Source organism: Pseudomonas sp. NPDC088885 (genome assembly GCF_044750025.1).
GTDB classification, from domain to species: domain Bacteria; phylum Pseudomonadota; class Gammaproteobacteria; order Pseudomonadales; family Pseudomonadaceae; genus Aquipseudomonas; species Aquipseudomonas rustica.
Genome location: NZ_JBIVJB010000032.1, coordinates 615 through 53,692, shown reverse-complemented (window position 1 = coordinate 53,692; position 53,078 = coordinate 615). Strand labels below are relative to the sequence as shown.

53 protein-coding genes and 1 pseudogene are annotated in these 53,078 nt (G+C 60.1%); 31 read left to right on the top strand and 23 right to left on the bottom strand.

Annotation, left to right across the window (positions count from 1 at the left end; genetic code table 11):
• From ACIP1X_RS15205 to fdhA, 6 genes are all read left to right on the top strand, one after another.
• Window positions 1-454 (top strand): FAD-dependent oxidoreductase (locus ACIP1X_RS15205; RefSeq protein WP_400753254.1); only part of this gene is annotated, 454 nt, incomplete at its 5' end.
• Window positions 455-468: 14 nt separating this feature from the next.
• On the top strand, window positions 469-798 hold the full coding sequence (locus ACIP1X_RS15200) for a sarcosine oxidase subunit delta (RefSeq protein ID WP_400753251.1): 330 nt from the start codon (window positions 469-471) through the stop codon (window positions 796-798).
• Window positions 795-3,812: a sarcosine oxidase subunit alpha gene (locus ACIP1X_RS15195; protein ID WP_400753249.1), complete on the top strand. Its 3,018-nt coding sequence runs from the start codon at window positions 795-797 to the stop codon at window positions 3,810-3,812. Before ACIP1X_RS15200 ends, ACIP1X_RS15195 begins: the two co-directional genes overlap by 4 nt.
• 132 nt (window positions 3,813-3,944) lie before the next feature.
• Window positions 3,945-4,577, top strand: coding sequence for a sarcosine oxidase subunit gamma (locus ACIP1X_RS15190; RefSeq protein WP_212550108.1), 633 nt, complete (start codon window positions 3,945-3,947; stop codon window positions 4,575-4,577).
• 217 nt (window positions 4,578-4,794) lie between these two features.
• Complete coding sequence (gene purU, locus ACIP1X_RS15185; RefSeq protein ID WP_008086918.1) at window positions 4,795-5,652, top strand: formyltetrahydrofolate deformylase; 858 nt, start codon at window positions 4,795-4,797, stop codon at window positions 5,650-5,652.
• Between the two features lie 206 nt (window positions 5,653-5,858).
• A complete protein-coding gene (gene fdhA / locus ACIP1X_RS15180; RefSeq protein ID WP_008086916.1) occupies window positions 5,859-7,058 on the top strand; it encodes a formaldehyde dehydrogenase, glutathione-independent in 1,200 nt (399 codons plus the stop codon).
• A gap of 254 nt (window positions 7,059-7,312) precedes the next feature.
• On the opposite strand, the gene ACIP1X_RS15175 is transcribed toward fdhA, so the two are convergent.
• Both ACIP1X_RS15175 and ACIP1X_RS15170 read right to left on the bottom strand, forming a co-directional pair.
• Window positions 7,313-7,987, bottom strand: a complete 675-nt coding sequence (locus ACIP1X_RS15175; protein ID WP_400753246.1) for an anti-sigma factor domain-containing protein — start codon at window positions 7,985-7,987, stop codon at window positions 7,313-7,315.
• Entirely contained in the window at window positions 7,984-8,619 is a 636-nt protein-coding gene (locus ACIP1X_RS15170; RefSeq protein ID WP_212545027.1) for a sigma-70 family RNA polymerase sigma factor, read from the bottom strand. The genes ACIP1X_RS15175 and ACIP1X_RS15170 overlap by 4 nt, the downstream gene beginning before the upstream one ends.
• Window positions 8,620-8,767: 148 nt before the next feature.
• Between ACIP1X_RS15170 and ACIP1X_RS15165 the strand changes: the two genes are divergently transcribed.
• Entirely contained in the window at window positions 8,768-9,325 is a 558-nt protein-coding gene (locus tag ACIP1X_RS15165) for a DUF2780 domain-containing protein (RefSeq protein WP_053124529.1), read from the top strand.
• Between the two features lies 1 nt (window position 9,326).
• On the opposite strand, the gene ACIP1X_RS15160 is transcribed toward ACIP1X_RS15165, so the two are convergent.
• A complete protein-coding gene (locus ACIP1X_RS15160) occupies window positions 9,327-10,214 on the bottom strand; it encodes an acyltransferase (protein ID WP_282358363.1) in 888 nt (295 codons plus the stop codon).
• 257 nt (window positions 10,215-10,471) lie between these two features.
• Between ACIP1X_RS15160 and ACIP1X_RS15155 the strand changes: the two genes are divergently transcribed.
• From ACIP1X_RS15155 to creD, 4 genes are all read left to right on the top strand, one after another.
• On the top strand, window positions 10,472-10,975 hold the full coding sequence (locus ACIP1X_RS15155; protein WP_053124525.1) for an ATP-dependent zinc protease: 504 nt from the start codon (window positions 10,472-10,474) through the stop codon (window positions 10,973-10,975).
• A gap of 72 nt (window positions 10,976-11,047) precedes the next feature.
• A complete protein-coding gene (creB, locus tag ACIP1X_RS15150; RefSeq protein ID WP_400753242.1) occupies window positions 11,048-11,728 on the top strand; it encodes a two-component system response regulator CreB in 681 nt (226 codons plus the stop codon).
• Window positions 11,728-13,146 carry a two-component system sensor histidine kinase CreC gene (gene creC / locus ACIP1X_RS15145; RefSeq protein WP_400753239.1) on the top strand — a complete coding sequence of 473 codons (1,419 nt, stop codon included), beginning with the start codon at window positions 11,728-11,730 and terminating at the stop codon, window positions 13,144-13,146. The genes creB and creC overlap by 1 nt, the downstream gene beginning before the upstream one ends.
• Window positions 13,147-13,322: 176 nt before the next feature.
• On the top strand, window positions 13,323-14,690 hold the full coding sequence (gene creD / locus ACIP1X_RS15140) for a cell envelope integrity protein CreD (protein WP_159815413.1): 1,368 nt from the start codon (window positions 13,323-13,325) through the stop codon (window positions 14,688-14,690).
• 211 nt (window positions 14,691-14,901) lie between these two features.
• Here creD and ACIP1X_RS15135 read toward each other — a convergent pair whose 3' ends face one another.
• The 8 genes from ACIP1X_RS15135 to ACIP1X_RS15100 form a co-directional block, all read right to left on the bottom strand.
• Window positions 14,902-15,531: a glutathione S-transferase gene (locus ACIP1X_RS15135; protein WP_400753237.1), complete on the bottom strand. Its 630-nt coding sequence runs from the start codon at window positions 15,529-15,531 to the stop codon at window positions 14,902-14,904.
• A gap of 173 nt (window positions 15,532-15,704) precedes the next feature.
• Entirely contained in the window at window positions 15,705-15,884 is a 180-nt protein-coding gene (locus tag ACIP1X_RS15130) for a hypothetical protein (RefSeq protein WP_159815411.1), read from the bottom strand.
• On the bottom strand, window positions 15,881-17,011 hold the full coding sequence (locus tag ACIP1X_RS15125; protein WP_400753235.1) for a PepSY-associated TM helix domain-containing protein: 1,131 nt from the start codon (window positions 17,009-17,011) through the stop codon (window positions 15,881-15,883). The genes ACIP1X_RS15130 and ACIP1X_RS15125 overlap by 4 nt, the downstream gene beginning before the upstream one ends.
• A 74-nt stretch (window positions 17,012-17,085) precedes the next feature.
• A complete protein-coding gene (locus tag ACIP1X_RS15120; RefSeq protein ID WP_053124511.1) occupies window positions 17,086-19,512 on the bottom strand; it encodes a TonB-dependent siderophore receptor in 2,427 nt (808 codons plus the stop codon).
• A gap of 209 nt (window positions 19,513-19,721) precedes the next feature.
• A complete protein-coding gene (locus tag ACIP1X_RS15115; protein WP_053124509.1) occupies window positions 19,722-20,696 on the bottom strand; it encodes a FecR domain-containing protein in 975 nt (324 codons plus the stop codon).
• Complete coding sequence (locus ACIP1X_RS15110) at window positions 20,693-21,169, bottom strand: RNA polymerase sigma factor (RefSeq protein ID WP_218959295.1); 477 nt, start codon at window positions 21,167-21,169, stop codon at window positions 20,693-20,695. Before ACIP1X_RS15110 ends, ACIP1X_RS15115 begins: the two co-directional genes overlap by 4 nt.
• Window positions 21,170-21,477: 308 nt before the next feature.
• Window positions 21,478-22,185, bottom strand: a complete 708-nt coding sequence (locus ACIP1X_RS15105) for a PolC-type DNA polymerase III (RefSeq protein ID WP_400753232.1) — start codon at window positions 22,183-22,185, stop codon at window positions 21,478-21,480.
• On the bottom strand, window positions 22,182-24,116 hold the full coding sequence (locus ACIP1X_RS15100) for a DUF294 nucleotidyltransferase-like domain-containing protein (RefSeq protein WP_400753229.1): 1,935 nt from the start codon (window positions 24,114-24,116) through the stop codon (window positions 22,182-22,184). The genes ACIP1X_RS15105 and ACIP1X_RS15100 overlap by 4 nt, the downstream gene beginning before the upstream one ends.
• A 258-nt stretch (window positions 24,117-24,374) precedes the next feature.
• Between ACIP1X_RS15100 and ACIP1X_RS15095 the strand changes: the two genes are divergently transcribed.
• Window positions 24,375-24,821, top strand: a complete 447-nt coding sequence (locus tag ACIP1X_RS15095) for a response regulator (RefSeq protein WP_053124502.1) — start codon at window positions 24,375-24,377, stop codon at window positions 24,819-24,821.
• 145 nt (window positions 24,822-24,966) lie between these two features.
• Here ACIP1X_RS15095 and ACIP1X_RS15090 read toward each other — a convergent pair whose 3' ends face one another.
• Window positions 24,967-27,144, bottom strand: a complete 2,178-nt coding sequence (locus ACIP1X_RS15090; RefSeq protein ID WP_400753226.1) for a malate synthase G — start codon at window positions 27,142-27,144, stop codon at window positions 24,967-24,969.
• 705 nt (window positions 27,145-27,849) lie between these two features.
• On the opposite strand from ACIP1X_RS15090, the gene ACIP1X_RS15085 reads away from it, so the two are divergent.
• Entirely contained in the window at window positions 27,850-28,368 is a 519-nt protein-coding gene (locus ACIP1X_RS15085) for a glycine cleavage system protein R (RefSeq protein WP_400648734.1), read from the top strand.
• Window positions 28,369-28,591: 223 nt separating this feature from the next.
• Here the strand turns inward: ACIP1X_RS15085 and rarD are convergent, their stop codons facing one another.
• Both rarD and ACIP1X_RS15075 read right to left on the bottom strand, forming a co-directional pair.
• Window positions 28,592-29,479, bottom strand: a complete 888-nt coding sequence (gene rarD / locus ACIP1X_RS15080; protein ID WP_053124495.1) for an EamA family transporter RarD — start codon at window positions 29,477-29,479, stop codon at window positions 28,592-28,594.
• Window positions 29,480-29,611: 132 nt separating this feature from the next.
• Window positions 29,612-30,646: a type IV pilus twitching motility protein PilT gene (locus ACIP1X_RS15075; RefSeq protein ID WP_212545015.1), complete on the bottom strand. Its 1,035-nt coding sequence runs from the start codon at window positions 30,644-30,646 to the stop codon at window positions 29,612-29,614.
• A gap of 56 nt (window positions 30,647-30,702) precedes the next feature.
• On the opposite strand from ACIP1X_RS15075, the gene ACIP1X_RS15070 reads away from it, so the two are divergent.
• The 10 genes from ACIP1X_RS15070 (at window position 30,703) to ACIP1X_RS15025 (ending at window position 37,677) form a co-directional block, all read left to right on the top strand.
• Complete coding sequence (locus ACIP1X_RS15070) at window positions 30,703-31,389, top strand: YggS family pyridoxal phosphate-dependent enzyme (protein WP_400753222.1); 687 nt, start codon at window positions 30,703-30,705, stop codon at window positions 31,387-31,389.
• Window positions 31,390-31,412: 23 nt separating this feature from the next.
• Window positions 31,413-32,231, top strand: a complete 819-nt coding sequence (gene proC / locus ACIP1X_RS15065; protein ID WP_400753220.1) for a pyrroline-5-carboxylate reductase — start codon at window positions 31,413-31,415, stop codon at window positions 32,229-32,231.
• A 10-nt stretch (window positions 32,232-32,241) separates the two neighbouring features.
• Window positions 32,242-32,832 carry a YggT family protein gene (locus ACIP1X_RS15060; RefSeq protein WP_053124487.1) on the top strand — a complete coding sequence of 197 codons (591 nt, stop codon included), beginning with the start codon at window positions 32,242-32,244 and terminating at the stop codon, window positions 32,830-32,832.
• Window positions 32,829-33,116, top strand: a complete 288-nt coding sequence (locus ACIP1X_RS15055) for a DUF167 domain-containing protein (protein WP_095121519.1) — start codon at window positions 32,829-32,831, stop codon at window positions 33,114-33,116. The genes ACIP1X_RS15060 and ACIP1X_RS15055 overlap by 4 nt, the downstream gene beginning before the upstream one ends.
• A gap of 179 nt (window positions 33,117-33,295) precedes the next feature.
• Window positions 33,296-34,435: a homoserine O-acetyltransferase gene (locus ACIP1X_RS15050; protein ID WP_400753217.1), complete on the top strand. Its 1,140-nt coding sequence runs from the start codon at window positions 33,296-33,298 to the stop codon at window positions 34,433-34,435.
• Between the two features lie 7 nt (window positions 34,436-34,442).
• Window positions 34,443-35,063, top strand: coding sequence for a methionine biosynthesis protein MetW (gene metW / locus ACIP1X_RS15045; protein ID WP_053124483.1), 621 nt, complete (start codon window positions 34,443-34,445; stop codon window positions 35,061-35,063).
• A 26-nt stretch (window positions 35,064-35,089) separates the two neighbouring features.
• Entirely contained in the window at window positions 35,090-35,524 is a 435-nt protein-coding gene (locus ACIP1X_RS15040; RefSeq protein WP_212550089.1) for a DUF4426 domain-containing protein, read from the top strand.
• Window positions 35,521-36,117 carry an RdgB/HAM1 family non-canonical purine NTP pyrophosphatase gene (rdgB, locus tag ACIP1X_RS15035; protein ID WP_008083802.1) on the top strand — a complete coding sequence of 199 codons (597 nt, stop codon included), beginning with the start codon at window positions 35,521-35,523 and terminating at the stop codon, window positions 36,115-36,117. The genes ACIP1X_RS15040 and rdgB overlap by 4 nt, the downstream gene beginning before the upstream one ends.
• The gene (gene hemW / locus ACIP1X_RS15030; RefSeq protein WP_400753215.1) at window positions 36,114-37,319 is read left to right on the top strand and encodes a radical SAM family heme chaperone HemW; all 1,206 of its coding nucleotides are present in this window, start codon (window positions 36,114-36,116) and stop codon (window positions 37,317-37,319) included. The genes rdgB and hemW overlap by 4 nt, the downstream gene beginning before the upstream one ends.
• Before the next feature lie 34 nt (window positions 37,320-37,353).
• On the top strand, window positions 37,354-37,677 hold the full coding sequence (locus tag ACIP1X_RS15025; RefSeq protein ID WP_007913629.1) for a DUF3392 domain-containing protein: 324 nt from the start codon (window positions 37,354-37,356) through the stop codon (window positions 37,675-37,677).
• 131 nt (window positions 37,678-37,808) lie between these two features.
• Here the strand turns inward: ACIP1X_RS15025 and trmB are convergent, their stop codons facing one another.
• The 4 genes from trmB to ACIP1X_RS15005 all read right to left on the bottom strand — a co-directional run bounded on the left by trmB (window position 37,809) and on the right by ACIP1X_RS15005 (window position 40,207).
• Window positions 37,809-38,534 (bottom strand): tRNA (guanosine(46)-N7)-methyltransferase TrmB, encoded by a 726-nt coding sequence (gene trmB / locus ACIP1X_RS15020; RefSeq protein WP_400753212.1) that lies wholly within the window; start codon window positions 38,532-38,534, stop codon window positions 37,809-37,811.
• A 9-nt stretch (window positions 38,535-38,543) separates the two neighbouring features.
• Window positions 38,544-39,338, bottom strand: coding sequence for a thiazole synthase (locus ACIP1X_RS15015; protein WP_007913621.1), 795 nt, complete (start codon window positions 39,336-39,338; stop codon window positions 38,544-38,546).
• Window positions 39,339-39,391: 53 nt separating this feature from the next.
• Window positions 39,392-39,592, bottom strand: coding sequence for a sulfur carrier protein ThiS (gene thiS / locus ACIP1X_RS15010; RefSeq protein WP_122604433.1), 201 nt, complete (start codon window positions 39,590-39,592; stop codon window positions 39,392-39,394).
• A 243-nt stretch (window positions 39,593-39,835) separates the two neighbouring features.
• A complete protein-coding gene (locus tag ACIP1X_RS15005) occupies window positions 39,836-40,207 on the bottom strand; it encodes a DUF423 domain-containing protein (protein WP_400753209.1) in 372 nt (123 codons plus the stop codon).
• Between the two features lie 74 nt (window positions 40,208-40,281).
• Between ACIP1X_RS15005 and mtgA the strand changes: the two genes are divergently transcribed.
• Window positions 40,282-41,004, top strand: coding sequence for a monofunctional biosynthetic peptidoglycan transglycosylase (gene mtgA, locus ACIP1X_RS15000; RefSeq protein ID WP_008083830.1), 723 nt, complete (start codon window positions 40,282-40,284; stop codon window positions 41,002-41,004).
• 12 nt (window positions 41,005-41,016) lie between these two features.
• On the opposite strand, the gene ACIP1X_RS14995 is transcribed toward mtgA, so the two are convergent.
• From ACIP1X_RS14995 to ACIP1X_RS14980, 4 genes are all read right to left on the bottom strand, one after another.
• On the bottom strand, window positions 41,017-41,991 hold the full coding sequence (locus ACIP1X_RS14995; protein ID WP_053124475.1) for a serine/threonine protein kinase: 975 nt from the start codon (window positions 41,989-41,991) through the stop codon (window positions 41,017-41,019).
• A gap of 193 nt (window positions 41,992-42,184) precedes the next feature.
• Window positions 42,185-44,086: a PhoX family protein gene (locus tag ACIP1X_RS14990; protein WP_400753206.1), complete on the bottom strand. Its 1,902-nt coding sequence runs from the start codon at window positions 44,084-44,086 to the stop codon at window positions 42,185-42,187.
• A gap of 69 nt (window positions 44,087-44,155) precedes the next feature.
• On the bottom strand, window positions 44,156-44,920 hold the full coding sequence (locus ACIP1X_RS14985; RefSeq protein ID WP_159815399.1) for a TOBE domain-containing protein: 765 nt from the start codon (window positions 44,918-44,920) through the stop codon (window positions 44,156-44,158).
• 176 nt (window positions 44,921-45,096) lie between these two features.
• The gene (locus tag ACIP1X_RS14980) at window positions 45,097-45,831 is read right to left on the bottom strand and encodes a ComF family protein (RefSeq protein ID WP_400753203.1); all 735 of its coding nucleotides are present in this window, start codon (window positions 45,829-45,831) and stop codon (window positions 45,097-45,099) included.
• Between the two features lie 91 nt (window positions 45,832-45,922).
• Here ACIP1X_RS14980 and bioB point away from each other — a divergent pair, with 91 nt between their 5' ends.
• From bioB to ACIP1X_RS14950, 6 genes are all read left to right on the top strand, one after another.
• Window positions 45,923-46,978, top strand: a complete 1,056-nt coding sequence (gene bioB / locus ACIP1X_RS14975; RefSeq protein WP_008084274.1) for a biotin synthase BioB — start codon at window positions 45,923-45,925, stop codon at window positions 46,976-46,978.
• A 130-nt stretch (window positions 46,979-47,108) separates the two neighbouring features.
• Window positions 47,109-48,287 carry an 8-amino-7-oxononanoate synthase gene (bioF, locus tag ACIP1X_RS14970; protein WP_400753200.1) on the top strand — a complete coding sequence of 393 codons (1,179 nt, stop codon included), beginning with the start codon at window positions 47,109-47,111 and terminating at the stop codon, window positions 48,285-48,287.
• Window positions 48,280-49,011 carry an alpha/beta fold hydrolase gene (locus ACIP1X_RS14965; protein ID WP_400753198.1) on the top strand — a complete coding sequence of 244 codons (732 nt, stop codon included), beginning with the start codon at window positions 48,280-48,282 and terminating at the stop codon, window positions 49,009-49,011. Before bioF ends, ACIP1X_RS14965 begins: the two co-directional genes overlap by 8 nt.
• Window positions 49,004-49,813: a malonyl-ACP O-methyltransferase BioC gene (bioC, locus tag ACIP1X_RS14960; RefSeq protein WP_400753195.1), complete on the top strand. Its 810-nt coding sequence runs from the start codon at window positions 49,004-49,006 to the stop codon at window positions 49,811-49,813. Before ACIP1X_RS14965 ends, bioC begins: the two co-directional genes overlap by 8 nt.
• Window positions 49,810-50,490 (top strand): dethiobiotin synthase, encoded by a 681-nt coding sequence (bioD, locus tag ACIP1X_RS14955; protein WP_400753193.1) that lies wholly within the window; start codon window positions 49,810-49,812, stop codon window positions 50,488-50,490. The genes bioC and bioD overlap by 4 nt, the downstream gene beginning before the upstream one ends.
• 107 nt (window positions 50,491-50,597) lie before the next feature.
• The gene (locus ACIP1X_RS14950) at window positions 50,598-50,894 is read left to right on the top strand and encodes a hypothetical protein (protein WP_053124459.1); all 297 of its coding nucleotides are present in this window, start codon (window positions 50,598-50,600) and stop codon (window positions 50,892-50,894) included.
• Between the two features lie 88 nt (window positions 50,895-50,982).
• Here ACIP1X_RS14950 and ACIP1X_RS14945 read toward each other — a convergent pair whose 3' ends face one another.
• Window positions 50,983-52,221, bottom strand: coding sequence for a hypothetical protein (locus ACIP1X_RS14945; RefSeq protein WP_400753191.1), 1,239 nt, complete (start codon window positions 52,219-52,221; stop codon window positions 50,983-50,985).
• Window positions 52,222-52,535: 314 nt separating this feature from the next.
• Between ACIP1X_RS14945 and ACIP1X_RS14940 the strand changes: the two are divergent.
• A pseudogene (locus ACIP1X_RS14940) lies at window positions 52,536-53,078 on the top strand (phenylacyl-CoA dehydrogenase); the annotation flags it as partial.

Genomic DNA, 53,078 nt, shown 5'->3' with positions numbered 1-53,078 from the left:
AATCAAGCCGATAAACGACAGCGTGATCATGACCAACGCCGAGCACGGTTACATCAGCCAGTCCGACAAGGGCGACCTGGTGATCGGCGCCGGTATCGACGGCTACAACGGTTACGGCCAGCGCGGTTCGTACCCGGTGATCGAGCACACCATTCAGGCCATCGTCGAGATGTTCCCGGTGTTGTCGCGCGTACGCATGAACCGCCAGTGGGGCGGCATCGTCGACACCACGCCGGACGCGTGCCCGATCATTTCGAAAACCCCGGTACCGAACATGTTCTTCAACTGCGGTTGGGGCACCGGTGGCTTCAAGGCCACACCTGGCTCGGGCAACGTGTTTGCCGCGAGTCTGGCCAAGGGTGAAATGCACCCGTTGGCCGCACCGTTTTCCATCGACCGTTTCCACAACGGCGCACTCATCGACGAACACGGCGCTGCCGCCGTCGCCCACTAACAGGAGAAATCCCCATGTTGCATATCTTCTGTCCTCACTGCGGCGAACTGCGCTCCGAAGAGGAATTCCACGCATCCGGTCAGGCGCACATTCCGCGCCCGCTCGATCCAGGCGCCTGCACCGACGAGGAGTGGGGCGACTACATGTTCTTCCGCGACAACCCGCGCGGTCTGCACCACGAACTGTGGGATCACGTCGCCGGTTGCCGTCAGTACTTCAACGTCACCCGCGACACCGTGACCTACGAGATTCTCGAAACCTACAAGATCGGCACCAAGCCGAAATTCACCGACAAGGCTGATACGGCGAAAACAGCCACGACGGCGCTGGGAGAGAAGGTATGAGCCAGACCAATCGCCTGTCCAACGGTGGACGGATCGACCGCAACAAAGTGCTGAGCTTCACCTTCAACGGTCAGAGCTACAAGGGCTTCGAGGGTGACTCGCTGGCCGCCGCGCTGATCGCCAACGGCGTCGACATCATCGGCCGCAGTTTCAAGTATTCGCGTCCGCGCGGCATCTTTGCTGCCGGTGCCGAAGAGCCGAACGCGGTGTTGCAGATCGGCGCTACCGAAGCCACGCAGATTCCCAACGTGCGCGCCACGCAGCAGGCGCTGTATCAAGGTCTGGTCGCGACCAGCACCAACGGCTGGCCGAGCGTCAACAACGACATGATGGGCATTCTCGGCAAGGTCGGCGGCAAGCTGATGCCGCCGGGTTTCTATTACAAAACCTTCATGTACCCGCAATCGTTCTGGATGACTTACGAGAAGTACATTCGCAAGGCTGCCGGTCTCGGCCGTTCGCCAACCGAAGTCGATCCGGACACCTACGACTACATGAACCAGCATTGCGACGTGCTGATCGTCGGCGCTGGCCCGGCCGGTCTCGCCGCTGCCTTGGCCGCTGCGCGCAGCGGTGCCCGAGTGATTCTTGCCGATGAGCAGGAAGAGTTCGGCGGCAGCCTGCTCGACTCGCGTGAAAGCCTCGACGGCAAACCGGCGATGGACTGGGTCGCCAGCGTCATCACCGAATTGAAGAACACCCCGGACGTGCTGCTGTTGCCGCGCGCCACGGTCAACGGTTACCACGACCACAACTTCCTGACCATTCACGAACGCCTTACCGATCACCTCGGTGACCGTGCGCCGATCGGTCAGGTGCGTCAGCGTATTCACCGGGTTCGCGCCAAGCGAGTGGTGCTGGCGACCGGTGCCTGCGAGCGTCCGCTGGTTTACGGCAACAACGATGTGCCGGGCAACATGCTTGCCGGTGCGGTGTCGACTTACGTGCGCCGTTATGGCGTGGCGCCGGGCAAGAAACTGGTGCTGTCGACCAACAACGATCACGCCTATCGCGTGGCGCTGGATTGGCTCGACGCCAGTCTGCAAGTGGTCGCCATCGCCGATGCGCGCAGCAATCCGCGTGGTGCGCTGGTGGAAGAGGCGCGCGCCAAAGGCATTCGGATTCTCACTGGCAGCGCCGTGATTGAAGCCCGTGGCAGCAAGCGTGTTACCGCTGCTCGTGTTGCCGCGATTGATGTCAAAGCCCACGCCGTGACCAGTCCAGGCGAATGGCTTGATTGCGATGTGGTTGCCAGTTCCGGCGGTTACAGCCCGGTCGTTCACCTGGCTTCGCACCTCGGTGGCAAGCCGACCTGGCGTGAAGACATCCTCGGTTTCGTACCGGGCGAAGCACCGCAGAAACGCGTGTGCGTCGGTGGCATCAACGGCGTTTACGGTCTCGGCGATTCGCTGGCTGACGGTTTTGAAGGTGGCGTGCGCGCTGCCAGTGAAGCCGGTTTCGCTGCGGTCGAAGGCACCTTGCCGAAAGCCCTCAGCCGTCATGAAGAACCGACGCTGGCGCTGTTTCAGGTGCCGCATGAAAAGAACACCGCACGGGCGCCGAAGCAATTCGTCGATCTGCAAAATGACGTGACCGCTGCTGCCATTGAACTGGCAACCCGCGAAGGTTTTGAGTCGGTCGAGCACGTCAAACGCTACACCGCGCTGGGCTTCGGCACCGATCAGGGCAAGCTCGGCAACGTCAACGGTCTGGCCATCGCCGCGCGTTCGCTGAACGTGACCATCCCGCAGATGGGCACCACGATGTTCCGCCCGAACTACACGCCGGTGACTTTCGGCGCCGTGGCCGGTCGTCACTGTGGGCACATCTTCGAGCCTGTTCGTCACACCGCGCTGCATGCCTGGCATGTGAAGAATGGCGCCGAGTTTGAAGACGTCGGTCAGTGGAAACGCCCATGGTACTTCCCGAAAAACGGTGAAGACCTGCACACCGCGGTGAAACGCGAATGCAAAGCCGTGCGCGACAGCGTCGGCCTGCTCGACGCCTCGACCCTCGGCAAGATCGACATTCAAGGCCCGGATGCCCGCGAGTTCCTCAACCGCGTGTACACCAACGCCTGGACCAAGCTCGACGTGGGCAAGGCGCGCTATGGTCTGATGTGCAAAGAAGACGGCATGGTCTTCGACGACGGTGTCACGGCGTGCCTGGCCGACAACCATTTCGTCATGACCACCACCACCGGCGGCGCGGCTCGCGTGCTGCAATGGCTGGAGCTGTACCACCAGACCGAATGGCCGGACATGAAGGTCTACTTCACGTCCGTCACCGACCACTGGGCGACCATGACCCTGTCCGGGCCGAACAGCCGCCAGCTGCTCAGCGCCGTGACTGACATTGATCTGAGCAACGAAGCGTTCCCGTTCATGACCTGGAAAGAAGGTCAGGTCGGCGGCGTACCGGCGCGGGTGTTCCGCATCTCGTTCACCGGTGAGCTTTCGTACGAAGTCAACGTCCAGGCCGAATACGCGATGGGCGTGCTGGAGAAAATCGTCGAGGCCGGCAAGCAGTACAACCTGACCCCGTACGGCACTGAAACCATGCACGTCCTGCGTGCCGAGAAGGGTTTCATTATCGTTGGCCAGGACACTGACGGCTCGATGACCCCGGACGACTTGAACATGGGCTGGTGTGTCGGTCGCACCAAACCGTTCTCGTGGATCGGCCAGCGTGGGATGAACCGTGAAGACTGCGTGAAGGATCAGCGTAAGCAACTGGTCGGTCTGAAGCCGATCGACCCGAACGTGTGGCTGCCGGAAGGTGCGCAGTTGGTGTTCAACACCAAGCAGGCGATTCCGATGACCATGGTCGGCCACGTGACTTCCAGCTACGCGCACAACTCCCTCGGGTATTCGTTTGCGATGGGTGTGGTCAAGGGCGGTCTGAAGCGCCTCGGTGAGCGGGTGTTTGCACCGCTGGCCGATGGCAGCGTGATCGAGGCGGAAATCGTTTCTTCGGTGTTCTTCGATCCGAAGGGGGATCGGCAGAACATCTGACACTGATCGTTCCCACGCTCTGCGTGGGAATGCATCCCGGGACGCTCTGCGTCCCAAGAGCGGACGCAGAGCGTCCATGGCGGCATTCCCACGCAGAGCGTGGGAACGATCAAGAATTCAGAAAGGTGCTTTATGACCACAGCCAATGTGTACCAACAACGCCCAACCACCGGGGCCAAGGCCGAGTCGTCGCTGCAGCATGCCGACCTCGCCAGTCTGGTCGGCAAGGGCCGCAAGAACGCCGGCGTAATCGTGCGTGAAAAGAAACTCCTCGGCCACCTGACCATCCGTGGCGATGGCCACGATGCCGCGTTCGCCGCCGGTGTCCACAAGGCCCTGGGCATCGAACTGCCCGGCGCGCTGAGCGTCATCGTCAAAGGTGAAACCAGCCTGCAATGGATGGGCCCGGACGAGTGGCTGCTGATCGTCCCGAGCGGCGAAGAGTTCGCCGCCGAACAGAAACTGCGTGAAGCGCTGGGCGATCTGCACGTTGCGATCGTCAACGTCAGCGGCGGCCAGCAAGTGCTCGAACTGAGCGGGCCGAACGTGCGTCAGGTGCTGATGAAGTCGACCAGCTACGACGTGCACCCGAATAATTTTCCGGTGGGTAAAGCGGTCGGCACGGTGTTCGCCAAGTCGCAGTTGATGATTCGGCATACGGCGGAAGACACTTGGGAATTGCTGATTCGTCGCAGTTTTTCGGATTACTGGTGGTTGTGGTTGCAGGATGCTTCGGCTGAGTACGGGTTGAGCGTTCAGGCCTGAAAGATCAAAAGCTACCCCCTCACCCCAGCCCTCTCCCCCAAGGGGGAGAGGGGGAAAGGGAGCCGATCTCGGGTGTTTTTGCGATCTGCATTCACCTTCAGATTTTCAGGTCGGCGTAGCTCGAAAGAACACCTCGGTCAGTCCCCTCTCCCTCTGGGAGAGGGCTAGGGTGAGGGAAAAACCTGACACCCCGCACAAGAACAGGAGTCACCGCACCATGAGCCGCGCCCCAGACACATGGATTCTGACCGCCGACTGCCCCAGCGTCCTCGGCACCGTGGACGCAGTCACGCGTTTTCTGTTCGAGCAGGGTTGCTACGTCACCGAGCACCATTCTTTCGATGACCGCCTCTCCGGGCGCTTTTTCATTCGCGTGGAATTCCGCCAGCCCGACGGCTTCGACGAGCAATCCTTCCGCGCCGGTCTCGCTGAACGCGGCCAGGCCTTCGGCATGATCTTCGAACTGACCGCGCCGAACTACCGGCCAAAAGTGGTGATCATGGTTTCCAAGGCCGATCACTGCCTCAACGACTTGCTCTACCGCCAGCGCATCGGCCAGTTGTCGATGGACGTCGCGGCGGTGGTTTCCAACCATCCGGATTTGAAACCGCTGGCCGACTGGCACCAGATTCCCTACTACCATTTCCCCCTCGACCCCAACGACAAGCCGTCGCAGGAGCGTCAGGTGTGGCAGGTGATCGAAGAGTCCGGCGCTGAACTGGTGATCCTCGCCCGCTACATGCAGGTGCTGTCGCCGGAGTTGTGCCGCAAGCTCGATGGTAAAGCGATCAATATTCATCACTCGCTGCTGCCGGGTTTCAAGGGCGCCAAGCCGTATCACCAGGCCTACAACAAAGGCGTGAAACTGGTGGGCGCGACGGCGCATTACATCAATAACGATCTGGATGAAGGGCCGATCATTGCCCAGGGTGTCGAGGCGGTGGATCACAGTCATTACCCTGAGGATCTGATCGCCAAGGGGCGCGATATTGAAGGCCTGACACTGGCGCGGGCAGTGGGGTATCACATTGAGCGGAGGGTGTTTCTCAACGCCAATCGCACGGTTGTTCTATAGATCGCTTTCGCGAGCAAGCCCGCTCCCACAGTTCGATCTCAGGTGTGACAGAGATCTTTGTTTCAACCCAAATCCCCTGTGGGAGCGGGCTTGCTCGCGAAGAGGCCATAACTGACAACGCAAAACCAACAAGCAATAACCCGAGCACTTAACGCGCTGCCTGCCTGGGCAACGCGGTTCCATAAAAACAACAGCGAGGTGAAAGCATGTCTGGCAATCGTGGTGTGGTGTATCTCGGCGCTGGCAAGGTCGAAGTACAGAAAATCGACTATCCGAAAATGCAGGACCCGCGCGGTCGCAAGATCGAGCACGGGGTCATTCTCAAAGTGGTTTCCACCAACATCTGCGGCTCCGACCAACACATGGTGCGCGGCCGTACCACGGCGCAGACCGGTCTGGTGCTGGGCCACGAAATCACCGGCGAGGTGATCGAAAAAGGCTCCGACGTCGAAAACCTGAAAATCGGTGATCTGGTCTCCGTACCGTTCAACGTTGCATGCGGGCGCTGCCGTTCCTGCAAAGAGCAACACACCGGCGTCTGCCTGACCGTCAACCCGGCCCGTGCCGGCGGCGCTTACGGTTACGTCGACATGGGCGACTGGACCGGCGGCCAGGCCGAATACGTGCTGGTGCCGTACGCCGACTTCAACCTGCTGAAACTGCCGGACCGCGACAAGGCCATGGAGAAAATCCGCGACCTGACCTGCCTCTCCGACATTCTCCCGACCGGTTATCACGGCGCCGTTACTGCCGGCGTTGGTCCGGGCAGCACCGTTTACATCGCTGGCGCTGGCCCGGTTGGTCTGGCCGCTGCCGCTTCTGCACGTCTGCTCGGTGCTGCGGTGGTGATCATCGGCGACGTCAACACCATCCGTTTGGCCCACGCCAAGGCGCAAGGTTTTGAAATCGTCGACCTGTCGAAAGACGCGCCGCTGCACGAACAAATCGCCGCGCTGCTCGGCGAGCCGGAAGTGGATTGCGCGGTGGACTGCGTCGGTTTCGAAGCACGCGGTCACGGCCATGACGGCGCGAAATCGGAAGCCCCGGCCACCGTGCTCAACTCGCTGATGGGCGTGGTGCGTGTTGCCGGCAAGATCGGTATTCCGGGCCTGTACGTCACCGAAGATCCGGGTGCTGTGGACGCCGCCGCAAAAATGGGCAGCCTGAGCATTCGCTTCGGTCTGGGCTGGGCGAAATCCCACAGCTTCCACACCGGGCAAACCCCAGTGATGAAGTACAACCGCCAACTGATGCAGGCGATCATGTGGGATCGCATCAACATTGCTGAAGTGGTTGGTGTGCAGGTGATCAGCCTGGATCAGGCGCCGGAAGGGTACGGCGAGTTCGATGCGGGCGTGCCGAAGAAGTTTGTGATTGATCCGCATAAGTTGTTCAGTGCGGCGTAGGGCTTAAGCGCAATTCAAAACGGCGACCTCAAGGTCGCCGTTTTTTGTTGGAAGGCAAGGTCAGAAGTTACCCTCACCCCAGCCCTCTCCCGGAGGGAGAGGGGGCCGACCGGGGTGTCTGGGGTTAAGCATCGACCGGAGAGATCGAGTCGATTATGGATTCAGTACAGCACTGGCAGGTCGGCGTATTGCGTCAATATCCCCCAATCAGTCCCCTCTCCCTCCGGGAGAGGGCTAGGGTGAGGGGCTTTGCTTTACAGTGCCGCCAACGCCCCTTGATACAGCACCGGCCCAGTCGGCTGCCCGGTCGGCGAACCACCCTTAGGCTCCAGACTCACCGCCAACGCAATCGGCTGCCCAATCAACCCCCGCTGCGCCTCGCTCAACTCAACTTTGCCTTTACCCCCAGCCGGAATCACCCCCAGCGAAATCGGTTTGCCATCCGCCGGAATCGCCCACAGTTCCAGACTGCGATCCGCATCAACCGCCGCCAGCGTCAGCGGCTCGACCTGCAGATAATCTTCATGCGCCTCAACCTTCAGAGCAGGTTGCGCACTGGCCGTCAACAGCGTCGCGGTGTAGCGAGGATCATCGCGGTTGTACAGCGAACCGAGGAACACCAGCACAACAATTGAACAGACCGCCGCCATAACGCGAAGCCAGTTCCAGAACGGACGCTTCTCGGGCACATGCAGCACTTGCGGTTCGATGCGCGCGGTGATGCCTTGCCACACGCGATCGGGCAGCGGATGTTCCGGCAGGGATTCGGTGAGGCTCACCAGCGTTTCCTGCCATTGCGCCACTTCCGCTCGCAACGCCGCGTCGTCCAGCAGCAACTGCTCAAACCGTCGACGCGCAGGCGCTGACATCAGACCGATCGCGTAATCGGCTGCGAGCGCGCGGCGCAGGGCAGGGGTCTGGTAGTTCATGATTCAAGGCACCGGCGCAGGCGTTCCATGCCTCGGCGGATCCACGATTTCACCGAGCCCAGCGGCGCGGCCAAATGTTCGGCGAGTTCCGAGCAGGACAAGCCGTGAAAGTAGGCGACGGTGATCGATTGGCGCTGCATGCCTTCGAGGGTTTCCAGGCAACGGTTGAGGGCGTGAGCCTCACGGGCGCTGCTCAATTGATCGTGGGCCGAGGGGCTTTCGTCCTGCAGGGCATCCTGTTCGAGGTCGGTCAGCGGCCGGTCGCGGTGTTTGCGCAACTGGTCGATGGCCTGATTGCGGGTGATGTTGATCATCCAGGTCATCGGCGCCGAGAGATGCGATTCGTAGCGCGAGGCGTTGTTCCAGATCCGTACGAAGGCTTCCTGCAATACTTCTTCGGCCAGATCCGCGCGACCCATGAAACGCAGGGCCACGCCGTGCAGGCGCGGGCCGACGCTGCGGTACAAGGTTTCGAAGGCGCGCCGATCACCCAGTGAACACTGGGCCAACAGCTGCCTTAGCTGATCGGTCTCGGCGGTGGAAATAACGACTCTCCAGGCAATGGATGGGCGACGAGGGCTAGACTCGGGCTGTTCACAGGCTAGTTCAGCGACAGCGGTTGTGCCATTCATCGCGACAATTCCAGGGTTTCACGATTCATATACGTGAGACGGGGGAAAATGGATGCTCTGCACCGGAACATGCCGGCGTATCCTCGGTCAAACCGGCAGTTTCGCTGCCCATTGACGGGTAGTTTTCACAGCGCAAGAGGATGTCTGAATGAAGATTTCACGCGGTTTTGCCTTGGCATCACTCATGACCCTGGCGGCGAGCCCGGCGTTTGCCGGTTTCAGTCTGGACGACGTCACCAAGGCCGCTGCCAGCATGCAGGGCGGCAACGCTGCCACTGCCGCAGCGCCGACCTCGGAAACGGCCGGTTTGCTGCAAGCCGTCACCGGTCTGGGGGTTACGCCACAACAAGCCGTTGGCGGCACCAGCGCCATGTTGGGTCTGGCCAAGAACCAATTGAGCAGCACTGATTATTCGCAGTTGGCCAAAGAAGTGCCGGGCATCGACAAGCTGTCGGGCGGTAGCGGCAACCTGGCGGCGTTGAGCGGGTTGCTGGGTCAGTCCGGCAAATCCGCCGGTCTGGAAAATGCCTTGGGTAACGTCAAGGACACCAATGACCTGAACAACGCCTTTGGTGCGTTGGGCATGGACAGCGGCATGGTCGGCCAGTTTGCCCCGGTGCTGCTCAAGTACTTGGGTGATCAAGGCGTTGGCGGTTCGCTGCTGACCAGCCTGGGCAGCATCTGGGGCGTCGGCGCCGGTAGCTGAGTCAGCGCCGCTCGTCGCGCAGTTCGGCGATGCGCTGATCCTTCTCGTTCCAGAGCTGGTTGACCCAGCTCTGGACGGTCTGGCGAAACGCCGGATCATTTTCGTAATCGCCCTGCCACAGCGCCGGGTCGAGTTCGCGGGTTTTGATGTCGATGATGACTCTCGGCACGTTGCCGCTGATCAAATCCCAGAATCCTGGAATCCGTGCCTGTGGATAAACCACCGTCACGTCGAGGATGGCATCCAGCTGTTCACCCATCGCCGCCAACACAAACGCCACGCCGCCGGCCTTGGGCTTGAGCAAATGGCTGAACGGTGATTGCTGTTCGGCGCTTTTCGCCGCCGTGTAGCGCGTGCCTTCCAGATAATTCACCACCGTCACCGGCTGACGCTTGAACAGCTCGCAGGCCTGTTTGGTGATTTCCAGATCCTTGCCCGCCAGCTCCGGGTTCTTCGCCAGAAACGCCTTGGTGTAGCGCTTCATGAACGGGTAATCCAGCGCCCACCACGCCAGTCCCAGAAACGGTACCCAGATCAGTTCTTTCTTGAGGAAGAATTTGAAGAACGGCGTGCGCCGGTTCAGCGTTTGGATCAACGCCGGAATGTCGACCCACGATTGGTGGTTGCTGATCACCAGATAAGACGTGTCGCCGCGCAGGCCTTCGCCGCCGCGAATGTCCCATTGGGTGGGGATGCACAGGCGGAAAATCAGCTTGTCGATTTCGGCCCAGGTCTCGGCAATCCACATCACCGCCCCCGACGCGTAGTCGCGCCAACGGCCCGGCGCGACCAGTTTGAGCAGGGCAAACACCAGCAACGGCCCGATCAGGATCAGGGTGTTGAGCAACAGCAGCAGGGTGACGAAACAGCCGGTGAGCAGGCGGCGCATAAGCAACTCTATGACGTGGGTTGGGCGCGTCATGATAAGCAGCTTCGCGCGGCAGGCCAAATCGGCGCTGACGAATGTTTCACTTTATTCGCGTTAACCTGATCGTCCCCACGCTCTGCGTGGTAACGCCGCCCGGGACGCTCCGCGTCCCTGTGACGCAGAGCGTCACTGGATGCATGCCCACGCAGAGCGTGGGAACGATCAAGCGCGCAACGGTCTAAAATCCCGTTGCCCAACTCCCCAAGGAAGCCCCTTACGTGAAATCCCTCCTTGCACTGTTTGCCCTCGTCGCCCTGCCGGTCATGGCCGCCGAGCCGACCCTGTACGGGCGCTACGAATACATCGCGCTGCCGGAAATCGGCGGTGAAGTGCTCAAGGCCAAGATGGACACCGGCGCGCTGACCGCCTCGCTGTCGGCCAAGGACATCGAAACCTTCACCCGCGACGGCGAAGACTGGGTGCGTTTCCGCCTCGGCACTAAAGACGCCAGCAACAAAGTCTACGAACACAAAGTCGCGCGGATCAGCAAGATCAAGAGCCGCTCGGATGAAGAGGACGAGGGTGAAAGCACCGAAGTCGCCAAACGCCCGGTGGTCGATCTGGAGCTGTGCCTGGGCGACGTCAAGCGTACCGTTGAGGTCAACCTGACCGACCGCAGCAACTTCAATTACCCGTTGCTGATCGGTGCCAAAGCCTTGCGTGAATTCGGCGCTGCGGTAAACCCGGCACGTCGCTTCACCGCTGACAAACCTGACTGCTGAGCCAAGTGGTCTCATTGACGTGACGTCAGGCTTGGGGCACCGTTCGCGCACTCAACCACGGGCTCGGATGCCATGCCTCATATCCTGATTGTCGAAGACGAAGCGGCGATTGCCGACACGCTGATTTTCGCCCTGCAAGGCGAGGGGTTCGGCACCACGTGGCTGAGCCTCGGCGCGGCGGCGCTGGAACATCAGCGGCAGACCCCGGCCGACCTGATCATCCTCGACATCGGCCTGCCGGACATCAGCGGCTTCGAAACCTGCAAACAGCTGCGACGTTTCAGCGAAGTGCCGGTGCTGTTCCTCAGCGCTCGCGATGCCGAGATTGATCGCGTAGTGGGTCTGGAGATCGGCGCTGACGACTATGTGGTCAAGCCGTTCAGCCCGCGAGAAGTCGCGGCGCGGGTCAAAGCGATCCTCAAACGCATGGCGCCGCGTCCGCCGATTGAATCCACCTCGGCGCTGTTTCGTATCGACCCCGAGCGCGTACAAATCAGCTATCGCGGCCAGACGTTAAGCCTGACCCGCCACGAATTCCGTCTGCTGCAATGCCTGCTCGAACAACCCGAACGGGTGTTCAGCCGCGAGCAATTGCTTGATGCGCTGGGCGTCGCGGCCGATGCCGGTTACGAACGCAGCATCGACAGCCATATCAAAAGCGTGCGCGCCAAACTGCGGCTGGTGCGCGCCGAAGCCGAACCGATCCAGACCCATCGCGGCCTCGGTTACAGCTACAGCCCGGGGCACAGCTGATGTCGCTGGGGCTGCGGATTTTTCTGGTGTACGTGCTGTTTATCGGCCTGACCGGTTATTTCGTGCTCAACACGGTGATGGAAGAAATTCGCCCCGGCGTGCGCCAGTCCACCGAAGAAACCCTGGTTGATACCGCGAATTTGATGGCGGAAATACTTCGTGACGATTTCAAGGAAGGCACCCTCAGCGAAAATCGCTGGCCCGAATTGCTCCGCGCTTATGGTGATCGCCAGCCGCAAGCGACGATCTGGGGCTTGCCGAAAAATCAGGTCAATCACCGTATCTATGTGACCGACGCCAAAGGCATCGTTGTGCTCGATTCCAGCGGCGTTGCGGTGGGTCAGGATTACTCGCGCTGGAACGACGTCTACCTGACTTTGCGCGGTGAATACGGCGCACGTTCGACCCGCAGCGATCCGAACGACGCGAGCTCGTCGGTGATGCATGTCGGCGCGCCGATCCGCGATAACGGCAAGATCATCGGCGTGGTCACCGTGGCCAAACCCAACAGCTCATTGCAGCCTTACGTTGATCGCACCGAGCGACGTTTGCTGTTTTACGGCGCCGGTTTGATCGGCCTCGGCCTCTTGTTTGGCGCGCTGCTGTCGTGGTGGCTGAGTCGCGCGCTGCACCGCTTGACCGGTTATGCCCAAGCCGTCAGCGAAGGCCGCCGTGTTGAAGTACCGCACTATCGCGGTGGCGAACTGGAGCAGCTCGCCACCGCCGTCGAACAGATGCGCACGCAACTGGAAGGCAAGGCCTACGTCGAGCGTTACGTGCATACGTTGACCCATGAACTGAAAAGTCCGTTGGCGGCGATTCGTGGCGCGGCAGAATTGCTGCAAGGCGACATGCCGCCGATCCAGCGCCTGCGTTTTGTCGGCAACATCGACAGCGAAAGTGCGCGGATGCAGCAGTTGATCGAGCGGCTGCTGAATCTGGCGCAGGTCGAACAACGGCAAGGGCTGGAAGAGCGGGTTGCGGTGCCGTTGGCAGTGTTGGTGGATGAGTTGTTGCAGGCGCAGGCGGCGCGGATTGAAGGGAAGCAGTTGCGAATCGAGCAGACGATTGCGGCGGATCTGTTGTTGATGGGCGAGCCGTTTCTGTTGCGTCAGGCGCTGGGTAATCTGTTGGAGAATGCGCTGGATTTTACCCCGAAGCAGGGGCTTTTGCGTTTCAGTGCCGAGCGGGTTGGTGAGCAGATTGAATTTCGTTTGTTCAATGAAACAGCGGCGATTCCCGGTTACGCGCTGCCGCGATTGACCGAGCGTTTTTACTCGCTGCCGCGCCCGGACAGCGGCCGCAAGAGCACGGGGCTTGGGCTTAATTTTGTTGAAGAAGTGGTGAAGTTGCATGGTGGTTCGATGAGCATTCGCAACGTTGAGGGCGGCGTTGAGGTGACATTGCGCTTGTCTTGAGACCGAGGCGCGGCCATCGCGAGCAGGCTCACTCCTACAGATTGGAATGCGATCAACTGTAGGAGTGAGCCTGCTCGCGATGGGGGCATTGAAGTCTCCACACAATCTCCACATTCCCCCCACAAAACCCCCACACCCCATCCCCAGACTCCCCCCATCAAAACAGGGAGAGTCCCATGAACAAGAATCTGACCATCAAGCTCGGCGCCATCGCGCTGCTGATCCTGCTATTGCTGATCCCGCTGTTGATGATCGATGGCGTCATCGACGAGCGCCAACAGCTGCGCGACGGCGTGCTCGAAGACATCGCCCGCAGTTCCAGTTACAGCCAGCAGGTCAGCGGCCCGGTGATGGTGGTGCCGTATCGCAAAGTGGTGCGCACCTGGAAAACCAACGAAAAAACCAACAAGCGTTACCAGGAAATCGGCGAAGAGCGCGGGCGTTTGTACTTTCTGCCCGAGCGTTTTGAGCTCGACGGCCAGGTGCAGACCGAACTGCGTAAACGCGGGATCTACGAGGCGCGACTGTTCCATGCCGACAATCGCATCAATGGCCATTTCTCACTGCCGGCGCAGTTGGGCATCAAGGAAGATTTCGCGGACTACCAGTTTGACGCGCCGTTTCTCGCCGTCGGTATCAGCGACATTCGCGGCATCGAAAACGCGCTGAAACTGGAGCTTGATGGTCAGCGTCTGGACTTTGTTCCGGGCACGGAAGTGGCCTGGCTCGGTGAGGGGGTGCGGGTCACGCTGCCGACGCTGGATACCAGCAAAACCACCGAGCTGGCGTTCGCCTTCGATCTGCAACTACAAGGCACCGGTTCGTTGCGCGTGCTGCCGGTGGGCAAGACCAGCAGTGTCAGCCTCGGCGCGAATTGGCCGCATCCGAGCTTCATCGGCAACTTCCTGCCGGCCAAACGCGAGATCAACGATCAGGGTTTCACGGCCGATTGGCAGACCTCGTTTTTCTCCACCAACCTGCAGGAAGCAATGCATCGCTGTGTGATGGGCGATTGCGAGGCGTTCAACAGCCGCAGTTTTGGCGTGAGTTTTATCGACCCGGTGGATCAGTACCTGAAGAGTGACCGGGCGATCAAATATGCGTTGCTGTTTATCGTCCTGACGTTCGCCGGTTTCTTTCTCTTCGAAGTACTGAAAAGTCTCGCGGTGCACCCGGTGCAATACGCGCTGGTCGGTGTCGCGTTGGCGTTTTTCTATCTGTTGCTGCTGTCGCTGTCGGAGCACATCGGTTTTGCCCTGGCGTATCTGCTGTCGGCCAGTGCTTGTGTGTTGCTGATCGGGTTCTACGTCTGCCACGTGCTGCGCAGCGTGCGCCATGGCTTGAGTTTTTCGGCGGGGTTGGCGGCGTTGTATGGACTGCTTTATGGGCTGTTGAGTGCCGAGGATTACGCGCTGTTGATGGGCTCGTTGCTGCTGTTCGGCTTGCTCGGTGTGTTTATGGTGCTGACGCGCAAACTGGATTGGTACGGGATCGGGCAGAAGCCGGCCAAACCGTTGGAGTTTGATATCGGGGTGGTGGAATGAGCCGGTCGCTGGGGTTGCGCGAGGATCAGCTGTGGAAGGATGAGTTGGTGACGCGGATTATTGCGTTTCTGCCTGTGGAACCGAGGTGGTGCATTCGCGAGCAAGCCCGCTCCCACATTGGATTTTTGTTGCTGCAACCATGGCATGAACAACACAAATCAACTGTGGGAGCGGGCTTGCTCGCGAAGAGGCCGGAGCAGGCACCCAAAAACTAAGGCTTGGGCATCGTCGCGATCATGGACGGTCGCTGACTCACTTCAAAAAACCAGTTAGCCAGTTGCGGATTGGCCTCGCGCCAGCCCAGGTCGGGGAAGCGCAGGTCGAGGTAGCCCAGCGCACTGGCCACGCTGATCGCGGCCACATCGAAGTGGCTGGTCAGCTCGGCAATCGCATCGTGCTCCAACAGATTCAGCGCGCGACGGATCTTCTCGCGTTGTGCATCGAGCCATTCATCCCAGTGTTTTTCCGGGGCGCGCAGGACCTGTTCATAACGCACCATCACCGAGGCGTCCATGATCCCGTCGGCCAGCGAGGCGAGGGTCAGACGGCGCCAGCGGGCCGAGCCTTCGCGCGGGATCAGCGGGTTGCCGACGTGCTGGTGGTCGAGGTATTCGAGGATCACGCGGCTGTCATGGATGACCGTGCCGTCGGCCAGGCGCAGGGCCGGGATCTTGCCCAGCGGGTTGTCGGCGTTGAGCTCGGCGCTCGGGCTGACCGGGGAGAGCACGCAGTCTTGCAGGGCAACGCGATCCTGCTGACCGGTTTCGTGGAGCAAGACCATTACTTTGCGCACGAACGGGGAGAGGGTGTTGTGGTACAGGGTCATGCTGGGGGCGGACATTGGCAGGGTCTCGATCAGAATGGTGAACGGGCAGCATAGCGCGTAACGCCGCCGCCTCAAGCCCAGCGCAAAACCAATGTGGGAGCGAGCCTGCTCGCGAAGGCGTCGGTCCAGTCAACGTTGATGTTGAGTGTTAGAGCGCTTTCGCGAGCAGGCTCGCTCCCACAGGTTGTTTAGCTTCGCAGCAGTAATCCTTTTAGGGCCAGGAAGGCCGGCACACCCAACCCCACCCAGCTCAGCGCATCCCAGATCCCGTCCCCCAGCAACGCCGCAAACAGTCCCGCCGCACTCAGAAGACCAATCACCAACGGCGTGCTGAAGACTTTCCAGAAATTCGACTGACGCGGCTTCATGCAGAGGCCTCCGCCGTTTCCAGCACAGGCTTGGCCGCCTTGCGCCGCACGACCCACAGATACACGCCGCTGCCGAGAACGATGATGGTCAGCACATCGAGTGTGGCCCAAAGGATCTTCATCGGCATGCCGCCGTAATCACCAAAGTGCAGCGGTTGCGACATGCCCATCGCGTCCATGTACCACGGTCGTTCCGCCACAGCGGTGACCTTCAGCGTGGTGGCGTCGATCAGCACCGGCGTTAGCAGATGCGAAGTCAGGTGCGTGCCACCCTTCATGAACACCGAGTAATGGTGCTCGCTGGAGAAGCGCGTGCCGGGGAAGGCGATGAAATCCGGTTTCATGCCCGGCGCAGCTTCGCCGGCAATGTCGAGCAAACGCGTGGCGGGCGCCAGTTGTGTCAGCGGTGGCGCGTCGCGGTAAGGTTCGATCAACGCGGTCAGGGCCTCGTTGCGCCATGCGGCGATCAGCAGATCGGCGCAGGCACTGATCACGCCAGTCACGCCGACGACCAAGGCCCAGGTCAGCGTCACCACGCCAATCAGGTTATGCAGGTCGAGCCAGCGCAGTCGCGTGGATTTGTCCTGACGCACCGTGCCGAACTTCAGCCGACGCATGAACGGCAGGTACAACACCGTCCCCGAAACAATCGCCACGACAAACAATAAACCCATGAACGCCAGCAGCAATTTGCCCGGCAACCCGGCAAACATGTCGACGTGCAGGCGCAGGATAAACAGCATCAAACCGCCGTTGGCCGAAGGGGTTTCCAGTGCTTCACCGGTGCGCGCATCGAGCATGAAGGTGTGCGAGGAGTTCGGTTCGGTGCCGGCGGTTTTTGCCATGATCGCAAACGCAGCGTTTGGCTCTTCGTCGTCGTAACCGAAGTACTGCATGACCTCGCCCGGCCGATGTTTCTGCGCGGCATCCACCAGTTGTTGCAGGTTGAGTTGCGGCGTGTCGGCCGGCATCTCTCGCAACTCGGGGGCATTGCCCAGCAGATGATCGATCTCATGGCTGAAAATCAACGGCAAACCGGTCAATGCCAGCATCAGCAAAAACACGGTGCAGATCAGGCTGGTCCAGGTGTGGATAAACGACCAGCGACGAATTGTTTTACTTTTCATTTCATGACCTTCAAAAACACCAAAGCCGTCCACGAGGGACGGCCTGGTAACAGGGCCTGTTTCAGCTCAGTCGCTTACCACTTGTAAGTGGCGCTGGCGACGACGCTGCGTTGATCGCCGTAGTAGCAGTAGAAGCTGTCGCAGGTGGAAATGTAGTCCTTGTCGAACAGGTTGGTCGCATTCAGTGCCAGCGACGCGCCTTTGAGGCTGTTGTCCAGACGGCCGAGGTCGTAATGCACGCTCGCGTCGAACACGGTATAGGCATCCGCCTTGCCCAGCCAGGTGTTGCCTTTGTCGCCGTAGGTGTTGCCGGTGTAACGCACGCCAGCACCCACGCCGAAACCGTCGAGCACGCCGGTGTGCCAGGTGTAGTCAGTCCACAGCGAGGCTTGCTGGTTCGGCATCAGTTGCAGACGATTGCCCTTGTCGACGCCTTTCTGCACTTCGGACTTGGCCAGGGTGTAGGCGGCGATGACCTTGAGGTTATCGGTCACGTCCGAAACGGCTTCCAGTTCCAGGCCTTTGACTTTCACTTCGCCGGTCTGGCTGGTGATCGAAACGCCATTGACGTTGGTGTTTACGGAAACGTTTTTCTGGGTCAGGTCATACACCGCAGCGGTCAGCAGGGTTTTGCTGCCCGGTGGCTGGTACTTGATGCCCAGTTCCCACTGCTTGCCTTCGGTTGGCTTGAGCGAATCGGTGGACGTAGCGTCGGCACCAGCGGTTGGCTGGAAGGACTCGGCGTACGACAGGTACGGCACAAAGCCCGAATCGAAGACATAGCTGATCGCCGCGTTGCCGCTGAAGTTTTTGTCGCGCTGCGTGTTGGTGGCATCGCCCTTGTTGATGAACTGGGTGCTGGTGTGTACCCAGTCTTCACGGCCACCGAGGGTCAGGCGCCACTGGTCGAGAGCCATTTGATCCTGCACGTACAGGCCGGTCTGGTAGGTCTTCTGGTCGTAGTCATAAAACGCGGTAGAGCGCGGTGGACGTACGATCGGTTGCCCGTAGATCGGATTGACAACGTTGGTGGTCAAGCCATCGCCGAAAATCGAGGTGTAATTGGTGTTGCTGCGCTGGTGATCCAGGCCCAGCAGCAGGGTGTGGCGGATATCGCCGGTAGCGAAGTCAGCCTGGAAATTGTTGTCCACGGCGAACTGGCTGATGTCCTCATCGACAACCGTGGAAGTGCGACCGACGTTGCCTTGATCATCCACCATCGTGAACGGATAAGAGCCTGGAGTCAGCGCCTGGAATGCCAGATCGGACTTGGTATAACGCAAGTTCTGCTTGAACTGCCACACATCGTTCAGACGATGTTCAAAGGCATAACCCAGCGCGTAGTAAGTGCGGTCGTAATATTCCCAATCCGGATCGCCAAGGTTCTTGTGGTGAGAAACGTCACCGAACGGCATGTCGATCTTGGTGCCCTGAATCGGCAGGAACTGGCTGGTGATGCCGGTATCGTCTCGGGTGAACTGGGTCAGCAGGGTGAACTTGGTATCGTCGTCGATGTTCCAGGTCACGCTCGGCGCGATGTTGTAACGCTTGTTGTCGACGTGGTCGATTTGGGTGCCACTGTCGCGCACGACGCCGCTGAGACTGTAGAGAAACTGACCAGCCTCATCGATCTTGCCGGTGCTGGCGAAGTTGATCTGGCGATGGTTGTCGCTGCCGTATTGCAGCTGAATTTCGCTGCTGGCTTCGGCACTTGGACGGCGGCTGACCATGTCCAGCAAGCCGCCCGGAGGCGTCTGGCCGTACACCGACGACGCTGGGCCGCGCAGCAGGGCGAGGCGGTCGAGGTTCCAGGTTTCCTGTTTCGGGTTGGCGTACACGCCTTTTGGCAGCGGCAAGCCGTCGAGAAACTGGGTCGGTTCAAAACCGCGTACACGCAACCAGTCGGCGCGGGTGTCACTGCCGAAACTGCTGGCGGTGATGCCCGGCATGTAGCGCACGGCGTCGTCGAGGCTGTGCACGCTGCGGTCGTCCATTTGCTGACGGGTCGCCACCGAGATCGAGCGCGGCGCTTCAACCAGCGCGGTGTCGGTCTTGGTGCCGGCGGCGGTGCGGGTGGCGGTGTAGCCTTCGACCGGGCTCCACGCGGTTTCCAGATTCTCCACGCCGATGATCGCGGTTTCCGGCAGGGCCATCACGCCTTCAGGTACGGCGACCAGGCTGTAGGTGCCGGAAGTGCTTTGTTCCAGTTGCAGACCGGTGCCGCTCAAGGCTGCACGCAGCGCGCCGGCCGCGTCGTACTGGCCTTTGACGGGTGCCGAAGTCTTGCCCGCTGCCAGCGACGGGTTCAGCGACAGCGCGAGGCCGCCCTGGCTGGCGATCTGGTTCAGGGTGGTCGACAGAGGCGCCGCCGGCAGGTTGTAAGCGCGAACGCTGGACGCTTGTTCAGCGGCGAGCAACGGGCTGCTGATCAGCGGGGTGCTGAGGGCAATGGCGACGGCCAGCAGACTGGGGCGCAACAAGGTGTCTAGCGAACGGGACATACGGCGGCTCCTGAATGGATATATTTCTCAATTGCCTGCTTGCCGGATGAAAATCAAAAAGTGATAGGGCTGGATGAAAATAATTTAGATTTGCGGGAAATAGCGTTGTGGCGGACGACGCCATTCGCGAGCAGGCTCACTCCTACAGGGGAACGCATTTCAACTGTAGGAGTGAGCCTGCTCGCGAAAGCGGTGGTTGTGCTAGCCCATCACTCAGGCTTGGTATCAGCCTTCGCGACGGTCACCCAATAAGGCGTGTGCTGCTCAATCTGCACCGGCAACGTCGGCAGCAGCGCGCTCAAGGCCTTATCGGTGTCATGCAGCGGAAAGCTGCCAGTAATGCGCAAATCCGCCACTTCCGGCGCCACACCCAGATGCCCGCGACGATAACGCCCAAGCTCATGCACCAGATCGCCCAGCCGTGCGTTGTCCACCACCAACATGCCGCGCGTCCAGGCATCGGCGCCGGGGTTGAGGGCGACAATCGCGTCGAGCCCATCACTGCGCATAAATACCTGCTGGCCTTCGTGGAGGATCTGCTCTTGCGGATTCGATTGCGGATGCGCCGCGACAGCCGACTGCAACACGCTCAGGCGCGTGCCTTCGTCTTCTCGCTTGACCAAAAACCGCGTGCCCAACGCACGCATGCTGCCTTCACGGGTTTCGACGATGAAGGGCCGCGCATCGCCGTGACCGGTTTCAACGAGGATTTCGCCTTCCTGCAGAACGATCAGTCGGCGCTTGTCATCGAATCGCACGTCAACCGCGCTGTGGGTATTGAGATTGAGTACGGTGCCATCGGACAGACGCACGATGCGCTGTTCACCGGTGGCGGTGCGCTGATCGGCGAGCCAGTAATCCAGCGGCAGATAACGTTCGCCAGCAAACAGCGCCACGCCGACGACCACCACAACGCTCGCCAGACCACTGCCCAACTTGCGCACCCGGCGACGAATGCTTTCCCGGGATTGCAGCAGAGCGCTGCGGGCCGGGCCTTTGGCCACGCTGAAACGCTGATCAAGCATGCCCAACTGGCGCCAGGCCCGGGCGTGTTCTTCATTGGCCGCGTGCCACTTGGCGAATTCTTCGCGCTCCAGCGGACTGCTGGAATCGAGGGTCAACTGCCAGGCAATCGCCGCGTCCAGCACGTGGGCCTGAACCGGTCTGGAACTGGCCGGGCTCACGTCGGCTCACCGTACAGGGCGATGTAGCACTGACGAATACCTTGCGCGAGGTACTGGCGCACACGCGGCACCGAAACGCCGAGCTTCTCGGCGATCTCGGCATGCCCGAGGCCGTCGAGGCGGTTATAAAGGAAGGCAGCGCGAGCCTTGGTCGACAGTTTGCCGAGCAAGCGGTCGATGGCCTTGAGGTCTTCGAGGATCAATTGCTGTTCTTCCACCGACGGTTGTTCGCCTTCGGGGATCAGCATCAATTCGGTGAGGTAAGCCTGTTCCAGCGCGGCGCGGCGGAAGTAATCAAACAGCAGGCCTTTGGCGATCGCCACCAGAAAAGCTCGCGGTTCGCGGGGTGTCAGCAACTCATCACGACCGAGCAGGCGTACGAAGGTGTCCTGACTCAGATCTTCGGCCCGTTGCGGGCAGGCCACATTGCGCCGCAGCCACGTCAATAGCCAACCGCGATGGTCGCGATACATCGCACCAACGAGTTCACTGTGAGGGCTTTGGGCTGCAGGCACCGAATATCACCGATTGGGAAATATTAACTAACGCGAATTGTTCGCGATTCTCGCAGAGGTGGGAATGGTTAGCAATTGGCCACTGGTCAGATCATGTGCTTGGTTAACCCGTAGGAGCTGCCGAAGGCTGCGATCTTTTGATCTTGTTTTTGAAGATCAAGGTCAAAAGATCGCAGCCTTCGGCAGCTCCTACAGGGAGCGTCTTTCGGCGCAGAACCTGTGGGAGCGGGCTTGCTCGCGAAGAGGCCAGAACAGGCGCTGAAAATCTAAAAGGACGGCACCTGCTGGCGACGCTTCCACTGGCTCAACCGCTGCTGAAGGTTTAGCGGACTATGAATCTGCTGCCCCCGCGCCCGGCTAAACAGAATCAACGCCAACTCCGCCGTGGCCAGCGCATCGGCGCTCGCGTTATGCCGTTCAAACACCTCCAGCCGAAACCACTCGATCCACTCATCCAGCCCCGCCTCACGGATCTGCGCCTGCGGACACACCAGCGGCGCGATATCAGCGACATCCACAAACACATGCTGCAACTTGTGCCCCAAATGCTCCTTCACCGCACGCCCGAGCATGTGCTGATCAAACGGCGCATGAAACGCCAACACCGGGCTGTCACCCATAAACTCCAGCAATTCCAGCAACGCCTCAGCCGGCTCACTACCGGCAGCAATCGCATTCGGCCCCAGCCCATGAATCAACACACTGGGGCTAAGCTTCAACTCCCGGCACTGCAAGGTGCGCTCAAATTGCTGACTGAAGTCGATCGCGCCATCCTCGATCACCACCGCACCAATCGACAACACGCGATCCTTGTTCAGATTGAGCCCGGTGGTTTCCAGATCCAGCACCACCCAGCGTTGTTCGCGCAGGGTGCATTCGCGCAGTTCAGTGATAGCCGGCAGCTTCGCCAGTCGCTGCTGAAAATCCGCCGGCACCACCGGACTCGCCGGGCGCAGCCACGAAAACAGACTCATAGCTGATACCGCAACGTCAGGCTGCTTTGCAGGCGCTGCGCCTGACGCAGGGATTCGCGGAGGATGCGCCGGTCGAGATGATTGAGGCTGTCGGGATCGACGCGGTTGGAGTACGGCAAATTCTCGCGCGTCTGCAACTGATGCTGTTGCATGCGCGTTTGCTGAATGAAGTGATACGCCTCTTCATACGCCGCGCCGTCCAGCCGTTCGATGACTTCTTTATCGACCAACTGACGGAAGCGTTCGAGGGTGTTGTTGGCGTCGATACCGTTGGCCAGCGCCAGCAATCGCGCGCCATCCACAAACGGCGTCAGCCCCTGAACCTTCAAGTCCAGCGTGGCTTTCTCGCCGTTCTTGCGCGCCAATACGAACTCACGGAAACGCCCCACCGGCGGACGATTGCGCAAGGCGTTCTCGGCCATCATGCGCTGAAACAAACGGTTGTCGCCGACCTGATCAAGAATGCCCCGGCGCAGTTGTTCGCAGCCTATTTCATCGCCCCAGACCACGCGCAGATCGAAATAAATACTCGACCCCAACAGGTTTTCCGGCGTCGCCTCGCGAATAAACGCCGCAAAGCGCCGCGCCCATTCCGCCCGCGACAAACACAGCTCGGGGTTGCCGGCCATGATGTTGCCTTTGCACAGGGTGAAGCCGCACTGCGCCAGGCTCTGGTTGATCTGCTGGGCAATCGGCAGTAGCTTGCCGCGAATCTCTGCGGCGTGCGCAGCATCGCGAGCGTCGAACAAAATGCCGTTGTCCTGATCGGTGTGCAGCGTCTGCTCGCGGCGGCCTTCGCTGCCGAAACACAGCCAACTGAAGGGCACGCCGGGGTCGCCTTTTTCTGCGAGGGTCAGCTCGATCACCCGGCACACGGTGTGGTCGTTGAGCAGGGTGATGATGTGGGTGATCTGCGTCGATGAGGCGCCGTGGGCGAGCATGCGTTCGACCAGTTGGCCGATTTCGCCGCGCAGGGTCACCAGTTGTTCGACCCGTTGCGCGCTGCGAATCGTCCGCGCCAGATGCACCAGATCGACCCGTTGCAGAGAAAACAGATCGCGCTCGGAAACCACGCCGCACAAGCGCTGATCCTTGACCAGACAAACGTGGGCGATGTGCCGTTCGGTCATGGCAATCGCCGCATCGAACGCACTGTGATCCGGCGAGAGATAGAAGGGCGCGCGGGTCATGTGGCGCTCGATGGCATCGCTGAAATCACCGACGCCTTCGGCCACGACATGGCGCAAGTCGCGCAGGGTGAAAATCCCCAGCGGTGCCTTGTTTTCGTCTACGGCGACGATGCTACCGACCTGTTGCTCGTGCATCAGCTTCACCGCTTCGCGCAGTGGCGTGTCCGGGCTGCACGTCACCGGGTGACGCATTGCCAGTTCGCCCAGTCGGGTGTTCAGCGAGTACTGCGTGCCGAGGGTTTCCACGGCTTTTTGCTGCACTTGCTGATTGACCTGATCGAGCAGGCTGCTGACCCCGCGCAAGGCGAAATCACGGAAGGCGTTGGAGAGGGCGAACAGTTTGATGAACGCCAGTTTGTTCAGTTGCAGGCAGAAGGTATCTTCGCCGGCCAGATGCTCGGTGCGCGTCGCGCGTTCGCCGAGCAGGGCGGCCAGCGGAAAACACTCGCCGGTGGTGATTTCAAACGTGGTCTCGGTGCCGGGTTTGGTGATGTGCTGGCGTTCGCCGACCACCCGGCCCTGCTTGACGATATGGAAGTGTTCAACCGGGCCGTCAGTGGGTTTGATGATGCTCTCGCCCTGAGCGTAAAACCGCAGCTGACATTGCTCCACCAGATAAGCAAGGTGGGCGTGTTCCATCTGATTGAAGGGCGGGAAGCGCTGGAGGAATTGCAGGGTGCCCTGAATGTTCTGCAATACCGCGGTTTTCCCTGCCTGGGTGAAGGCGTCCGCTTTACTCATAACCATTACCGCAGTCTTTTTCGAATTGTTGTTGTCGGATCGTTATGGCCATGGTCGACCCCTACGGACAGGGTGCCCATTGGACGTAAGTCTAGGTTTTGCCACCATTGGCGAAGTTTCGGAGATGCCCTACGCAAACAGTCGGAAATTCCCTCGGTTACCCCCTTGGAAAAAAATCCGACGAAGTGCACATTGAAGCTCTGCCCAGCGCTGTCTGACCACTTGCCAAGGGATTGATTTGAATACTTAGAGAACGCCATGTCCGACCACGATATTTTGAGCGACGCCGAGCGAGAAGCGCTCAGCGCAGTGATGCTCGAACCCGACCTGCCGCCGCAGCGTGTGCTGATCGTCGATGACGACAAAGACGCCCGGGAGCTGCTGTCGGAGATTCTCGCGTTGGACGGCATTCGCTGCATGACCGCGGCGAGTGGTGAGACGGCGTTGAAGATGCTCGCTGAAAAGCCTTCGATTGGCCTGGTGATTACCGATCTGCGCATGGGCAATGTCGATGGGCTGGACTTGATTCGGCAAGTGCGCGAGTCGGTGCGGGCGGCGATGCCGATCATCATTGTCTCGGGCGATGCCGATGTGAAGGACGCGATTGCGGCGATGCATTTGAGCGTGGTGGATTTTCTGCTCAAGCCGATTGATACGACGCAGTTGCTGGCGCTGGTGAAGCGCGAATTGGGGATTGAGCCTTGACGTATTAAAGATCAAAAGATCGCAGCCTTCGGCAGCTCCTACACGAAATCTCTGTAGGAGCTGCCGAAGGCTGCGATCTTTTGATTCTGCGTCCAATAAAAAAGCCCTGATCTTTCGATCAGGGCTTTTTCACATCAGCGCAAATTTACAGGCCGTTAGCTGCCTTGAACTCGCGACGACGACGGTGCAATACCGGCTCGGTGTAACCGTTCGGCTGCTTGGTGCCTTCGACCACCAGTTCGACCGCCGCCTGGAAGGCGATGTTGCTGTCGAAGTTCGGGGCCAGCGGACGGTACAGCGGGTCGTTGGCGTTTTGACGGTCAACCACTGGCGCCATGCGCTTGAGGCTTTCCATCACTTGCGCTTCGGTCACCACGCCGTGGCGCAGCCAGTTGGCGATGTGCTGGCTGGAGATACGCAGCGTGGCACGGTCTTCCATCAGGCCGACGTCATTGATGTCCGGCACTTTCGAGCAACCCACGCCCTGGTCGATCCAGCGCACCACGTAACCAAGAATGCCCTGGGAATTGTTGTCCAGTTCGTTCTTGATCTGCTCTGGCGTCCAGTTCGGGTTGACCGCCAGCGGGATGGTCAGGATGTCGTCGACCGACGCGCGAGCACGTTTGGCCAGTTCGGCCTGACGGGCGAACACGTCGACCTTGTGGTAGTGCAGCGCGTGCAGTGCAGCGGCAGTCGGCGATGGCACCCAAGCGGTGTTGGCGCCAGCCAATGGGTGCGCGATTTTCTGCTCAAGCATCGCGGCCATCAGGTCGGGCATCGCCCACATGCCTTTACCGATTTGCGCACGACCTTGCAGGCCGGTGCTCAGACCGATATCGACGTTCCAGTTTTCGTAGGCGCCGATCCACTTCTCAGCCTTCATGTCGGCCTTGCGCACAACCGGGCCGGCTTCCATGGAGGTGTGGATTTCGTCGCCGGTGCGGTCGAGGAAACCGGTGTTGATGAACACCACGCGCTCGCTGGCCGCCTGGATACAGGCCTTGAGGTTGACCGTTGTGCGGCGCTCCTCGTCCATGATCCCGACTTTCAGCGTGTTGCGTTTCAAACCGAGCACGTCTTCGATGCGACCGAACAGCTCGTTGGTGAACGCCGCTTCTTCCGGGCCGTGCATCTTCGGTTTAACGATGTAGACCGAGCCGGTGCGGGTGTTGCGACGCAAGGTGTTGCCGTTGAGGTTGTGCATCGCCGCGAGGCAAGTTACGAGACCGTCGAGGATGCCTTCCGGCACTTCGTTACCGTCTTTGTCGAGGATCGCGTCGATGGTCATCAGGTGACCAACGTTACGCACGAACAACAGCGAACGACCGTGCAGCGTCACTTCACCGCCATTTGGCGCGGCGTAGGTGCGATCCGGGTTCATGGTGCGGGTGAAAGTCTGACCGCCCTTGGACACGGATTCCGACAGGTCGCCCTTCATCAGGCCGAGCCAGTTGCGGTAGATCACCACTTTGTCGTCAGCATCGACGGCGGCCACGGAGTCTTCGCAGTCCATGATGGTGGTCAGCGCCGCTTCCATCAGGATGTCTTTGACGCCGGCCGGGTCGGTCTGGCCAACCGGGGTAGTAGCGTCGACCTGGATTTCGAAATGCAGACCGTTGTGTTTCAGCAGGATCGCGATTGGCGCGTTGGCGTCGCCCTGGAAACCGATCAGTTGTGCATCGTCGCGCAAGCCACTGTTGCTGCCGCCCTTGAGGGTGACCACGAGTTTGCCGTCGGCGATTTTGTAGCCGGTCGAATCAACGTGGGAGCCAGCAGCCAATGGCGCGGCTTCGTCGAGGAACGCACGGGCGAAGGCGATGACTTTGTCGCCACGCACCTTGTTGTAGCCTTTGCCTTTTTCTGCGCCACCTTCTTCGCTGATCGCGTCGGTGCCGTAAAGGGCGTCATACAGCGAACCCCAGCGGGCGTTCGAAGCATTGAGAGCGAAGCGAGCGTTCATCACCGGCACAACTAGTTGCGGGCCGGCGGTACGGGCGATTTCATCATCGACGTTTTGCGTCGTTGCCTGGAAATCAGCCGCTTCTGGCAGCAGATAACCGATTTCTTGCAGGAAGGCTTTGTAGGCCACGGCGTCGTGCGCCTGACCGTTGCGTTCCTGATGCCAGGCGTCAATACGAGCCTGGAAGTCATCGCGTTTGGCGAGTAGGGCTTTGTTCTTCGGCGCCAGGTCATGAATGACCTTGTCAGCACCTTCCCAGAATTTTTCGGCGGTGAGGCCGGTACCGGGAATGGCTTCGTTGTTCACGAAGTCGAACAGGACTTTGGCGACCTGCAGGCCACCGACTTGAACGTGTTCAGTCATTGCTTGCCTCACTCTGCTCAGCTATTTCGCTTTTCAGCTCTTCAATTTTGACAATGAAGCCTCTGGGCCATTTAAACCACAAACCTGCCGACCAGTACATGCCATTGCTGGCGGCTGGGCTGGGACCAATCAACGGCTTGGGGCCTTGCTGACGGGGCTTTCAGGGTTGCGAACAGGCTTCGGGCAGACATCGGTTCAGCGTTATGTAGTGCGCGCTGCGGCATACTACATGATGAGTTGCGCTTGTGAAAATCAGACTAATTACGTCGTTCTGCGACCTCATGTCGCATTGCGGTCACATCGCGGAACGGGATGTTCTCAAAAAACCATTGGATTGTTCCAGCTAAATATCAAAAGTTGTACACATAAATACTATTTGGCTGCTATGGCATCTGTCACATAGGGCTTGGTGGTGGGGTCAATTGTGGCGAGGGGATTTATCCCCGTTGGGTGGCGAAGCCGCCCCCTGCGTTCTTGGCAGGTAAACCGAGTTGGCAGGATTTACGACTGCTGCGCAGCCGGACGGGGATAAATCCCCTCGCCACAGGTTCATGCCTAAATCCAAATCCAAATCCAAATCCAAACCCAAACCTAAACCCAAACCCAGGCACAGTTTTCCAGCACGGCAGGTCGGGTCAGGCTGAATCAACGCCCTTGCCTATACTTCCCCTTCTATAACAACAGTCATGACAAGAGGGCGGCGCCATGGATCATCTCGTACTCACCGTTTTCGCCCCGGACAAGCCCGGGCAGGTCGAGCGCATTGCCCAATGCATTGCCGAGCACGGCGGTAACTGGCTGGAAAGTCGCATGTCGCGGATGGCCGGGCAGTTTGCCGGGATTTTGCGGGTGGGCGTGCCGGCAGAGGCTTACGACGAATTGGTCGATGCCCTACAAGCATTGTCGACTCACGGCATTCGCGTGTTGATCGCTGAGAGTGGTATCGAACAATCCTGCACCTGGAAACCGATCGCCATGGACCTGGTCGGCAACGATCGGCCGGGGATCGTGCGCGACATCACCCGTTTGCTCAGCGAGCAGGGCGTGAACCTCGAACGGCTGGTGACCGAAGTACGTCCGGCGCCGATGAGCAGCGAGCCACTGTTCCACGCCGAAGCGATTCTCGCCGTGCCGTTAACCTTGTCGCTCGACGTGTTGCAGTCACGCCTGGAAACCCTGGCCGATGACTTGATGGTCGAACTGGTGTTACGCACAGACCTTTAAACGCCAATCAGGTTATCCAGTTTTAACGTGCACCTGCCTGTGGATAACCTGTAGAGACTGCGCGCAACGCCACGCCCGCCGTGGCTTTGCTGGAGTTGATCAAAAAACCGCCAGCATTCAGTGACTTGCACACAAACGGCGGGGATCACGCTGTGGATAACCTTTGGACGGAACGTTGCAGGCCACGAGAACCGTGGCCTGCGGAGGTTTGTGTGTTTTTTGATCAGCTGCGCCGGCGCAAACTTATCCACGCATCGACGCTGTACACCGCCAGACCGGCCCAAATAAACATGAACGCGACCAGCGTGCTGGACGACAAGTGCTCGCCAAACAGCAGCACCGCTTGCAGCAGCACCAGCGTCGGCGCGAGGTATTGCAGGAAGCCCAGCGTGGTGTAGGGCAAATGCCGCGCGGCTGCGTTGAAACACACCAGCGGCACCAGCGTCACCGGGCCGGCGGCGACTAGCCACCAGGCTTGCGAGGTTGTCCAGAACTCGGGTTGCGCGCTGGTCGCGGTCTGGTTGAACAGCAGCCAGGCGATGGCAATCGGCACCAGCATCCAGGTTTCCACCACCAGACCCGGCAACGCCTTGACTGGCGCCTGTTTGCGGATCAGTCCGTAGAAACCGAAGGTCAGCGCCAGCACCAGCGACACCCACGGCAGACTGCCGACCTGCCAGACCTGCTGCGCCACACCCACCGCGGCCAGCCCAACCGCAATCCACTGCATCCGCCGCAGTCGTTCGCCGAGAATCATCATCCCCAGCAGCACGTTGACCAGCGGGTTGATGTAATAACCGAGGCTCGCTTCCAGCATGCGTCCGTTGTTCACCGACCACACATACGTCAGCCAGTTGGCCGCGATCAGCGTGCCGCTCAAGGCCAGAATCGCCAGACGTTTGGGATTGTCGAGCAACTCGCGCAACCAGCCCGGGTGTTTCCACACCATCAGCAGCAACGCGCCGAACAGTGCCGACCACAGCACCCGATGGATGATGATCTCGACTGCTGGTACTTCGGCGATGGCTTTGAAATAGATCGGGAACAGGCCCCAAATGATGTAGGCCGTGAGGCCCAGAATGTACCCGCGACGCGGGTTGGCAGCTTGCATGCAGAATCCTTGCTTAGGCAGCTAACAAAGGAGGGGATTGTAAGGAGGTTTGCCAGCGAATGCCGTAGCTGATTGGTCAGGAATGTGTGAACGAAGGATTGAGCCTCCACCGGGGAGGCTGAATAAAAGCGATCAGATATTATCCGGCGTCCGCGCTTTCTCCCGCGCATGCTCGCGGCTGATCAAGCCTTTGCTCACCAAATCTTTCAGGCACATGTCGAGGGTCTGCATGCCCAGCGAGCCACCGGTCTGAATCGCCGAATACATCTGCGCGACTTTGTCTTCGCGGATCAGATTACGGATCGCCGATGTACCAAGCATGATCTCGTGCGCCGCGACCCGGCCGCCGCCGATCTTCTTGATCAGCGTCTGTGAGACCACCGCCAGCAACGACTCCGAGAGCATCGAACGCACCATCGATTTCTCGTCACCGGGGAACACGTCCACCACACGGTCGATGGTTTTCGCCGCCGACGTGGTGTGCAGGGTGCCGAACACCAGATGCCCGGTTTCAGCAGCGGTCAGCGCCAGGCGAATGGTTTCCAGGTCGCGCATCTCACCGACGAGAATCACGTCCGGGTCTTCCCTTAACGCTGAGCGTAATGCCGTGGCGAAACTGCGCGTATCGCGGTGGACTTCGCGCTGATTGATCAAACATTTGCGCGATTCGTGAACGAATTCGATCGGGTCTTCGATGGTCAGGATGTGGTGATGGCGATGGTTGTTGAGGTAATCGATCATTGCCGCCAGCGTGGTCGACTTGCCCGAACCGGTCGGCCCGGTGACCAGCACCAGCCCGCGCGGGGCATCGGTGATCTTGCGGAAAACATCGCCCATGGCGAGGTCGTCCATGCTCAACACTTTTGACGGAATGGTACGGAATACGGCGCCGGCGCCACGGTTCTGGTTGAAGGCATTGACCCGAAAGCGCGCCACGCCGGGGACTTCGAAGGAAAAGTCGGTTTCCAGATGTTTCTCGAAGTCGACCCGCTGGGTGTCGTTCATGATGTCGTAGATCAACTCGTGCACTTGCTTGTGATCCAGCGGCGGCAGATTGATCCGCCGCACATCGCCGTCGACGCGGATCATCGGCGGCAGACCGGCCGACAGGTGCAGGTCGGACGCGCCTTGTTTGGCGCTGAAGGCCAGCAGTTCAGTGATATCCATAGCGTTCCTCAATTCCAGTAGAATGCCGCGAACCTTCAGACCGCTGGCGCCTCTTGATGTCCACGATAGCAGACAACATTTCCCACGTTGGTTCGCGCATCCAGACCGCGACCCAAGCCGCACACCGTCCTGAAAACAGCGTCCAGTTGCTCGCCGTGAGCAAGACCAAACCCGCCGAGGCCCTGCGCGAAGCGTATGCCGCCGGCCTGCGCGACTTTGGTGAGAACTATCTGCAGGAAGCCTTGAGCAAACAGCTCGAACTGGCTGACCTGCCCTTGATCTGGCACTTCATCGGCCCCATTCAATCGAACAAGACTCGCGCGATTGCCGAGCATTTCGACTGGGTGCACTCCGTGGATCGCCTGAAAATCGCTCAACGTCTGTCCGAACAACGCCCGGCCGAGTTGCCGCCGCTGAACATCTGCATTCAGGTCAACGTCAGCGGTGAGGCGAGTAAATCCGGCTGCACGCCTGACGATCTGCCGGCATTGGCCGCGGCCATCAGCGCATTGCCGCGCCTGAAACTGCGCGGTTTGATGGCGATTCCCGAGCCGACCGACGACCGCGCCGAGCAAGACGCGTCCTTCGCCGCCGTGCAGAAATTACAGGCGAGCCTTGATCTGCCGCTCGACACACTTTCCATGGGCATGAGCCACGACCTTGAGTCGGCCATCGCCCAAGGCGCCACTTGGGTGCGTATCGGTACGGCCCTGTTTGGCGCCCGCGACTATTCCCAATCTTGAACGTTTCCAGATAAGGACCACACATGAGCAACACACGTATTGCGTTTATCGGTGCGGGCAACATGGCGGCCAGTTTGATCGGCGGCCTGCGCGCCAAAGGTCTGGACGCTGCACACATCCGTGCCAGCGATCCGGGCGAAGAAACCCGCGCCAAGGTCAGCGCTGAGCACGGCATCGAAACGTTTGCCGACAACGCTCAAGCCATCGACGGCGTCGACGTGATCGTGCTGGCGGTCAAGCCGCAAGCCATGAAAACCGTGTGCGAAGCGATTCGCCCGAGCCTGAAACCGAATCAACTGGTGGTGTCGATTGCCGCCGGCATCACCTGCGCGAGCATGACCGCTTGGTTGGGCGAGCAGCCGATCGTGCGCTGCATGCCGAACACCCCGGCGCTGCTGCGTCAGGGCGTCAGCGGTTTGTACGCGACCAGCGAAGTGACTGCCGAGCAGCGTCAGCAGGCTGAAGAGCTGCTGTCCGCCGTCGGCATCGCGCTGTGGCTGAACGAAGAACAGCAACTGGATGCGGTGACGGCAGTGTCCGGCTCCGGCCCGGCGTACTTCTTCCTGCTGATCGAAGCGATGACCGCTGCCGGCGTCAAACTCGGTCTGCCGAAGGAAGTTGCTGAACAACTGACGCTGCAAACGGCATTGGGCGCCGCGCACATGGCCGTCGCAAGCGATGTCGACGCCGCCGAACTGCGTCGCCGGGTGACCTCGCCAAATGGCACCACAGAAGCTGCCATCAAATCTTTCCAGGCCAATGGCTTCGAAGCCCTGGTCGAAACCGCACTCGGCGCCGCCGCGCACCGCTCGGCCGAAATGGCCGAACAACTGGGCAAATAAGGAGCCTTACATGATTGGATTGAACACTGCAGCGGTTTACGTGCTGCAAACCCTCGGCAGTCTGTACCTGCTGATCGTGCTGCTGCGTTTCGTGCTGCAACTGGTGCGGGCGAATTTCTACAACCCGCTGTGCCAGTTCATCGTCAAAGCGACCCAGCCTCTGCTCAAACCCCTGCGCCGGATCATTCCGAGCGTTTTCGGTCTGGACATGTCCTCGCTGGTATTGGCAATTCTGGTGCAACTGGCGCTGATGGCGCTGACCCTGCTGCTGACGTACGGCACCACTGGCAACCCGCTGCAACTGTTTATCTGGTCGCTGATCGGCGTGACCGCGCTGTTCCTGAAGATCTTCTTCTTCGCCCTGATCATCAGCGTGATTCTGTCGTGGGTCGCACCGGGCAGCCACAATCCGGGTGCTGAGCTGGTTAATCAGATCTGCGAGCCGGCATTGGCGCCGTTCCGCAAAATCCTGCCAAACCTTGGCGGTCTGGATCTGTCGCCGATCTTCGCCTTCCTCGCGCTGAAGCTGATCGACATGCTGGTGATCAACAATCTGGCGGCGATGACGATGATGCCGGAAATCCTCCGTCTGCTGATGTGAGCTGGTTTCGATGGGACGGTGACGACTTGATCCTCGAGTGTCACCTGCAACCGGCAGCCCGAAGCGATGATTTCGCCGGGCTGCACGGTGATCGTTTGAAGATTCGCCTGACCGCGCCGCCGGTCGAGGGCAAGGCCAATGCTTATCTGATGGGCTTTCTGGCCAAGGCGTTTGGGGTTTCGAAGAGTCAGGTGAGTTTGCTCAGCGGCGAGTTGAACCGGCAGAAGCGAGTGAAGATTTGCTCGCCGAAGAAGTTGCCGGATTTGCCTGACCTGGTGCGCTGATCGTTCCCACGCTCCGCGTGGGAATGCATCCCGGGACGCTCCGCGTCCCCCGCCGAAGCGGACGCGGAGCGTCCAATGAGGCATTCCCACGCAGAGCGTGGGAACGAGCGCAGGTAGTTGCTTGCCGCTAACCCCCCCGGTCTTTAGACTTACGCCTCATTTCAACGAGAGCAGGGTCGATGCCAACTGCCTTTCCCCCCGATTCTGTTGGTCTGGTGACGCCGCAAACCGCGCACTTCAGCGAACCGCTGGCACTGGCCTGTGGCCGTTCGCTGGCCGCCTATGACCTGATCTACGAAACCTACGGCACGCTGAACGCGCAAGCGAGCAACGCCGTACTGATTTGCCACGCCCTGTCCGGCCACCACCACGCCGCTGGCTATCACAGCGTCGACGACCGTAAACCCGGTTGGTGGGACAGCTGCATCGGCCCCGGCAAACCGATCGACACCAATAAATTCTTCGTGGTCAGCCTGAACAACCTCGGCGGCTGCAACGGCTCCACCGGCCCGAGCAGCATCAACCCGGAGACCGGCAAACCGTTCGGTGCCGACTTCCCGGTACTCACCGTGGAAGACTGGGTGCACAGCCAGGCGCGTCTCGCTGACCTGCTCGGCATCGGCCAGTGGGCGGCGGTGATTGGCGGCAGCCTCGGCGGCATGCAGGCGCTGCAATGGACGATCACCTATCCAGATCGCGTGCGTCACTGCCTGGCCATCGCCTCGGCACCGAAGCTGTCGGCGCAGAACATTGCCTTCAACGAAGTCGCGCGTCAGGCGATCCTCACGGATCCGGAATTCCACGGCGGTTCGTTCCAGGAAGCGGGCGTGATCCCCAAGCGCGGCTTGATGCTGGCGCGCATGGTCGGGCACATCACGTACCTGTCCGACGATTCGATGGGCGAGAAATTCGGCCGTGGCCTGAAGAGCGAGAAGCTTAACTACGACTTCCACAGTGTCGAGTTTCAGGTCGAAAGCTACCTGCGTTATCAGGGCGAAGAATTCTCCGGACGCTTCGATGCCAACACCTATCTGTTGATGACCAAGGCGCTGGATTACTTCGATCCGGCGGCGAACTTCGACGATGATCTGGCGAAAACCTTCGAAACCGCCACGGCCAAATTTTGCGTGATGTCGTTCACCACCGACTGGCGTTTCTCCCCGGCGCGTTCGCGTGAGCTGGTGGATGCGCTGATGGCGGCGCGCAAAGACGTCAGCTATCTGGAAATCGACGCACCGCAGGGCCACGACGCCTTCCTGATTCCGATCCCGCGCTACTTGCAGGCGTTCGGCAATTACATGAACCGCATCACGTTGTGAGAAAGCCATGAGAGCTGATCTGGAAATCATCCAGGAATGGATCCCCGCCGGCAGCCGCGTCCTCGACCTCGGTTGCGGTGACGGCGAACTGCTGACCTGGCTGCGCGACAACAAGAACGTCACCGGTTATGGCCTGGAAAACGACGCCGACAACATCGCCCAATGCGTGGCGAAAGGCGTCAACGTCATCGAGCAGGATCTGGACAAGGGCCTGGGCAACTTCGCCAGCAACAGTTTTGACATCGTCGTCATGACCCAGGCCCTGCAAGCCGTGCACTACCCGGACAAGATCCTCGACGAAATGCTGCGGGTCGGCCGTCAGTGCATCATCACCTTCCCGAACTTCGGCCACTGGCGCTGCCGCTGGTATCTGGCGAGCAAGGGGCGCATGCCGGTTTCGGAATTTCTGCCGTACACCTGGTACAACACGCCGAACATCCACTTCTGCACCTTCGAAGACTTTGAGGCACTTTGCCGCGAACGTGACGCGAAGGTCATTGATCGGCTTGCCGTGGATCAACAGCACCGTCACGGGTGGGCCAGTAAGCTATGGCCTAATCTATTAGGTGAGATTGGTATCTACCGCGTCAGCAGCCCGGTGCTTGCCGACCACAAGGTCGCGGTCTGAGCCACGCCATTTCGAGGAGCACGATCATGGGTCGTTTAGCGTTGTTGTTATTGACTGCCTGCCTGAGCGCCAGCGCTATGGCGGCCGACGTCATCAAAGGCGAGCGTCAGGAAACCTTTGGCGACGTGACGGTGCACTACAACACTTTCAACTCGACGTACCTGCAACCGGACATCGCCAAAGCCGCGGAGCTGATCCGCAGCAAGAATCAGGGCGTGATCAATGTCTCGGTGATCAAGGACGGCAAACCGCTGATCGCCAGCGTCACCGGCACAGTCAAAGACCTGACCAGCAAGAGCGTGCCGCTGAATTTCCGTCAGGTCACCGAACAGGGCGCGGTGTACTACATCGCCCAATACCCGGTGGAACAACAGGAAACCCGCACCTTTGAAATCAAGGTGCAGAACGGCGACAAGATCAACACCATCAATTTCAACCAAGAACTCTTTCCCGGCGAATGATGAACATCAAGCAGCTCGTACTGGCCAGCCATAACGCCGGCAAACTCAAAGAACTTCAGGCCATGCTCGGCGAATCGGTGCAACTGCGCTCGATTGGCGAGTGGAGCAAGGTCGAGCCGGAAGAAACCGGTCTGTCGTTCGTCGAGAACGCGATCCTCAAGGCACGCAATGCCGCACGCATTTCCGGGCTACCGGCGCTGGCCGACGATTCCGGTCTGGCGGTGGATTTCCTTGGCGGTGCGCCGGGCATCTATTCGGCGCGTTATGCCGACGGCAAGGGCGATGCGGCGAACAACGCCAAACTGCTCGACGCCTTGAAGGACGTGCCGGAAGCGGAGCGCGGTGCGCAGTTCGTGTGCGTGCTGGCGCTGGTGCGTCATGCCGATGATCCGTTGCCGATCCTCTGCGAAGGCTTGTGGCACGGACGGATTCTGACCGCTGCCAGCGGCGAGCACGGTTTCGGTTATGACCCGCTGTTCTGGGTGCCGGAGCGTGATGTGTCCAGCGCCGAACTGAGCCCGGCCGACAAGAACCAGATCAGCCACCGCGCCCGTGCAATGGATCTGCTGCGCCAGCGTCTGGGCTTGAAATGACCCGTGACTCTTCTGCGTCGTCGCTGATTGTCGGCGGCGCCGCTTCTTCGCCTCGGGCGCCGCTGCCAACGCTGCCGCCCTTGTCGCTGTACATCCACATCCCGTGGTGTGTGCGTAAATGCCCGTATTGCGATTTCAACTCGCACACCGCCAGCCCGGTGTTGCCGGAGCAGGAATACGTCGACGCCTTGCTGGCCGATCTCGATCAGGATCTGCACGCGGTTTATGGTCGTGAGTTGACGTCGATTTTCTTCGGTGGCGGTACGCCAAGTCTGTTCAGCGCTGAAGCGCTTGGGCGTTTGCTCGAAGGCGTCGAGCAGCGCATTCCGTTTGCCGGTGACATCGAAATCACCCTGGAAGCCAATCCGGGCACCTTCGAGCAGGAGAAGTTCGTCGCGTACCGCAAGCTGGGGATCAATCGTCTGTCGATCGGTATCCAGAGCTTCCAGCAGGAAAAACTCAAGGCGCTGGGTCGGATTCACAACGGTGACGAAGCGGTGCGCGCGGCGGGGATGGCGCGGCAGGCTGGCTTCGATAACTTCAACCTCGACTTGATGCACGGTTTGCCCGATCAGTCGCTGGACGATGCCTTGAGCGATCTGCGCCAGGCCATCGAACTGAATCCGACGCACATCTCCTGGTATCAACTGACGCTGGAGCCGAACACGGTGTTCTGGAATCAGCCGCCAGTGCTGCCGGAAGACGACACGCTGTGGGACATTCAAGAAGCCGGACAGGCGCTGTTGGCCGAGCACGGTTACGCGCAATACGAAGTCTCGGCTTATGCGCAGGCCGGACGTCCGGCGCGGCATAACCTCAATTACTGGAGTTTTGGCGACTTCATCGGCATTGGTGCGGGCGCGCATGGCAAGTTGAGTCATCCGGACGGGCGCATCGTGCGGACGTGGAAGACGCGGCTGCCGAAGGACTATCTGAACCCGGCGAAAAACTTTCAGGCTGGCGAGAAATCGCTGAGCAATGATGAGCTGCCCTTCGACTTTTTGATGAACGCGTTGCGCCTGACTGATGGCGTCGAATCGCGGCTCTATCCGCAGCGCACCGGGCTGTCGCTCGACAGTCTCGCCGAGGCCCGGGCAGATGCAGAACAAAGTGGTCTGTTGCAGGTCGAACCGTCACGTCTGGCGGCCACCGAGCGCGGACAATTGTTCCTCAACGATTTGCTGCAGAAATTTTTGAGCTGAGCCCAACGCCCAACGGCAGCCCTAAGGAAAAACCATGGATTTGATACTCGACCTGCTCGCCACCGTCTCCCGCTGGAGCCGCAGCAACCTCTCGGAAATCGCCCTGGCGCTGGTGGGTTGCCTGCTGGTGTTGTTCGGCGCCGACTTCAAAGGCTGGGTCGAGCAACGCCTGGGCAGCATCGCCGGCGCTTTGCGCGTACCGCTGATGGCGCTGCTGTGCGTGATCGGCAGCGGCGCGGCGCTGATCTACGCGACACCGTGGGTGATCAAAGGCTTGAGCCAGTTCAACAACTACAGCCTGGCGCCAGTGCTGTTGGTAGTCCTCGTCCTCATCGGCGTAGTCGCCGACCGCCGCTGATTCCGCAAACACCCCAAAACAACTGTGGGAGCGAGCCTGCTCGCGAATACGGTGTGTCAGTCAACATCAGTGTTGAATGAACATCCGCTTTCGCGAGCAGGCTCGCTCCCACAGGTTCTATTGCGTGATGCTTAAGCGAGTTTTTCGAACTTCAGGTCCCACACGCCGTGGCCAAGACGTTCGCCGCGGCGTTCGAACTTGGTGATCGGGCGTTCGGCCGGGCGCGGTACACACTTGCCGTCTTCGGCGAGGTTGCGGTAGCCCGGGGCGACGTTCATCACTTCCAGCATGTATTCAGCGTACGGCTCCCAGTCGGTGGCCATGTGCAGAATGCCGCCGACTTTCAACTTGCTGCGTACCAGTTCAGCGAACGAGGCCTGAACAATACGACGCTTGTGGTGGCGGCTCTTGTGCCACGGATCCGGGAAGAACAGCATCAGGCGATCGAGGCTGTTGTCGGCGATGCAGCGGTTGAGCACTTCAATCGCGTCGCAATCGTAGACCCGCAGGTTGGTCAGGCCCTGCGTCAGCACGCCATTGAGCAGCGCGCCGACACCCGGACGGTGAACTTCAACGCCGATGAAATCCTGATCCGGTGCCGCCGCCGCCATTTCCAGCAGCGAGTGGCCCATGCCGAAACCGATCTCCAGCGAGCGCGGCGCCGAACGGCCGAACACTTGATCGTAATCCACCGGCGCGTCGGCCAGCGGCAGCACGAACAGCGGGGTGCCTTGATCCAGACCTTTTTGCTGGCCTTCGGTCATGCGCCCGGCACGCATCACGAAGCTCTTGATGCGGCGGTGTTGGCGCTCGTCGCCTTCTTCCGGCTGGATAGGCGTGTCGTTCGATTCAGTCATCAATGGCTCTTACTTGATCAGACCATCCAGCGGCGAAGAGGCGCTGGCATAGAGTTTTTTCGGCATACGGCCAGCGAGGTAGGCCAGACGGCCTGCAACGATGGCGTGTTTCATGGCTTCAGCCATCATCACCGGCTGCTGAGCGTGGGCGATGGCCGAGTTCATCAGCACCGCATCACAACCCAGTTCCATCGCGATGGTTGCGTCGGACGCAGTGCCGACACCGGCATCGACCAACACAGGAATTTTGGCTTCTTCGAGAATGATCTGCAGGTTGTACGGGTTGCAGATCCCCAGACCGGAACCGATCAGACCGGCCAGCGGCATCACCGCGATGCAGCCGATTTCCGCCAGTTGGCGGGCGATGATCGGGTCATCGCTGGTGTAAACCATCACGTCAAAACCTTCTTTGACCAGCGTTTCGGCAGCCTTGAGGGTTTCGATGACGTTAGGGAACAGGGTCTTCTGGTCAGCCAGCACTTCCAGCTTCACCAGGTTGTGGCCATCGAGCAGCTCACGGGCCAGGCGGCAGGTGCGCACGGCTTCGATGGCGTCATAGCAACCGGCGGTGTTCGGCAGGAAGGTGTAGCGCTCCGGCGACAACACGTCGAGCAGGTTCGGCTCGCCTTCGATCTGACCGAGGTTGGTGCGGCGCACGGCGAAGGTGACGATCTCGGCACCCGAGGCTTCGATGGCCTGACGGGTTTCTTCCATGTCACGGTACTTGCCGGTACCGACCAGCAAACGCGACTGGTAAGTACGACCGGCCAGCACAAAAGGCTTGTCGCTACGAACGATGCTCATGGGGAATCCTCTTTAGGAGTGAGGGTCTTGCAGAATTCTGTGCCCTTGCGCGACTAACCGCCGCCGATGGCGTGCACGACTTCGACGTTGTCGCCGTCGTTGAGCGTGGTGTCAGCATGCTGGCTGCGCGGGACGATATCCAGATTGAGTTCAACTGCCACCCGGCGTCCGGTCAGTTCCAGACGGGTGATCAGGGCCGCAACGGTTTCACCGTCGGGCAGTTCAAGGGATTCGCCGTTCAACTGAATGCGCATGCGCAATGCCGCCATCATTTTTAGGGGCTGGCATTCTAGCCCGATCAGACAGGGTGACCCAAGCCATTCGTCTTGAAACCCGCTGCCCCGGTGAATTGGCCAGGCCTCTGTAGGAGCTGCCGCAGGCTGCGATCTTTTGATGTTGTTTTTCAAGATCAAAAGATCGCAGCCTGCGGCAGCTCCTACAGGGAGCGGTTTGCGATCAGATACAGAGAGCGGTTTCCGATCAGTTAAGGCCGGAGGTCAGGTCAGGCGCCACGCGGCGAGGCCCAGGCACAGCCAGCCAATCAGGAAGGCCAGGCCACCGAACGGGGTAATGATGCCGAGCTTGCTGATGCCGGTGGTGGTCAGCACGTACAGGCTGCCGGAGAACAGCAGAATGCCGACAGTGAAGGACACGCCGGCCCAAGCGACCAGTCGGCCCTGAATCTGCGTGGCCAGCAGCGCAACGCCAAACAACGCCAGGGTGTGCACCAGTTGGTAGGTGACGCCGGTGTGGAAAATCGTCAGATATTCCGCCGTCAGGCGGTTTTTCAGGCCGTGGGCGGCGAATGCGCCCAGCGCGACACCGGTGAAACCAAAGAAAGCGGCCAGCAGCAGAAAGCCACGCAACATGAAGAACTCCAGTCAGACTCGATCGGCAGGGTCTGTATAATGGACCGCTCCACGGGTTCGGCCAAGCCATCTCTATGCTGCGTACAATTTTCCGTCGTCTTACGAAGGCCCTGCTCTGGTTCGCGGGCGGCAGCATTGTGCTGGTGCTGATCTTTCGTTTCGTACCGCCGCCGGGCACGGCGCTGATGGTCGAGCGCAAGGTCGAGTCGTGGGTCGACGGCGAGCCTATTGATCTGCAACGCACGTGGAAGCCGTGGGACGAGATCTCCGACGATCTGAAAGTCGCGGTCATGGCCGGTGAAGATCAGAAATTCCCGGAGCACTGGGGTTTTGATTTCAGCGCGATCCAGGCCGCACTGGCGCACAACGAACTCGGCGGCTCGATTCGTGGCGCCAGCACCTTGAGCCAGCAAGTGTCGAAAAACCTGTTTCTGTGGGCAGGGCGCAGTTATCTGCGCAAAGGCCTCGAAGCCTGGTTCACCGCGTTGATCGAGGTGTTCTGGCCCAAGCAGCGGATTCTTGAGGTGTACCTGAACAGCGTCGAGTGGGATGACGGTGTGTTCGGCGCCGAAGCTGCCGCCCGTCATCATTTCGGTGTGAGCGCCAAGTCGCTGTCGCGCCAGCAGGCGAGTTATCTGGCGGCGGTGCTGCCGAATCCGCGCGTGTGGAGCGCCAGCCATCCGACCGCTTACGTGTCGCGCCGCGCCGGCTGGATTCGCCAGCAGATGAGCCAGTTGGGTGGCGACAGCTATCTGCTGGGTCTCAACGATTCGCGCCGGGCACCGTGGGCGCGCTGATCCTCTCCTGCGTCAGAACAACTTCAGCGGCTCTTCATTGAGGGCCGACAGTTGTTCGCGCAACGCCAACACCTGATCGCCCCAATAACGCTCGGTGCCGAACCACGGGAAACTGTGCGGGAACGCCGGGTCATCCCAGCGTCGTGCCAGCCACGCGCTGTAGTGCATCAGACGCAAGGCGCGCAGCGGTTCGATCAGCGCCAGTTCGCGCGGGTCGAAATCGTGAAACTCGTTGTAGCCATCCATCAATTCCGATAACTGCCCGAGGCATTCCTGACGGTCGCCGGCGAGCATCATCCAGATGTCCTGCACCGCCGGGCCCATGCGGCAGTCGTCGAGATCGACGATGTGGAACATCTCGTCGCGGCACATCATGTTGCCGGGGTGGCAATCGCCGTGCATGCGGATGTTTTGGTGCGGCGTCGCGGCGTAGACATCCTCGACACGCTTGAGCAGATCGCGGGCCACCGACTCATAAGCCGGCAGCAAACTTTTCGGAATGAAATTGCCTTCGAGCAAAGTGTTCAGCGAGGCGTGGCCGAAGTTTTGTACGCCCAGCGCTTCACGGTGTTCGAACGGCTTGGTCGCGCCGACCGCGTGAATCCGCCCGAGCAACTGGCCGAGGCGATACAGCTGATCAAGATTGCCCGGCTCCGGCGCCCGGCCGCCACGACGCGGAAACAGGGTGAAGCGGAAACCGGCGTGTTCGTGCAGGGTTTCGCCGTTGTGGATCATGGGTGCAACCACCGGGATGTCGACGTCGGCCAGCTCGAAGGTGAATTTGTGTTCTTCGAGGATGGCTTCGTTGGTCCAGCGTTGCGGGCGGTAGAACTTGGCGATCAGCGGTTCGGAGTCTTCGATGCCGACCTGATAGACGCGGTTCTCGTAGCTGTTGAGCGCCAGAATGCGCGCATCACTGAGGAAGCCGATGCTTTCAACGGCATCGAGCACGAGATCGGGTGTGAGGGTTTCAAACGGGTGGGCCATGCTGACTCCTGCGCGCAGCAGGCTGCCGCGTCCGGCCCAGCATGGTAGCGCAGATGGCAGGCCCTTAGGGGGTTGGTGTCTGGAAGGGCCTCTTCGCGAGCAAGCCCGCTCCCACATTGGATCGTCTGTGTGCATGAGACAGTTGGCACACTGCAGACCCTGTGGGAGCGAGCCTGCTCGCGAAAGCGGTTTATCAGGCGCCGACGATCCCGCCATCCTCACGGGTAATCGCCATCACCGACGACCGCGGTTTGCCATTCGGCAAATGCTCAGGGAACGTCGACCCACCGTTCTCCCCCTGATGCTGAATCCCGACAAACAGCGTCTTCTGATCCGGCGAGAAGCTGATCCCCGTCACCTCGCAACCAATCGGCCCGACCATAAACCGGCGAATCTCACCGGTCACAGGATCGGCGCACAACATCTGGTTATTGCCCATTCCGGCAAAATCCCCGGCGTTGCTCGAATCGCCGTCAGTCAGAATCCACAAGCGCCCGGCATCGTCAAAACCCAAACCATCGGGGCTGTTGAACATGTTCTGCGGGGTGATGTTCGACGAACCGCCCTTCGGCGTTCCGGCGTGCACACCCGGATTGCCGGCGACTACAAACAGATCCCAGGCGAAGGTGTTCGAGCCGTGATCATCACGGTCGGTGCGCCAGCGTAGAATCTGCCCGTAGACATTCTTCTCACGCGGGTTCGGCCCGCCCACCGGTTGCCCGTCTTCGCCACGTTTGGCGTTGTTGGTCAGGGTGCAATAAACCTGGCCGTCCTTGGGGCTGACGACGATCCACTCCGGGCGATCCATGCGCGTGGCACCGACGACACTGGCGGCGAGACGCGCGTGAATCAGCACTTCGGCCTGATCGGCAAAACCGCTGCTGGCGTCGATGCCGTTTTTGCCGTGGCTCAGTTCGATCCACTGGCCTTGGCCCTTCGGGTGATCGGGGTTACTGTCGCCAGCGTCGAACTTGGCCACGTACAAGGTGCCGTGATCGAGAATGTCGCGATTGGCCTTGGCGTTGCGGTGGTTGATCTTGTCGCGGCTGACGAATTTGTAGATGAACTCGCCGCGCTCGTCGTCGCCCATGTACACCACGGCGTGGCCGTCAGCGGTTTCCGCCAGTGCGGCGTTTTCATGTTTGAAGCGGCCCAGCGCGGTGCGTTTGACCGGTGTAGATTGCGGATCGAACGGATCGATCTCGACCACCCAGCCGTGACGGTTGAGCTCGTTGGGATTCTTCGCCATGTCGAAGCGCGGATCGTGCGGGTGCCAGTTGATCTCTTTGCTGGTGGCGACCACGCCGTAGCGTTTTTGCGCAGCGTCGAATTTCTGCTCGGCGTTGCTGCTGCCGAAGCAGTCGGTGAAGTTCTCTTCGCAGGTCAGGTAAGTGCCCCACGGCGTTTTGCCGTTGGCGCAATTCTGAAAGGTGCCGAGGACTTTTTTGCCGCTCGGGTCGGCGCTGGTTTTCAGCAACTCGTGACCAGCCGCCGGGCCGCCAATGCGCAACGGCGAGTTGCCGTGAACTCGGCGGTTGTAGCGCGAGCCCTGAACGAACTGCCACTGACCACTCTTGCGCTGCACTTCAATCACCGACACGCCTTCACAGGCCAGTGCCTTGCGCACTTCTTCGGCCGACTGCGGCATGCCGCCGTGCGGGTAGAGGTAGCGATAGTTGGTGTATTCGTTGTTGATCGCCATCAACGCGCGGTTTTTGTCGTCGGGGAAGGCGAACAGGCTCATGCCGTCGTTGTTGTCGCCGAACTGCACTTCCTGTGCGGCGGCGCTGCCGTTGCCACTCGGGTCAAAGGCCGGGCCGTTCTTGCTCAGCGGCTGGCCCCAACTGATCAGCACCGAAGACTTATAGCCTTTGGGCAGGCTGATGACGTCGCTGGTCGCGGCGGGAATGCTGTCGAAACCGAGCAGGCTGCTATTGCCGGCGCTGACGCTGGCGGCCAGCACGCTGCGGCTCAGCAGGTTACCGCCAAGGAACATCGCCGCGCCGCACAACGCGCCGGCGCTGATGAAGCCGCGACGGCTGAGGCCGACCATTTTTTCCAGGTCAGTGGATTGGTTTTCTTCTAATAGGCTCACGTCAGGCTCCCTGCTTGGTTTGGCAGCCACCTTAATCAGGGTCTATGACGTTTTTGTTGCAGGCTCGATTTAGAGCGGCGTACCGATCAACACATTCGACGGCGAGAACTGCACCTGCACCGGTTGTTCGACGGTCAGCCCACGAGTGCGCAGATCCATCGGCTCAGCCAGCGCGCAGAGTGTGTGGCCGTTAGGCAGGGAGATTCGCACTTCACTCGGGCCGTCTTCGGCGTCGAGAATCGCTTCGATGGTGCCGGTGAGGAGATTGTGTCCCGGCGTTGCAGATTGTTCAGCGGTGAGCAATTCCAGCCAGCCGGCCTTGATCAGCGCGACCACTTCGGTACCGTTTTGCAGCTCAAGGTGCACGGTGCTGTCGTGGGTGATCTGCGCGTCGAGGCACAGACCTTCGGCCAGTTCGAGGCGGATCAGGTCATTGCGGCCCTGCGCTTCGATGGCGATGACTTTGCCATGCAACTGATTGCGCGCGCTGGTTCTCAGCATCAATCGGCCGAGCAAATCGAGATCGCTGGCGTCTTCCGCCGCTTCCAGCACCTGCGCCTGCAAGGCTTGCAGCTTTTGATACAGGCGCAGCACGCGTTCGCCTTCGCTGGACAGCTTGGCGCCACCGCCGCCCTTGCCACCAACGGCACGTTCAACCAACGGTTTCTGCGCCAGATTGTTCAGCTCATCAATGGCGTCCCACGCGGCTTTGTAGCTCAGGCCGGCGCTTTTTGCGGCGCGGGTGATCGAGCCTTGTTCGGCGATGTGTTGCAGCAAGGCGATACGCTGCGGACGACGGACGATGTGCTGGGAGAGCAGGGAAGGCATGGACATGAAGGGGTGCTTTTTAGCCGTGGCGGTGGGGAGTGAAGTTGGCTGCTTGCCACGCGAGAGTCAAGCCCAACCCAATCCCTTGTAGGAGCTGCGGCACGCTGCGATCTTTTGATGTTGTTTTTGAAGATCAAAAGATCGCAGCGTGCCGCAGCTCCTACAGGGGTTATGTGTTGGTTTCAGGTTCCGGGTTTTGGCGTGCGGGCCAGGCAGTAGACATCGACTCTTGCGGCGCCGGCATTCATTAATAATCGGGCTAACGCTTGGGCCGTGGCGCCGGTGGTCAGCACATCATCGACCAACGCCAGATGCCGGCCTTGGACATTGGCGTCAGGATCCAGACTGAACGCTGCACGCAAATTACGTTTGCGCGCTTTGGCGTCGAGATCCTGCTGGGCGCTGGTGTTTTGCACCCTGTGCAGCATCCGTTCCTCGCAGGGCAAATCCAGCGAAGCGCTCAACCATCGCGCCAGCATCGCCGCCTGATTGAAGCCTCGTTGACGCAAGCGCTGTTTCGCCAGCGGCACCGGCAACAATACATCCGGCCTCGGCAGATCCTCTTCGAAGCGATGTTGCAGGTATTGCCCGAGAACGTCGGCGAGCAGGTGGCCAAACGGCCATTTCGCGTTGTGTTTAAACCGCGTAATCAAACTGTCGACCGGGAAGCCATACAGCCACGGCACAACGACCTGTTCGAACGCCGGCGGCTCTAGCAGGCACTCGCCGCAGGTCAGGCCCGCCGCGGCCAGCGGCACTGCACAGGTGACGCAGTGGTCTCCGAGCCACGGCAATTCAGTTTCGCAAGCGACGCAGATTGGCATTTCTGCTTCTGCGGCCTCATCGCACAACAAACATGTCTGTACGTTTTTTAAACAGATGTAAACCGAGCCTTTGTATCGTGGTTGACAGCGCATGACTCTTCCTTAAATATGCCGAACATCCGTGTAGCGCCTGTGGGTATTCCGTTTCCCCGGTCGCGAGCCAAGCATAACCAAGGAATTACCCATGAGCGCGAGCACCACCGCCACCCTGCGTCACGACTGGTCTTTGGCCGAAGTCAGAGCACTCTTCGTACAGCCCTTCAACGACTTGCTGTTCCAGGCGCAAACGGTGCACCGCGCGCATTTCAACGCCAACCGCGTGCAGGTCTCGACCCTGTTGTCGATCAAGACCGGCGCCTGCCCGGAAGACTGCAAGTACTGCCCGCAGTCCGGTCACTACAACACCGGTCTTGAAAAAGAAAAGCTGATGGAAGTGCAGAAAGTCCTCGAAGAGGCGGCGCGCGCCAAGGCCATCGGCTCAACGCGGTTCTGCATGGGCGCGGCGTGGAAACATCCGTCGGCGAAAGACATGCCGTACGTGCTGAAAATGGTTGAAGGCGTGAAAGCCATGGGCCTGGAAACCTGCATGACCCTCGGCCGTCTCGATCAGGATCAGACCGAAGCGCTGGCCAAGGCCGGCCTCGATTACTACAACCACAACCTCGACACGTCGCCTGAGTTCTACGGCAGCATCATCACCACCCGCACTTACAGCGAGCGCCTGCAAACGCTGGCCTACGTGCGTGAGTCGGGGATGAAGATCTGCTCGGGCGGGATTCTCGGCATGGGCGAGTCGCTGGACGATCGCGCCAATCTGCTGATTCAACTGGCCAACCTGCCAGAGCATCCGGAATCGGTGCCGATCAACATGCTGGTGAAAGTCGCCGGCACGCCGCTGGAAAACGCCGAAGACATCGACCCGTTCGACTTTATCCGCATGCTCGCGGTGGCGCGCATCCTCATGCCGCAATCCCACGTGCGCCTGTCCGCTGGCCGCGAAGCGATGAATGAGCAGATGCAGGCCCTCGCGTTCTTCGCCGGTGCCAACTCGATTTTCTACGGCGACAAACTGCTGACCACCGCCAACCCGCAGGCGGACAAGGACATGCAATTGTTTGCGCGTCTGGGCATCCAGCCGGAAGCGCGTGAAGAGCATGCCGACGAGGTTCACCAGGCCGCGATCGAGCAGGCGCTGGTGGAGCAGAAGAGCAGCGAGCAGTTCTACAACGCTGCCGTCTGATCGCCCCACGGATCCCATGTAGGAGCTGCCGAAGGCTGCGATCTTTTGATCTTGTCTTTTAAAAAACAACATCAAAAGATCGCAGCATTCGGCAGCTCCTACACAGTCATTTTTCAGATGTGAGGCCTGCATGTCTTTCGATCTCGCCGCACGCCTTGCTGCCCGTCGTGCCGAAAATCTCTATCGCCAGCGCCCGCTGCTTGAATCCCCGCAGGGGCCGGAAGTGGTGGTCGATGGCCAACCGTTGCTGGCCTTCTGCAACAACGATTACCTCGGTCTGGCCAACCACCCGCAAGTCATCGAAGCCTGGCGCGCTGGCGCTGAACGCTGGGGCGTCGGTGGCGGTGCCTCGCATTTGGTGATCGGCCACAGCGGCCCGCATCACGCGCTCGAAGAAGCACTGGCTGACCTCACCGGTCGCCCGCGTGCGCTGTTGTTCACCACCGGTTACATGGCCAATCTCGGCGCGGTCACCGCGCTGGTCGGGCAGGGCGATACGGTGCTGGAAGACCGCCTCAATCATGCTTCATTGCTGGACGCGGGTCTGCTGTCCGGCGCGCGTTTCAATCGCTATCTGCACAATGACGCCGAAAGTCTGGCCAAGCGCCTGGAGAAAGCCACCGGCAACACGCTAGTGGTCACCGACGGTGTGTTCAGCATGGACGGCGATCTGGCCGATTTGCCGGCTCTCGCCCGCGCAGCCAAGGCCAAAGGCGCGTGGCTGATGGTCGATGATGCGCACGGTTTCGGCCCGCTCGGCGCGAATGGCGGCGGCATCGTCGAACATTTCGGTTTGAGCCAGGAGGATGTGCCGGTGTTGGTCGGCACCCTCGGCAAAGCGTTCGGCACGGCTGGCGCTTTCGTCGCCGGCAGCGAGGAACTGATCGAAAGCCTGATCCAGTTCGCCCGCCCTTACATCTACACCACCAGCCAGCCACCGGCGCTGGCGTGCGCAACGCTGAAAAGTCTGGAACTGCTGCGCACTGAACATTGGCGCCGCGAGCATCTGCAAACGCTGATCCGCCAGTTCCGCCATGGCGCCGAGCAGATCGGTCTGGAGCTGATGGACAGCTTCACGCCGATCCAGCCAATCATGATTGGCGACGCCGGGCGTGCGGTGCGCTTGTCGCAGATGTTGCGCGAGCGCGGGCTGATGGTTACTGCGATTCGTCCGCCCACCGTGCCTGCCGGCAGTGCGCGTTTGCGCGTGACTCTGACCGCCGCGCACAGCGAGGCGCAGGTACAGCTATTGTTAGAAGGACTGGCCGATTGCTTTGCCCAACTCTCGCTGGAGCCAAGCCATGCGTGATCGCCTGATTCTGCTGCCCGGCTGGGGCCTCGGTGTGTCGCCGATGGAGCCTCTGGCCGCGGCGTTGCAAGGCCTCGATGAACACCTGAAAGTCGATATCGAGCCGCTGCCGGAACTGGATTCCAGTGACCTGCAAGACTGGCTCGACGAGCTCGATGAAAGCATTCCTCAAGATGTATGGCTCGGTGGCTGGTCGCTGGGTGGCATGCTCGCATCTGAGTTGGCGGCGCGGCGTGGCGAGCATTGCTGCGGGTTGCTGACGCTGGCGAGCAATCCTTCTTTCGTTGCCCATGAGCAATGGCCGAGTGCGATGGCGGGCGAGACCTTCGACGCGTTTCTCGCCGGTTGCCAGGCCGACTCGCGCACGACCCTCAAACGGTTCTCTTTGCTGTGTGCTCAGGGCGCGCAAGACCCGCGCGGCCTGTCGCGATTGTTGCTCGGCGGCGCGCCGAACACCTCGCCCTCAGCATTGATGGCCGGGCTGGAACTGCTCGCACAGATCGACACCCGCGATGCCTTGCAGGCGTTTCGCGGCCCGCAGTTGCATCTGTTCGGCGGGCAGGACGCGCTGGTGCCGGCGGAAGCAGCGGGAGAATTGTTCACTTTGTTGCCGGATATTGAAATTGGTCTGATCGAACAGGCCAGTCATGCGTTTCTTCTGGAAGACCCCCACGGACTGGCGGGCGCGATCCAGGCTTTTTTACATGAGTGCGGTGATGACTGATTTGTCTCTTGTGCTGCCTGGCGGCTTGCCTGACAAGCGTCAGGTCGCAGCCTCTTTTTCTCGCGCGGCGGCCAGTTACGACAGTGTCGCCGAGTTGCAACGTGATGTCGGTACACAGTTGATTCAGCGTTTGCCAACGGATTTTGTCCCGGCGCGCTGGCTGGATCTCGGTTGCGGCACCGGTTATTTCACCCGCGCGCTGGCTTCGCGGTTTGCCGAGAGCCACGGGCTGGCGCTGGACATTGCCGAGGGCATGCTCGATCACGCGCGGCCATTGGGCGGTGCCGAGCATTTCATCGCCGGTGATGCGGAGCGGTTGCCGTTGCAGGATTCGACCTGCGATCTGATCTTCTCCAGCCTTGCGGTGCAGTGGTGTGCGGATTTCGAGTCGGTGCTCAGCGAAGCCTTTCGCGTGCTGAAACCGGGCGGAATTTTTGCGTTTGCTAGTCTTTGTGTAGGGACGTTGTTTGAGTTGCGCGACAGCTGGCGGCAGGTCGACGGGATGGTGCACGTCAACCGCTTCCGCGAGTTCGCCCGTTATGAACAATTGTCTGCAGCGAGTGGCTTGCGCGCGCTGAGTCTGCAGAATCAGGCGCATGTGCTGCATTACCCGGATGTGCGCAGCCTGACCCATGAATTGAAAGCGTTGGGTGCGCACAATCTGAATCCGGGGCGACCGGGCGGTTTGACCGGGCGCGCGCGGATTCTTGGGCTGGTCGACGCTTATGAGCAGTTCCGTGAGGCGTCGGGATTGCCGGCGACTTATCAGGTGGTCTACGCCGTGTTGGAGAAACCCGTATGAGCGCAGCCTATTTCATCACCGGAACCGATACCGATGTCGGCAAGACCACGGTGGCCGCCGGGTTGCTGCACGCGGCGCGCTCGGCCGGGCTGAGCACGGCGGCGGGCAAGCCGGTGGCTTCCGGGTGCGAAGTGACGCCCAAGGGTTTGCGCAACTCGGATGCGCTGGCGCTGCTGGCTGAGTGTTCATTGCCGCTGACTTATCAACAGGTCAATCCGGCGGCGTTCGAGCCGGCCATCGCGCCGCATCTGGCGGCGCGTGAAGCGGGTGTGGCGTTGACCGTGCAATCGCTGCTGGCGCCGATGCGCGAGATTCTGGCGATGAATGCCGATTTCACTCTGATCGAAGGTGCAGGTGGCTGGCGCGTGCCGTTGGCCGATCAGGATAATTTGTCGGATCTGGCGATTGCGCTGAAGCTGCCGGTGATTCTGGTGGTCGGCGTGCGCCTGGGCTGCATCAGTCATGCGCTGCTGACGGCTGAGGCGATTGCTCGGGATGGCCTGCAACTGGCGGGGTGGGTGGCGAATATCATCGATCCGAAGACGTCGCGGCTGGAGGAGAATCTGGCGACATTGGCTGAGCGGATTCCGGCGCCGTGCCTCGGGCGGGTGCCGAAACTCAAGGCGTTGAGCGCTGAGGCGGTGGCTGATCATCTGCAACTGGATTTGCTCGACTAAGTTTTTCACTATGGGCAGGCACTGTGCCATTAGTGTTTTTGACGGGTGTTTTTCTGGCGCGTCTGCTTCAATGACGGCTATTGATCCTTCCAGGGATGAGAACCGTTATGGAAATCTCCGGTAACACAGCTTTTTATGCGGGGCTGAGCTCGATTCAGAGCGGGCAGAACCGTGTGGATCAGGCTGCCAGCCAGATCGCCAACACCACCATCGAACGCTCGGTCACCAGCCAGTCCTCGGAAGCTCAGGTTGATCGTCTGCGCGGCGTCGACCGCAGCCAGCAAATGGATCCGGGCAGCGACATGGTGCAGATGGCGCAGGGAAAATTCCAAGTGGATCTGGGCGCGAAAGTCGTCAAGGCATCCGACGAAGTGCTCGGTACGATCATCGATACGTTTGCCTGATCGTTGGCATTTCGACGGTCAGGATCACTCCCCGCATGCACTCTTCGCTTCTTGTAGCCGAGCGCATGAGGAAGCGAAAGCCTTGAGATCAGTTGCCCAATCGCCCCGAGACTCGAGGGTAGCGAACACCGGTGGCGCGTTTCCCACTGCTGCCTGAAATGACTATTCGTCCGGACGGCTGGACTACCACGTCACTGCAGTCACCGTCACTGTCCTCCCTTTGGAAATCCTCCGGTGTGCCGTCCGCACTGAGTCGCACGTAATACTCCTTGGTAACCCCGCCGATATCACCTCCGCCCACGACTACGATTTTTTCGTCGGTCTGCACTGCAATTGAAGTAAAAGTCAGGCTTTTCGATGGCTGAGAGAGGATTAAGGCCGCGCCACCGTTGAAACCAGCATCAACACTACCGTTACGGTCCAGCCTTGCAAGCAGTGCGCTTCCCACGTCAGTTCTTCCGTTGAAATGACCTGCGATAAGAATCTTGTCGTCCTTCTGGACGTATACCCGATTGACCGGCTCGGTAAGATTCAAATCCGTCGGTTCGATATTCGACTCTTCAGGAACCGGGATGTCGGCAAAGCCTGCGCGCGCGAAGGTAGTGTCTAGACCTCCCTCTGGCGTGTAGCGTGCTACCGTTCTGGTTCTGTTTGGTTCGCCGGGGAATCTCCAACTTCCCGCGAGAATGATGATGCCGCTTTGCTGGGTTTGAACGTCGGTTACATAGCTCGGATGGCCATGGAGCTTGACCTCGAAAAACCCGCTTTGGTCACCGAAATTTTTATCGAACTCTCCGTTGCCCTCCAGGCAATACAAGCGGCTCAACGGCCGCTCAGACTGACCGGTTTTATGGCACGCCATGATCAGAATTTTATCCCCGTGTTGCAGACAGCCGTCCAAGAATTTGCGAGTTATGAAAGGCATCACCGATTCATCGGGAACGGGGAGAATTCGACGACCAAATACCAGATTAGGAACGCCTTTATTACTGAATTTCATCACGACCGGGCTCTGAATACGGTCCATGATAGAGATGCCGAGGAGGATGATATTCCCGTCTTCCTGAACCAGGATGCGCGCGGGTATAGAAATATCCCCATCCACGAAATTCGCGATCGTCTCCTGAAAACTGAGATCTTTCACGCCATTGATGTCGAAGCGCGAAAGGACGAAACGGTTATTTTCCTGTACGGCGAGAATAAGCCCGCCGTACTTATCTGACGCGATCGCGTTCGCTGTGCCTCTCTGTGCGATCTCTATTCGCCCATCGATAGCAAATGTCTTATCCAGATCACCGGGTGATTTCGTCCCATTTCCCAATTGCATGTCCTTTCTCCTGTGATGGCCTCTGCTTTAGCCACTCCGGCTAGAGTCAAAGGCAGGCACGGTCAGTTAACGTGCAATAGGGGGATCTGGAACCTGTCATTACTGACAGTATTTGGCTCTTTGCAGGCCAAATGAATAGCTTTGCAAGCCAAGTTGATCAAAGTGGAGGAGCGGTTTGTCGTGGATGACGAACGGCAAAAGATCGCCGCTTGACAAGATTTCGGCGTAAACGTATGTTTCAAACAACTGTTTGACCGTCACAACAAATCAACACGGTCGTTCATTCCCGGTTACATCAGCAGAGGTTTATCGCTATGCCTGACTACAAGGCCCCCTTGCGTGATATTCGCTTCGTTCGTGACGAGCTGCTCGGCTACGAAGCGCACTATCAGAGCCTTCCGGCTTGCGCAGACGCGACTCCGGACATGGTTGACGCCATTCTCGAAGAAGGCGCCAAGTTTTGTGAGCAGGTACTGGCACCGCTGAACCGCGTGGGCGACCTCGAAGGTTGCACCTGGAGCGAGTCCGGCGTGAAAACCCCGACTGGCTTCAAAGAGGCTTACAAGCAATTCGTTGAAGGCGGCTGGCCAAGCCTCGCTCACGACGTTGAGCACGGCGGCCAAGGCCTGCCGGAGTCGTTGGGTCTGGCCGTGAGCGAAATGGTGGGCGAAGCCAACTGGTCGTGGGGCATGTACCCAGGCCTGTCGCACGGCGCGATGAACACCATCTCCGAGCACGGCACGCCAGAGCAGCAAGAAGCCTATCTGACCAAACTGGTCTCCGGCGAATGGACCGGCACCATGTGCCTGACCGAACCGCACTGCGGCACCGACCTGGGCATGCTGCGCACCAAGGCC

Bases quoted from the DNA above. Each gene is read 5' to 3' on its own strand.
- ACIP1X_RS15200 (WP_400753251.1), top strand. From the start codon at position 469: ATGTTGCATATCTTCTGTCCTCACTGCGGCGAACTGCGCTCCGAAGAG.
- ACIP1X_RS15195 (WP_400753249.1), top strand. From the start codon at position 795: ATGAGCCAGACCAATCGCCTGTCCAACGGTGGACGGATCGACCGCAAC.
- ACIP1X_RS15190 (WP_212550108.1), top strand. From the start codon at position 3,945: ATGACCACAGCCAATGTGTACCAACAACGCCCAACCACCGGGGCCAAG.
- purU (WP_008086918.1), top strand. From the start codon at position 4,795: ATGAGCCGCGCCCCAGACACATGGATTCTGACCGCCGACTGCCCCAGC.
- fdhA (WP_008086916.1), top strand. From the start codon at position 5,859: ATGTCTGGCAATCGTGGTGTGGTGTATCTCGGCGCTGGCAAGGTCGAA.
- ACIP1X_RS15175 (WP_400753246.1), bottom strand. From the start codon at position 7,987: ATGAACTACCAGACCCCTGCCCTGCGCCGCGCGCTCGCAGCCGATTAC.
- ACIP1X_RS15170 (WP_212545027.1), bottom strand. From the start codon at position 8,619: ATGAATGGCACAACCGCTGTCGCTGAACTAGCCTGTGAACAGCCCGAG.
- ACIP1X_RS15165 (WP_053124529.1), top strand. From the start codon at position 8,768: ATGAAGATTTCACGCGGTTTTGCCTTGGCATCACTCATGACCCTGGCG.
- ACIP1X_RS15160 (WP_282358363.1), bottom strand. From the start codon at position 10,214: ATGCGCCGCCTGCTCACCGGCTGTTTCGTCACCCTGCTGCTGTTGCTC.
- creB (WP_400753242.1), top strand. From the start codon at position 11,048: ATGCCTCATATCCTGATTGTCGAAGACGAAGCGGCGATTGCCGACACG.
- creC (WP_400753239.1), top strand. From the start codon at position 11,728: ATGTCGCTGGGGCTGCGGATTTTTCTGGTGTACGTGCTGTTTATCGGC.
- creD (WP_159815413.1), top strand. From the start codon at position 13,323: ATGAACAAGAATCTGACCATCAAGCTCGGCGCCATCGCGCTGCTGATC.
- ACIP1X_RS15135 (WP_400753237.1), bottom strand. From the start codon at position 15,531: ATGTCCGCCCCCAGCATGACCCTGTACCACAACACCCTCTCCCCGTTC.
- ACIP1X_RS15130 (WP_159815411.1), bottom strand. From the start codon at position 15,884: ATGAAGCCGCGTCAGTCGAATTTCTGGAAAGTCTTCAGCACGCCGTTG.
- ACIP1X_RS15125 (WP_400753235.1), bottom strand. From the start codon at position 17,011: ATGAAAAGTAAAACAATTCGTCGCTGGTCGTTTATCCACACCTGGACC.
- ACIP1X_RS15120 (WP_053124511.1), bottom strand. From the start codon at position 19,512: ATGTCCCGTTCGCTAGACACCTTGTTGCGCCCCAGTCTGCTGGCCGTC.
- ACIP1X_RS15110 (WP_218959295.1), bottom strand. From the start codon at position 21,169: ATGTATCGCGACCATCGCGGTTGGCTATTGACGTGGCTGCGGCGCAAT.
- ACIP1X_RS15105 (WP_400753232.1), bottom strand. From the start codon at position 22,185: ATGAGTCTGTTTTCGTGGCTGCGCCCGGCGAGTCCGGTGGTGCCGGCG.
- ACIP1X_RS15100 (WP_400753229.1), bottom strand. From the start codon at position 24,116: ATGAGTAAAGCGGACGCCTTCACCCAGGCAGGGAAAACCGCGGTATTG.
- ACIP1X_RS15095 (WP_053124502.1), top strand. From the start codon at position 24,375: ATGTCCGACCACGATATTTTGAGCGACGCCGAGCGAGAAGCGCTCAGC.
- ACIP1X_RS15090 (WP_400753226.1), bottom strand. From the start codon at position 27,144: ATGACTGAACACGTTCAAGTCGGTGGCCTGCAGGTCGCCAAAGTCCTG.
- ACIP1X_RS15085 (WP_400648734.1), top strand. From the start codon at position 27,850: ATGGATCATCTCGTACTCACCGTTTTCGCCCCGGACAAGCCCGGGCAG.
- rarD (WP_053124495.1), bottom strand. From the start codon at position 29,479: ATGCAAGCTGCCAACCCGCGTCGCGGGTACATTCTGGGCCTCACGGCC.
- ACIP1X_RS15075 (WP_212545015.1), bottom strand. From the start codon at position 30,646: ATGGATATCACTGAACTGCTGGCCTTCAGCGCCAAACAAGGCGCGTCC.
- ACIP1X_RS15070 (WP_400753222.1), top strand. From the start codon at position 30,703: ATGTCCACGATAGCAGACAACATTTCCCACGTTGGTTCGCGCATCCAG.
- proC (WP_400753220.1), top strand. From the start codon at position 31,413: ATGAGCAACACACGTATTGCGTTTATCGGTGCGGGCAACATGGCGGCC.
- ACIP1X_RS15060 (WP_053124487.1), top strand. From the start codon at position 32,242: ATGATTGGATTGAACACTGCAGCGGTTTACGTGCTGCAAACCCTCGGC.
- ACIP1X_RS15050 (WP_400753217.1), top strand. From the start codon at position 33,296: ATGCCAACTGCCTTTCCCCCCGATTCTGTTGGTCTGGTGACGCCGCAA.
- metW (WP_053124483.1), top strand. From the start codon at position 34,443: ATGAGAGCTGATCTGGAAATCATCCAGGAATGGATCCCCGCCGGCAGC.
- ACIP1X_RS15040 (WP_212550089.1), top strand. From the start codon at position 35,090: ATGGGTCGTTTAGCGTTGTTGTTATTGACTGCCTGCCTGAGCGCCAGC.
- rdgB (WP_008083802.1), top strand. From the start codon at position 35,521: ATGATGAACATCAAGCAGCTCGTACTGGCCAGCCATAACGCCGGCAAA.
- hemW (WP_400753215.1), top strand. From the start codon at position 36,114: ATGACCCGTGACTCTTCTGCGTCGTCGCTGATTGTCGGCGGCGCCGCT.
- ACIP1X_RS15025 (WP_007913629.1), top strand. From the start codon at position 37,354: ATGGATTTGATACTCGACCTGCTCGCCACCGTCTCCCGCTGGAGCCGC.
- trmB (WP_400753212.1), bottom strand. From the start codon at position 38,534: ATGACTGAATCGAACGACACGCCTATCCAGCCGGAAGAAGGCGACGAG.
- ACIP1X_RS15015 (WP_007913621.1), bottom strand. From the start codon at position 39,338: ATGAGCATCGTTCGTAGCGACAAGCCTTTTGTGCTGGCCGGTCGTACT.
- thiS (WP_122604433.1), bottom strand. From the start codon at position 39,592: ATGCGCATTCAGTTGAACGGCGAATCCCTTGAACTGCCCGACGGTGAA.
- ACIP1X_RS15005 (WP_400753209.1), bottom strand. From the start codon at position 40,207: ATGTTGCGTGGCTTTCTGCTGCTGGCCGCTTTCTTTGGTTTCACCGGT.
- mtgA (WP_008083830.1), top strand. From the start codon at position 40,282: ATGCTGCGTACAATTTTCCGTCGTCTTACGAAGGCCCTGCTCTGGTTC.
- ACIP1X_RS14995 (WP_053124475.1), bottom strand. From the start codon at position 41,991: ATGGCCCACCCGTTTGAAACCCTCACACCCGATCTCGTGCTCGATGCC.
- ACIP1X_RS14985 (WP_159815399.1), bottom strand. From the start codon at position 44,920: ATGTCCATGCCTTCCCTGCTCTCCCAGCACATCGTCCGTCGTCCGCAG.
- ACIP1X_RS14980 (WP_400753203.1), bottom strand. From the start codon at position 45,831: ATGCGCTGTCAACCACGATACAAAGGCTCGGTTTACATCTGTTTAAAA.
- bioB (WP_008084274.1), top strand. From the start codon at position 45,923: ATGAGCGCGAGCACCACCGCCACCCTGCGTCACGACTGGTCTTTGGCC.
- bioF (WP_400753200.1), top strand. From the start codon at position 47,109: ATGTCTTTCGATCTCGCCGCACGCCTTGCTGCCCGTCGTGCCGAAAAT.
- ACIP1X_RS14965 (WP_400753198.1), top strand. From the start codon at position 48,280: ATGCGTGATCGCCTGATTCTGCTGCCCGGCTGGGGCCTCGGTGTGTCG.
- bioC (WP_400753195.1), top strand. From the start codon at position 49,004: ATGACTGATTTGTCTCTTGTGCTGCCTGGCGGCTTGCCTGACAAGCGT.
- bioD (WP_400753193.1), top strand. From the start codon at position 49,810: ATGAGCGCAGCCTATTTCATCACCGGAACCGATACCGATGTCGGCAAG.
- ACIP1X_RS14950 (WP_053124459.1), top strand. From the start codon at position 50,598: ATGGAAATCTCCGGTAACACAGCTTTTTATGCGGGGCTGAGCTCGATT.
- ACIP1X_RS14945 (WP_400753191.1), bottom strand. From the start codon at position 52,221: ATGCAATTGGGAAATGGGACGAAATCACCCGGTGATCTGGATAAGACA.